The organism is Shewanella sp. UCD-KL21 (genome assembly GCF_001957135.1).
Taxonomy (GTDB): Bacteria; Pseudomonadota; Gammaproteobacteria; order Enterobacterales; family Shewanellaceae; genus Shewanella.
Genome location: NZ_MPHK01000008.1, coordinates 1 through 57,671 on the forward strand (window position 1 = coordinate 1; position 57,671 = coordinate 57,671).

General features: G+C 41.7%; 50 protein-coding genes (1 of these 50 running past the window's edge). 33 read left to right on the top strand and 17 right to left on the bottom strand.

Features of this window, described 5'->3' with window-relative positions:
- The first annotated feature begins 372 nt into the window (after nt 1-372).
- On the top strand, nt 373-738 hold the full coding sequence (locus BM739_RS08885) for a hypothetical protein (protein WP_076539779.1): 366 nt from the start codon (nt 373-375) through the stop codon (nt 736-738).
- A 318-nt stretch (nt 739-1,056) separates the two neighbouring features.
- Complete coding sequence (locus BM739_RS08890; protein WP_217697835.1) at nt 1,057-1,644, top strand: tRNA-uridine aminocarboxypropyltransferase; 588 nt, start codon at nt 1,057-1,059, stop codon at nt 1,642-1,644.
- 89 nt (nt 1,645-1,733) lie between these two features.
- On the opposite strand, the gene BM739_RS08895 is transcribed toward BM739_RS08890, so the two are convergent.
- The 9 genes from BM739_RS08895 to BM739_RS08935 form a co-directional block, all read right to left on the bottom strand.
- The gene (locus tag BM739_RS08895; RefSeq protein WP_254843519.1) at nt 1,734-2,519 is read right to left on the bottom strand and encodes a DUF6445 family protein; all 786 of its coding nucleotides are present in this window, start codon (nt 2,517-2,519) and stop codon (nt 1,734-1,736) included.
- 45 nt (nt 2,520-2,564) lie between these two features.
- Entirely contained in the window at nt 2,565-4,085 is a 1,521-nt protein-coding gene (locus BM739_RS08900) for a tryptophan halogenase family protein (protein WP_076539782.1), read from the bottom strand.
- Nucleotides 4,086-4,175: 90 nt separating this feature from the next.
- Nucleotides 4,176-5,189, bottom strand: a complete 1,014-nt coding sequence (locus BM739_RS08905) for a cupin-like domain-containing protein (RefSeq protein WP_076539784.1) — start codon at nt 5,187-5,189, stop codon at nt 4,176-4,178.
- A 68-nt stretch (nt 5,190-5,257) separates the two neighbouring features.
- Nucleotides 5,258-5,977, bottom strand: coding sequence for a SapC family protein (locus BM739_RS08910; protein ID WP_076539786.1), 720 nt, complete (start codon nt 5,975-5,977; stop codon nt 5,258-5,260).
- A gap of 75 nt (nt 5,978-6,052) precedes the next feature.
- The gene (locus BM739_RS08915; RefSeq protein ID WP_076539787.1) at nt 6,053-7,639 is read right to left on the bottom strand and encodes a tryptophan halogenase family protein; all 1,587 of its coding nucleotides are present in this window, start codon (nt 7,637-7,639) and stop codon (nt 6,053-6,055) included.
- A gap of 263 nt (nt 7,640-7,902) precedes the next feature.
- Nucleotides 7,903-10,926 carry a TonB-dependent receptor gene (locus tag BM739_RS08920; protein ID WP_076539789.1) on the bottom strand — a complete coding sequence of 1,008 codons (3,024 nt, stop codon included), beginning with the start codon at nt 10,924-10,926 and terminating at the stop codon, nt 7,903-7,905.
- 768 nt (nt 10,927-11,694) lie between these two features.
- Nucleotides 11,695-12,702 (bottom strand): LacI family DNA-binding transcriptional regulator, encoded by a 1,008-nt coding sequence (locus BM739_RS08925; protein ID WP_076539790.1) that lies wholly within the window; start codon nt 12,700-12,702, stop codon nt 11,695-11,697.
- Between the two features lie 260 nt (nt 12,703-12,962).
- Nucleotides 12,963-14,282, bottom strand: a complete 1,320-nt coding sequence (locus tag BM739_RS08930) for a glycoside-pentoside-hexuronide (GPH):cation symporter (protein ID WP_076539792.1) — start codon at nt 14,280-14,282, stop codon at nt 12,963-12,965.
- A gap of 104 nt (nt 14,283-14,386) precedes the next feature.
- Nucleotides 14,387-15,718, bottom strand: coding sequence for a GH1 family beta-glucosidase (locus BM739_RS08935; protein WP_076539793.1), 1,332 nt, complete (start codon nt 15,716-15,718; stop codon nt 14,387-14,389).
- 397 nt (nt 15,719-16,115) lie between these two features.
- Between BM739_RS08935 and BM739_RS08940 the strand changes: the two genes are divergently transcribed.
- From BM739_RS08940 to mak, 5 genes are all read left to right on the top strand, one after another.
- Entirely contained in the window at nt 16,116-17,288 is a 1,173-nt protein-coding gene (locus BM739_RS08940; protein WP_254843525.1) for a sugar MFS transporter, read from the top strand.
- A gap of 74 nt (nt 17,289-17,362) precedes the next feature.
- The gene (locus tag BM739_RS08945; protein ID WP_076539796.1) at nt 17,363-20,020 is read left to right on the top strand and encodes an exo 1,3/1,4-beta-D-glucan glucohydrolase; all 2,658 of its coding nucleotides are present in this window, start codon (nt 17,363-17,365) and stop codon (nt 20,018-20,020) included.
- A gap of 174 nt (nt 20,021-20,194) precedes the next feature.
- Complete coding sequence (locus tag BM739_RS08950) at nt 20,195-22,357, top strand: glycoside hydrolase family 16 protein (protein ID WP_076539797.1); 2,163 nt, start codon at nt 20,195-20,197, stop codon at nt 22,355-22,357.
- Nucleotides 22,358-22,638: 281 nt separating this feature from the next.
- Complete coding sequence (cysQ, locus tag BM739_RS08955; RefSeq protein ID WP_254843520.1) at nt 22,639-23,469, top strand: 3'(2'),5'-bisphosphate nucleotidase CysQ; 831 nt, start codon at nt 22,639-22,641, stop codon at nt 23,467-23,469.
- Between the two features lie 127 nt (nt 23,470-23,596).
- Entirely contained in the window at nt 23,597-24,502 is a 906-nt protein-coding gene (mak, locus tag BM739_RS08960; RefSeq protein WP_076539799.1) for a fructokinase, read from the top strand.
- A gap of 75 nt (nt 24,503-24,577) precedes the next feature.
- Here the strand turns inward: mak and BM739_RS08965 are convergent, their stop codons facing one another.
- A complete protein-coding gene (locus tag BM739_RS08965; RefSeq protein WP_076539801.1) occupies nt 24,578-25,432 on the bottom strand; it encodes a PA4780 family RIO1-like protein kinase in 855 nt (284 codons plus the stop codon).
- A gap of 203 nt (nt 25,433-25,635) precedes the next feature.
- Between BM739_RS08965 and BM739_RS08970 the strand changes: the two genes are divergently transcribed.
- Nucleotides 25,636-26,169 carry a GNAT family N-acetyltransferase gene (locus tag BM739_RS08970; RefSeq protein ID WP_076539802.1) on the top strand — a complete coding sequence of 178 codons (534 nt, stop codon included), beginning with the start codon at nt 25,636-25,638 and terminating at the stop codon, nt 26,167-26,169.
- A 16-nt stretch (nt 26,170-26,185) separates the two neighbouring features.
- Here BM739_RS08970 and BM739_RS08975 read toward each other — a convergent pair whose 3' ends face one another.
- Nucleotides 26,186-26,845 carry a methyltransferase gene (locus BM739_RS08975; protein WP_076539804.1) on the bottom strand — a complete coding sequence of 220 codons (660 nt, stop codon included), beginning with the start codon at nt 26,843-26,845 and terminating at the stop codon, nt 26,186-26,188.
- A gap of 193 nt (nt 26,846-27,038) precedes the next feature.
- Here BM739_RS08975 and BM739_RS08980 point away from each other — a divergent pair, with 193 nt between their 5' ends.
- The 5 genes from BM739_RS08980 (at nt 27,039) to BM739_RS20115 (ending at nt 31,481) form a co-directional block, all read left to right on the top strand.
- Nucleotides 27,039-27,347, top strand: a complete 309-nt coding sequence (locus tag BM739_RS08980; protein WP_076539805.1) for a hypothetical protein — start codon at nt 27,039-27,041, stop codon at nt 27,345-27,347.
- Between the two features lie 2,015 nt (nt 27,348-29,362).
- Complete coding sequence (locus BM739_RS08985) at nt 29,363-29,548, top strand: hypothetical protein (protein WP_076539807.1); 186 nt, start codon at nt 29,363-29,365, stop codon at nt 29,546-29,548.
- A 355-nt stretch (nt 29,549-29,903) separates the two neighbouring features.
- Nucleotides 29,904-30,704, top strand: a complete 801-nt coding sequence (locus BM739_RS08990) for a YdcF family protein (protein WP_175609507.1) — start codon at nt 29,904-29,906, stop codon at nt 30,702-30,704.
- Nucleotides 30,697-31,389, top strand: a complete 693-nt coding sequence (locus BM739_RS08995) for a DUF2982 domain-containing protein (protein WP_076539810.1) — start codon at nt 30,697-30,699, stop codon at nt 31,387-31,389. The genes BM739_RS08990 and BM739_RS08995 overlap by 8 nt, the downstream gene beginning before the upstream one ends.
- A gap of 32 nt (nt 31,390-31,421) precedes the next feature.
- On the top strand, nt 31,422-31,481 hold the full coding sequence (locus tag BM739_RS20115) for a DUF2982 domain-containing protein (protein ID WP_254843526.1): 60 nt from the start codon (nt 31,422-31,424) through the stop codon (nt 31,479-31,481).
- A 214-nt stretch (nt 31,482-31,695) separates the two neighbouring features.
- Here the strand turns inward: BM739_RS20115 and BM739_RS09000 are convergent, their stop codons facing one another.
- The 3 genes from BM739_RS09000 to galE all read right to left on the bottom strand — a co-directional run bounded on the left by BM739_RS09000 (nt 31,696) and on the right by galE (nt 33,933).
- Nucleotides 31,696-32,124 carry a polymer-forming cytoskeletal protein gene (locus BM739_RS09000; RefSeq protein ID WP_076539812.1) on the bottom strand — a complete coding sequence of 143 codons (429 nt, stop codon included), beginning with the start codon at nt 32,122-32,124 and terminating at the stop codon, nt 31,696-31,698.
- A 194-nt stretch (nt 32,125-32,318) separates the two neighbouring features.
- Nucleotides 32,319-32,813, bottom strand: coding sequence for a ferredoxin-type protein NapF (gene napF, locus BM739_RS09005; RefSeq protein WP_076539814.1), 495 nt, complete (start codon nt 32,811-32,813; stop codon nt 32,319-32,321).
- Between the two features lie 106 nt (nt 32,814-32,919).
- The gene (galE, locus tag BM739_RS09010; RefSeq protein WP_076539816.1) at nt 32,920-33,933 is read right to left on the bottom strand and encodes a UDP-glucose 4-epimerase GalE; all 1,014 of its coding nucleotides are present in this window, start codon (nt 33,931-33,933) and stop codon (nt 32,920-32,922) included.
- 407 nt (nt 33,934-34,340) lie between these two features.
- Here galE and phhA point away from each other — a divergent pair, with 407 nt between their 5' ends.
- The 7 genes from phhA to BM739_RS09045 all read left to right on the top strand — a co-directional run bounded on the left by phhA (nt 34,341) and on the right by BM739_RS09045 (nt 42,202).
- Nucleotides 34,341-35,144, top strand: a complete 804-nt coding sequence (gene phhA, locus BM739_RS09015; protein ID WP_076539818.1) for a phenylalanine 4-monooxygenase — start codon at nt 34,341-34,343, stop codon at nt 35,142-35,144.
- A gap of 82 nt (nt 35,145-35,226) precedes the next feature.
- Nucleotides 35,227-35,565, top strand: coding sequence for a 4a-hydroxytetrahydrobiopterin dehydratase (locus BM739_RS09020; protein ID WP_076539821.1), 339 nt, complete (start codon nt 35,227-35,229; stop codon nt 35,563-35,565).
- A gap of 203 nt (nt 35,566-35,768) precedes the next feature.
- Nucleotides 35,769-37,307, top strand: coding sequence for a transcriptional regulator TyrR (tyrR, locus tag BM739_RS09025; RefSeq protein ID WP_076539823.1), 1,539 nt, complete (start codon nt 35,769-35,771; stop codon nt 37,305-37,307).
- Between the two features lie 362 nt (nt 37,308-37,669).
- On the top strand, nt 37,670-38,656 hold the full coding sequence (locus BM739_RS09030; RefSeq protein ID WP_076539825.1) for a fumarylacetoacetate hydrolase family protein: 987 nt from the start codon (nt 37,670-37,672) through the stop codon (nt 38,654-38,656).
- 95 nt (nt 38,657-38,751) lie between these two features.
- Nucleotides 38,752-39,402, top strand: coding sequence for a maleylacetoacetate isomerase (gene maiA / locus BM739_RS09035; RefSeq protein ID WP_076539827.1), 651 nt, complete (start codon nt 38,752-38,754; stop codon nt 39,400-39,402).
- A 32-nt stretch (nt 39,403-39,434) separates the two neighbouring features.
- The gene (locus tag BM739_RS09040; RefSeq protein ID WP_076539830.1) at nt 39,435-39,986 is read left to right on the top strand and encodes a nucleotidyltransferase family protein; all 552 of its coding nucleotides are present in this window, start codon (nt 39,435-39,437) and stop codon (nt 39,984-39,986) included.
- Nucleotides 39,987-40,636: 650 nt separating this feature from the next.
- On the top strand, nt 40,637-42,202 hold the full coding sequence (locus tag BM739_RS09045) for a methyl-accepting chemotaxis protein (RefSeq protein WP_254843521.1): 1,566 nt from the start codon (nt 40,637-40,639) through the stop codon (nt 42,200-42,202).
- A gap of 259 nt (nt 42,203-42,461) precedes the next feature.
- Here BM739_RS09045 and BM739_RS09050 read toward each other — a convergent pair whose 3' ends face one another.
- Both BM739_RS09050 and BM739_RS09055 read right to left on the bottom strand, forming a co-directional pair.
- Entirely contained in the window at nt 42,462-42,707 is a 246-nt protein-coding gene (locus BM739_RS09050) for a hypothetical protein (RefSeq protein WP_254843522.1), read from the bottom strand.
- A 39-nt stretch (nt 42,708-42,746) separates the two neighbouring features.
- Nucleotides 42,747-43,829 (bottom strand): hypothetical protein, encoded by a 1,083-nt coding sequence (locus BM739_RS09055; RefSeq protein WP_254843523.1) that lies wholly within the window; start codon nt 43,827-43,829, stop codon nt 42,747-42,749.
- A 471-nt stretch (nt 43,830-44,300) separates the two neighbouring features.
- Between BM739_RS09055 and ompW the strand changes: the two genes are divergently transcribed.
- On the top strand, nt 44,301-44,945 hold the full coding sequence (gene ompW / locus BM739_RS09060; protein WP_076539834.1) for an outer membrane protein OmpW: 645 nt from the start codon (nt 44,301-44,303) through the stop codon (nt 44,943-44,945).
- Between the two features lie 85 nt (nt 44,946-45,030).
- Here ompW and BM739_RS09065 read toward each other — a convergent pair whose 3' ends face one another.
- Nucleotides 45,031-45,771: an SDR family oxidoreductase gene (locus BM739_RS09065; RefSeq protein WP_076539836.1), complete on the bottom strand. Its 741-nt coding sequence runs from the start codon at nt 45,769-45,771 to the stop codon at nt 45,031-45,033.
- Between the two features lie 126 nt (nt 45,772-45,897).
- On the opposite strand from BM739_RS09065, the gene BM739_RS09070 reads away from it, so the two are divergent.
- The 12 genes from BM739_RS09070 to BM739_RS09125 form a co-directional block, all read left to right on the top strand.
- Nucleotides 45,898-46,311 (top strand): YbaY family lipoprotein, encoded by a 414-nt coding sequence (locus BM739_RS09070; protein WP_076539838.1) that lies wholly within the window; start codon nt 45,898-45,900, stop codon nt 46,309-46,311.
- Between the two features lie 49 nt (nt 46,312-46,360).
- On the top strand, nt 46,361-47,305 hold the full coding sequence (metA, locus tag BM739_RS09075; RefSeq protein ID WP_076539840.1) for a homoserine O-succinyltransferase: 945 nt from the start codon (nt 46,361-46,363) through the stop codon (nt 47,303-47,305).
- Between the two features lie 385 nt (nt 47,306-47,690).
- Nucleotides 47,691-48,893 carry an acetyl-CoA C-acyltransferase gene (locus BM739_RS09080; RefSeq protein ID WP_076539842.1) on the top strand — a complete coding sequence of 401 codons (1,203 nt, stop codon included), beginning with the start codon at nt 47,691-47,693 and terminating at the stop codon, nt 48,891-48,893.
- Between the two features lie 206 nt (nt 48,894-49,099).
- The gene (locus BM739_RS09085; protein ID WP_076539844.1) at nt 49,100-50,593 is read left to right on the top strand and encodes a CoA-acylating methylmalonate-semialdehyde dehydrogenase; all 1,494 of its coding nucleotides are present in this window, start codon (nt 49,100-49,102) and stop codon (nt 50,591-50,593) included.
- Nucleotides 50,594-50,847: 254 nt separating this feature from the next.
- Complete coding sequence (locus BM739_RS09090) at nt 50,848-52,005, top strand: acyl-CoA dehydrogenase family protein (RefSeq protein WP_076539846.1); 1,158 nt, start codon at nt 50,848-50,850, stop codon at nt 52,003-52,005.
- A 140-nt stretch (nt 52,006-52,145) separates the two neighbouring features.
- Nucleotides 52,146-53,261 (top strand): enoyl-CoA hydratase/isomerase family protein, encoded by a 1,116-nt coding sequence (locus BM739_RS09095; RefSeq protein WP_076539848.1) that lies wholly within the window; start codon nt 52,146-52,148, stop codon nt 53,259-53,261.
- A gap of 57 nt (nt 53,262-53,318) precedes the next feature.
- The gene (gene mmsB, locus BM739_RS09100; protein ID WP_076539850.1) at nt 53,319-54,227 is read left to right on the top strand and encodes a 3-hydroxyisobutyrate dehydrogenase; all 909 of its coding nucleotides are present in this window, start codon (nt 53,319-53,321) and stop codon (nt 54,225-54,227) included.
- Between the two features lie 90 nt (nt 54,228-54,317).
- Nucleotides 54,318-55,076: an SDR family oxidoreductase gene (locus tag BM739_RS09105; protein ID WP_076539852.1), complete on the top strand. Its 759-nt coding sequence runs from the start codon at nt 54,318-54,320 to the stop codon at nt 55,074-55,076.
- A 351-nt stretch (nt 55,077-55,427) separates the two neighbouring features.
- A complete protein-coding gene (locus BM739_RS09110; RefSeq protein WP_139326864.1) occupies nt 55,428-55,628 on the top strand; it encodes a hypothetical protein in 201 nt (66 codons plus the stop codon).
- Nucleotides 55,629-55,853: 225 nt separating this feature from the next.
- A complete protein-coding gene (locus BM739_RS09115; protein WP_076539854.1) occupies nt 55,854-56,768 on the top strand; it encodes a M14 family metallocarboxypeptidase in 915 nt (304 codons plus the stop codon).
- 97 nt (nt 56,769-56,865) lie between these two features.
- Nucleotides 56,866-57,231 (top strand): hypothetical protein, encoded by a 366-nt coding sequence (locus tag BM739_RS09120; RefSeq protein WP_076539855.1) that lies wholly within the window; start codon nt 56,866-56,868, stop codon nt 57,229-57,231.
- A 166-nt stretch (nt 57,232-57,397) separates the two neighbouring features.
- Nucleotides 57,398-57,671 carry the start of an ABC-F family ATPase gene (locus tag BM739_RS09125; protein WP_076539857.1) on the top strand. It continues 1,319 nt past the right edge of the window, so the window shows 274 of its 1,593 coding nt (coding positions 1-274); the start codon lies at nt 57,398-57,400; its stop codon lies off the right edge, out of view.

Here is a 57,671-nt window from a genome sequence, read left to right on the forward strand (position 1 = left end):
GATAAGAACATGAACTTTCTTTGCACTGCTGCATCATTTACGGTGGCCATTAGATCACGTGGTTTCGTCGTCTTGTGCCAACTCACCTCTAGCCTACGCCTCATATGATGTTCTTGTTCATCAGCTCGCAAATTTGCTAGCGGCTTCCTCTGGACAAAACCTCGCGGATAAGCCCTTGCCATTCGCTAGTAGTTAACGTTTAATAACAGTATGTTATTCTCTTTAAGAAAGAGTAACGGTGACCTTCCTACAGAGGACTTTCACCTCATTAGTTCATGCCCATGCTGGGCGTACACAAACGCAATCAAAACGGGCTATCGCCCTCGACTCGCTCCGCTCGCGTTTGTTGCGGGCGTTATACAGCAAGGAACTATGAGCGAAATATTCAGGCAAAATAGCATCAATCTAGCCGTTTCATCGATAGCGATTTTATGCGCTTACCATTTTGGGTTTGGTGGTTTTTTGTTTTGGTTTGGTGGACTTTTAGTAATCCCTGCAGTTGCTATTTGGTTTCAATTCAAGTTTGCACTTGGCCATTTCGTCTTGCGCTTATTCGTTTCTACAGTACCTTGGTTAGTTCTTTGTTTTATCGGTCTGTACAGGGCATCAAAAACTGAACATGACGGCCAGCGTACGATGAATATGTTGTTTTTTGAAATGCCTTTGTATTCGGTTCTTGCTGGTATTATTTTTGTAACTGTCTGGTTTTTAATTAAACGATTGAAAAATCGGCGTTAATTGCTGTATAACAAGGCAAATTAAAAACGGCGGACAAAAAACAGTTGGCTTTGTTCGTGCCTCACAAATTGTAGCCAACTATTTTTTGCCGTTTATTTGCGGCGTTACGATATATACACTTGCCATACATTTCCTAATAGAACTCATCACTTTAAGAACTTCAAATCCAACAAGCTTCTGTCCAAAAGTGAGTTTAAAAATGATCAAACTTTATTATCAGAAAATGGCATACTTCCTCAGATAAATTACAAACTATTGCGCTGTTATCCTTCATTTCAACCATAATTTCTTATCAAACCTTAATATAATCGTCCATGCGTGGCAGAGATTCGATATTTTGAAAACTGTGAAACCTTATATATGAAAATAGTGTTATTAACCCATGAGCGAGAGTTAACCAGAGCAACCAATACTGGCCAATGGGTTACCCAAGTCTTAGCTGATGCTGCGCCGGTGATCACTTGGCAACGTAAATCCCCAAGTGATGAATTATTGCAAATGATCGCTTCAGAAAAAGTGGCTTTAGTGTTCCCATCTGAAGATGAACCAAACCCGTTAAAGGTTGATGAGGCTGTTTCAGAAAAATTGCCTACGGCTGCAGCTACTCCTTCACCTGCTAAACCTACACCGACAGCGTTATCTCAGTTTGATGCATTAATTATTATCGATGCCACTTGGCAAGAAGCCCGCAAAATGTATAACCGCAGCCCTTATTTACAGGCGCTTGAAAAAGTCAGCTTAACGCCTAAACATGCATCTTTATATCAATTAAGGCGTAATCAAGTCGAAGGTGGTTTATGCACTGCAGAATGTGCGATTGAAATACTCAATAAGATTGGAGAGCAGGATTTAGCTGATAAGATTATGGCGCTACTGATGCAGCAACTTAAATTAAAATCCTCATAAAACCGCTAATTTGTTAGCCTTAGGGTCGTTATCATAAGGTCATTCAACAATGATTTGATAAAGGTAGCTAAATTATCGCGCTAAGCTGGCTAGTCAATATTGATAAAAATATTGGCGGTTAGTCGACCTGTATCAGGATTACTGTCAATGTCAGTATCAAGGTTTACCAAGGTCGAGTGTAATAGGTTACCAGGGTAAATCACTAGTCTATGCTGTTTGTATTCAATTTGATGATGCTGCTGATAATAGTCATTACTTTCAACAAAATACTTGGCAGGCTCAGGTGCTATTTGTTGTAAATAGGGCTCGGCTGCATTGAAATATTGCTGCATATTTTGTTGAGTAATACGTTCAAAACCACTGGGTTTATGGTTAAAAAAAGCCGTGGCGCCGTGGGGCTGGTCGTTCAAATATTGCAAAATGGCAAAATAGTAGGGCGCAGGAGTATCAAAATGGGGGATACGCTGCAAGGTGGTTAAGCTTTCTGGTTGACGGTTTATTAGCGAAAAATAGGTGGCTTGAGGCTTAATGCGTAAATTGGTTGGCACCTTGTACACATCATAAATTAGCTGAAATACATGATTAAGCACTTCAATAACATAGTCTTTAGGTAATTTGGCCCGCACACCAGGGTAGTAAGACCCCATATCGAGATTGAAATCGATTTGGCGAGCACAGGCCTGAAGCTCAGATACATCAGCAGTAAAGTCATCAATCACAATCACCGGCGTTTTTAACTCACCGATATACACCACTTGTGGTTTGAGGGGCTTTTTGACCAGCACCATCGCATTTAAGGTATTACTGCCAGCTGACTTATGTTTATCTGGCATATGCTTATCTGGTTTAGGTGCTGCTGATGTTACATCGACCATAATGTGCGGATCCGTTATCTATAGCTATCAAGCGATTAGTATGAGTTAAAGCATTTTTGATTTGCAGTAATGCTGCACAAACTCATAATGATCAGGCAAATTAGCCACTTTGTGTTTCACTTTTGCTTTGATATTACCTAAAAAGCTTTCAAGCTCTGCATCTTCCATCATATCCACAATCGGGTGATATTGTTTCGGCACTAAGCCTTGACCCATCATCACTTGGATCCACGAGCTTTCGCCAAAGAGTTCATTACCATGTTTGTAGACTTTACCTGAAGCATCAAACATATCGATGCGGTGTTGCAATGACTCAGGCACACTCATACTTTTACAATGACGCCAAAAACGGGTATCGACTCTGTCAGTGACTTTATAATGCAAGATAATGAAGTCACGAATGTTTTCGGTTTCTGTGCGAGTCTGTTGGTTAAACTCATTGATATCTTCTTCAACAATGCCTTGTGAGGGGAACATTTGCAGTAAACGTACAATGCCGCGCTGAATTAAATGAATGCTGGTGGATTCTAATGGCTCTAAAAAGCCAGATGAAAGACCGATGGCAACGCAGTTTTTATCCCAAGTTTTACGGCGACTACCGGTGCGGAACTTTATCACTCGTGGTTCAGTTAATGGCTCACCTTCAATGTTTTCCATTAACGTAGCTTTTGCTTCATCATCACTGATGTATTTACTGCAAAAAACAATACCATTGCCGGTACGGCTTTGTAGCGGGATGCGCCACTGCCAGCCCGATTCTCGGGCAATTGAACGAGTATAGGGAATGGGCTTGCTGGTGGTTTTTGTTTGCACAGCAATGGCGCTATCACAAGGTAACCAATGGCTCCAGTCATCAAAGCCGGCATTAAGGGTTTGCTCGATTAATAAGGCCTTAAAACCAGTGCAATCAATAAATAAGTCACCTTCAATCACTTCACCTGACATCAGTGTTAAAGCGCTGATGTGGCCATTTTCATGGTTCTGCTGCACATCTGATATTTTGCCTTCAATACGCTTAATACCGTGCTGCTCTGCAATAACCCGCAAGAACTTAGCGTATAAGCTGGCATCCATATGATAGGCATGGTTGTAGTCTTGATTAGGTAACACGGCAAAGCGACCTTCACGAGCCGCTAAATGCTCAGTGCAATAATCACCAATTTCACTGACAATACCGCGCTGCTGACCTTTAAGCCAAAAATGCTGGAAACCACAAGCCCAGCAATCTTTGCCTAAAAAACCAAATGAGTGAATATAATCCTTGCCGACGTCATGCCAGTTTTCAAAAGAAATGCCCAGTTTAAACGTGGCGTTGGTGGCTGCCATGACATCTTGTTCTTTGATGCCTAATAAACGATGAAAAATATGTAAGGTAGGGATAGTGGCTTCACCTACACCAACCGTACCTATTTCATCTGATTCAACTAAAACGACTTCTAAGTTTTTACCTAGTAGTTTTGTTAATGCAGCAGCAGCCATCCAACCTGCGGTGCCACCGCCAGCGATGACGACTTTTTTGATTGGCTTGTTTGTAGCATTGGCTGTACTCGATGCTTGCTTTTGCATAACTGAAATTCCTTACATCATTTCACAGTATCGTGATTAACGTTGTTATTCGTATCTTGAATCATCAATGAACAAGGTGTTCACGTGACACTATCGTTTTAGTTTATTAATTAAATCAGCTCTTAATTTTCTAGCATTCAATTCATCTAGCGGCTTAGTTTGCATCCCTTGAGCTTCTATTGGGATATGACTCACGTCATCTTCATCATGATCAAAAACATAATGATCGAACATGGCTTTCCAAGCTTGTCTTTGCGCTTTGGGCAATGAACGAAGGCTTAACATGGCCATTGATAGCGCATTATTAGGTCTGCCTAGGTAGGCTGGCGTATCTCGCCACCAGTGGGTTATCAATACATTAAAAGCCTCAATACCACTGACTTGATGCCACCACATACTCGGAACATAAAGCACATCACCAGGTTCTAGCTCTGCTTTTTTCGCTGCTGCCAAAGCATCTTTATATTTCGGATACTTTTCAAAATCAGGATTATCAAAATCGACCATACTGATTTCCTGGCCGCCAGGGGCAAATTCCATCGGGCCGATATACAAATTACTCACTTGTGCTGGCGGGAATAGTGTAAAGGTTCGTTTTCCGACAACATTACAAGCGAGGTTTTGTGGAAAATCAAAATGCGCAGCAATGCGCGATTGATTACCTAACCAAACACTGGTTAACGGTCTAATAGGTTCAATTTTTAAACTGTTTTCATCAGCTAAACCCGGAAGAAATTGATTAATTTCAGTTGAGCCCATATAGATACTAGGTGGCAACTTATCGTCTTTATGAATAAATAACTTATCAATCACTTGATTCAGATTGAGCTGAGCTGCTTGATAATTAAAGCCGTTAACTTGTTCGTTATAAAACACTCTGCCTTTGTGTTTAGGCTCAACGTAGTAAGCCGTAACTGGTGTGTTTTTATAGAACGTCAGCAGGTAATCAGCTGCAGTTTTTGCCGAATCTAACCCTGCTTGTACTATAGGCCAATTCAGACAAGCCCCTTTAAAAATAATAGGCTCGTCAGTTTGCTCTATCATTGAGGGTATCTCTGATAAAGGGCAATTATCTATTACCTTAACTGACTGAATATGTTCCATTACAACGACCTTGTTTACTGCGTTTCCACTTATACCATTAATTATTTACTTCATTTTTAAGGCAATGTTTATTGCGCATTTTTGAAGTTTAATAATTGCCTGATATTAGAATGGGATGCCAGTGTCATATAAATTGCGTTGAGATAACCATGTTGATGTAATTCAGCAAGTGTTTCAGCAGGAAGGGCGGCAAGTGTTTCTTCATTGATGGTATAGAAACCAATCATTTGATGCTTTTCGCCATTATCTAATTCAATATCTAAAGTGAAGGATTCAAGCAACTCAAGCTTGATTAAGGTATCGATAAAGTTCTTACTATCGATCAATCCATGGTGAATCACTTCTAGCATTTCACCGACTTCATCAAGGTAGGGAGTATTACCACCATATGGAAAAAATAACGGCTCACCTTTAGCTTCATTGATCCTTGGATGTTTTGGATCTAAATGGATAACACGTTGAATTTGTTCAACACCATCTTCTTGAACCGTTTGCTGACCGATTAAAAAAGGCTGACGACGGACAGTTAGAGGGATATAGGCAGCCTGCCATTTACCCTCTTGAAGAAATAGGTTTTCTTTATGCTGAAAGCCAAACATTGCAATAGAATAAAATTGGCCTGTATTGCTGTCTTTTTGAAAAAAGATTGGATAATGAGCTTGTACACTTCTAAATTCGGCCGGAAAAGTCACCGTGTACCAAAGGTTGTCACCGTATTTTTCAGAACGTTCGGTGATAATTTTTAAGTCTTTATGATCGACACTATTAAGTAATACTGGTTTGTTCATGCTGACATCCTAATCAAGTACAGCTTTAGCTGTGTTATTTTTCTAGTGTTATTGGTGCTTATTATTGTGTTGGAGCTATATTTTAGGTAATCCGTACTGGGCTATTTTTGCTAACAACTCACGGTTGGTCGGTAAAAGCTGTTTTAAACCTTGTGTGCGTTTTATGTTTTCACTAAACAATTGTTGTGCTTTATTTTGTTGTGATGGCTTAACATGACTTGGATTCATGGTTTGAAATTCCATGCCATAAAGCACAAATTGAAAGCTTGCCGCTGGAAATAGCACATCGGTATATTGAATATCATGCTTACTGGGCGTTTGAGTTCGCCATAATTCAATTTGCTGTTGCAGTGAATCAGGAATCGTTGATGATTCACGATGGTCGTGCCAATAGTCACTATCAGTTCTTTTACTGAGCACATAATGCAGTTTTAAAAAGCTTATGATTTGTTGCCAATGCTGGCTAAATCTTTGGTTCACTCGAGCAGAAACAATATCCATGACGTCTCTGTTTGCTGGCAGTTGCTGCGCTAAGGTATTGGCGCTCCACTCAACTAAGGCTAACGCAGATGCTTCAAGCGGCTCTATAAAGCCTGATGCCATCCCAATGGCCATACAATTATTCTTCCAACATACTTGGCGATGCCCTGGAGCGATAGCAAGCTTTCTGATTTCGAGGTTATCCACATCAATATTGACAGTGGGTTTTAGGTACTCAATCAATTGTTGCTCAGCTTGACTTTGGTCAGTATGGCTAGATGAGTAAACATGACCAACTCCACGCCTTGTAGGCAAGCCAATATCCCAAATCCAACCATTTGTTTGTGCGGTTGAATGAGTGCAAGAAGCAATTTCTGTATCAGCTTGTGGGTAAGGGACTTGAACAGCTAAAGCTGAGTCATTAAACAACACTGATTTTTGACAAATAAATGGCACGTCTAACTGCTCACCCAGCAATAACGATTTAACTCCGGTGCAATCAACAAAAAAGTCAGCTTTTAATTCACCCGAAAACTTAGTCGATAAATGGCTAATATCGCCATCTTCAGTTTTGTGTATTCCTGTGACGTGGTCTTGGATATGGGTAACACCGAGCTTATTTGTGCAATGCTGTTGTAATAACTGGCTGAACTTACCTGCGTTAAGGTGATATCCATAATTATTTTGAAATTGATACTCACCAGTAGTGATTTGCTTTGGCGCTAAACTGAATTCACTTAATTGATTTTGTTGGCCTACGGCATCAGCAAAGCTCACTTGCTCTCTGTGAGGCAACCAGAATGGACAAAGATCTAAGTCATTAGTCCCAATTGGTAAGCTAAACGGGTGGAGATAGTTATCAGAAGAGCAATCTTGTTTGGCTTTTGGATTATGAGTCCAATTAAAAAAACGCGAGCCTTGTTTGAAACTTGCATCGCAGCTCAGTAAAAATTCAGTTTCACTAATGCCGATATTTTGTAACGTGGTGCGCATTGAAGGCCATGTACCTTCGCCGACACCAATGGTGGGCACATCAGGTGATTCTATTAAGGTTATATTGAGCTTAGGAGAGGGCGATAGTTTACCATTATCAGCGTTGTGCTGTGCAGCCAAAATACCTGCAGTTAACCAACCTGCAGTGCCGCCGCCAACAATAATAATATTTCGTATCGCTTGTGCCATATGACGCCTATTTTTTATTTTTAGTAAAGGCTAGTTTTCGTAAAGTAGATAAGACTACGCTAGCGAATGTTTAACTAGCATTGAATATTTTTCAATCGCTTACAAGTGTTTGTAAGTAATAATTTGTATTAATGAAATCAAAATGTGAATTCATAAAAAAAGGTGCAACGTCCTTGTTGCAAACGGATGTAGCTTAATAAAAAAGAGGTGACCAAAACGATCACCTCAAACGACCTTAGTTTAAGCAAGGTACTCAACACACATTAGAATGTGTAACGAGCACCTAAGCTGTAACGGGCTCCTGTTTGGGTATAGTTAAGGACTTCAGAATACGAACGACCATGAGTACGAGTATTTTCTTCAGTAATATTTAACCCTTCGAAGAATACCGTTAGGCCTTCAACTGCAGCGATGTCATAACCAATATTAAAGTCAACTTGTGAGTACTCTTCGGTATAAGTTGGGTTAGCACCAGTATCGTTACCTGTAGAGTTTAAGAACTCATCACGCCAGTTCCATGCGAGACGCGCCGAGAAACCGTAGTTTTCATAGATAGCGACAATGTTTGCAGTATCACTGATATTGGTTAGTACATCTTGCTCTGCATCTGCAGGGCGATTATCAGTTGCTGCACGACCCAAATTGGTATTATCGAAACTGTCACCTGCATTTACTAAGGTGTAGTTCGCTTGTAGACCAAAACCTGTTTCACCAAAGAAGTGCTGAACTGCAAATTCCCAACCATCAATTACTGAGCTTTCACTGCTGTTTGATGGTGTACTAATATTAAAGATTAAATCTGGGTCGGTTGCCGGATTACCTTGAATTTGAACGAAACCATTATCATCTTTATATACATTGGGGTCAGTTGCTCCATATTGAGCGTAAATCCAATCACGTTGCTCTTGGTCACCTACAATGCCAGCATCAATAGCAGCTTGGGCATAGGCACCTTGGGTTGGGTCTGCAATGTTATATATATTTGAATTTACAGGGTTACTATTAATAAAGTTTTCAACATCTTTACGGAAATAGCCGACAGAAACATAACTTGCGTCATCGTAATACCACTCGGTAGATAAGTCGTAGTTTGATGATTCTAAGGGTAATAAGCTTGGGTTACCTGTATTGCCACTTCCTCCACCTCGGTTTGCGAGAGTTCCGACAGTGGTACCACCTTGAATTGAGGTGTAGTCAGGACGACCAATGGTTTGGCTGTAAGCTGCACGCACATATACGCTGTCTACTACTTCAATATTAAAATTAAAGCTTGGTAAGAAATAATCGTATTCACCAGTTTGCGTTTGATAAACACGATTATCATTACCGAGCGAACTAGTTAAAGCCACTTCTGTTTCTGCAATCCAAGTCGCAGTATCATAACCAGATACAACTGACGTTGATTCTACATCAGTTTTTTCATAACGTACGCCGAAGTGAACGTCAAATGGCATATTGCCTATATCACCTTCGTAGTTGTATTGAATGTAGGCAGATTGAGACTCTTCTTGCGTAAATCTATCGGTATCACGTGAATAATCAGTTGACGGGCAGAAAGCATTTCCACAGTCTCCAGCTAATGCACTTGAAGAATATAGGCCAGCGGCTGCAGAACGAACAGCTTCAAAGTCCCAAAGGAAAATTACATCTTGTGGGTCAATAGAGGCAGAACCTTCGTAATCTGAGAAGTCACCTTGTGAACCGTCAAATTTATCTTGAACGCTACCAGCAGGGAACCAAGAAGGGTCAAAGTCGCCTTCAGCACCCACACCACCCCAGTCATTGCGTTGAACATTAACTGATTGAGAGTGATTGTTTACGTCAGTTGCTGCGATACCAAAGTCAATGCTGCCTGCTTCTTCAAAGACGTAAGTACCATTGATTTGTAGTTGCTCGATTTCAGATTTATTGCGTGAATTACCAAATACAGAACCGGTTACTCGCATGTCTTCTGGACGAACAGCATTACCACCACCTACAGCTAATACTGGTACATCGCCAGTGAAGTCGGTTGCTGCACTCGTACGAATAAATGCTGCTGTACTTAAATTACTGCTACTACCATTTGGGCTATTTGGTGAACGCTCAGCTTCTGAAGTATGGTAATCCAATGATAAGAATAAGTTATCTGTCGCATCCCATTCTAAGTTAAAACCTAATGACCCACTTTCATCACGGGTACCGTAATCGCCCGCAGCCATTGATAAATCAGCGCCACCGCCAGGGTAGGTTTCTGAATAAACAAGCGGAGAAGATACAGGGCCATCAGACCAAGTGCTTTCTTGAGTTGGCACAAAGTTAAACCATGCTGATACATCATGCGACTGGGTATCAACATCATTTTGCATGTAGGTGTAATCTAAAGTTGCACGTAACGAGTCAATTGGCTCGTATTGCAATACTAACTGACCGTTAGTACGGGTACGTTGCTGCTCTTCAAAACGGTAAACTGTGGTTTGTGGTACAGAGTAAATATCACCTTCACCTGCGCGGTTAATTTGGTTGTCATCTTTTGGAACACCACCCCATTCTGCATTATCGCCGCCCCAGTCTTGGTCAACGATACCTGGGAAACTACGCCAGCCGGTGCCGACTTGTGCTTGCTGGTTACCACTTTCACGTTCTTGGTAACTTGCTGAAATAGAAATACCAAACTTGCCATCAGCAAAGGTATTTGAGTATAAGCCTGATAATTCTGGTGTGACAGAGCCTTCATCAGTTGATTGATCATCAACAGCTTTGACTCCAAAACTGGCCTTAAGGCCAGGAGAGCTTAATGGGCGATGAGTAAGAACATTAATGGTTGCACCGATACCACCAGTTGAATTTTTCGCTTGACTGGTTTTTTCAACTTCAACAGCACTAATCGCCTCAGAAGCGATATTGGCAAAGTCAAAAGAACGAGAACCGGTTGTTACTGGCATTTGACGGTTGTTGAGCATAACCAAGTTCTGGTCAGGACCGAAACCACGAACAGATACACGGCTACCTTCACCATTTTGTCTGTCGATTGATACACCTGTAATACGTTGCAGTGATTCTGCTAGGTTACTGTCCGGGAACTTACCAATGTCTTCAGCGTTAATGGCATCAACGATACCGTCAGAGCTACGTTTTAAATCCATAGATTTAATTAAGCTTCCGCGGATACCAGTAACTTGTAGTACCTCGATGTTTTCATCTGCTGCAACTTCGTCTGCTGCAATTGCTGGCATCATGGTACTTGCACTCAGTACTACCGACAAACTAGTGGCAATTCTGGTTTTTTTGAATGTTCTAAATTTCATCTAAGTCTCCCCTCGACTAGATCTCAGGCTACTACTCTCTGATTTTTTTATTCGGATTACGTTTTCACGTAATGTGTTTTATTCATCATTTGTAAACGCTTTTAAAAGCCTTTATGTAAAAGTTAATGTAAGCGCTTACATAAAACTAGATTAATTTGTTAACAGCGTCAACAATAATTACTGCAAATAATTACAATTCATTAACCTTGTTTTGAGTTGAAAACAATGGGAGTGATTTTAAGTTGCTGATTTAAAAAGTTAATAAACTTTATTTCTGTTTATTAAATAAAAATAAAAAATGAAATATTTTTGTGATAGCGCTTACATTTTTTTTAAAATTTTTGCGCTAGGAAGGTGTGTTGTTGCTGATTGAGAAAGCTGATTTTATTTGATGGACAGTTTCATCATGTTACATGTCAGTTTTTATTGGTTTTGTATGACAAATGAACGAGGATTCAGATAGTTAATTAACATCTTTATTAAAGAAAACTAGGCTGAGTTTTTCACCTGAATGTTTCATGGAAGAAATATGAAATTGGTCTTCAGAAGGAAGACGACTATTGGGTTATTTGTTGATTGAATAAACGGTAGAGCTCGATTATTGCTGCAATGAATAGAATATCAGACCCAAGTCAGCTATCTGAACGGTTACCTCAGTGAGGAGTTTCTTAGCTAACGCTTGTCGAAATAGGTAATATAAAACCGCTATTAAATTAATAATAGCGGTTAGATTAATTATATAGCTGCTTATTGTTAACTAGGTAATTATTACTGCTTAAAAGGCTCTGTGGCTGAGTCTCTAACAATCAATTGAGGTGTAAAGGTATTTTCGACTAATGGTTTGGGGTCGTTATAAACATGTTTAAGCACCCAAAATGCTGCCATTTTACCCATCTCATGGATTGGGTTATTAACCGTGGTGAGCTTTGGCGAGATATACTGTGGGAAAGGAATATTATCGTAACCAACAAATGAAAGTTGTTCAGGAATTTTCATACCTTTTTCAAGACAAACTGCAATTGCCCCTGATGCCATTTGATCATTGGCACACACCACTGCTGTAAACGGCTTATTTGCACTAAAAAAAGCATTCATGGCTTCGCTGCCACCCAGTTCTTTATAGTTTCCTTCATAAAAAAGCTGTTGATCAAATTCAATGTCAAATTCTGCTAAAGCGCGCTTATGACCGAGTAAACGATCTTGGGAGTCAAGCTTAAACAGTGGGCCAGAAATGTAGGCTAGATCTTTATGGCCATGAGTTAGAATATGTTTAGTTGCGAGGTAACCACCAAGTTCATTATCAAGATAAACACAGCGTTCACTTATTTCATCAATATAACGGTTGATAAGAACAATAGGCGTATTACCTTGGTGGAGTTTTATTAAATATTCATCGTCCACAGCTTCAACATCAAGAATTAACGCATCACAACCACGGCTAATTAAAAAATCAACACCGTCTCTTTCTTGGTTTTCATCACTGTGGCCTGCAGCAATAATGACATGTTTATTACCAGCTCGTAGAGCGGTTTCAATTTCGGTCATCATAGGGCCGTAATAGGGGCCATCTAGTTGGGAAACTAATACCCCAATACTGTTTGAGCGGTTAGATGCTAATGACTGCGCGATAGAATTAGGTCGATAACCCAATTGCTCCATTGCGCTTAATACTTTCTGTTTGGTCTTGTCGCTGACTTTGGTGTTGTTATTCATCACTCGCGACACAGTCGCAAGTGAAACACCCGCCAAGACAGATACATCATATATTGTTGCCATACATCCCTATTTAAGCTTTCCGTATTAGATAATCATTTAAGCGGCGATTAGCCTAACATGAACTATTTAGTATAATCACTAAAAAAACCTTTATTTGGCACTGAATTGTTTATTTTATGTGGCATTAAGGCGTTAAACCTTCAGCAATACGGATTTTATATTGATAATTGTATTTATCATTATCAAGAACCGATTAACGATTTTCAATATCTCGAAGTAGTTAATTAGTTAACTACTTCTTCTGGCATTATATTAGCTAGCTATTTAGTTATGGCTAAATGTACTCTTTCAACTTGTTGATTATCAAGAGTGTACCAGCGCATAACCACAGCCACGATAATTGAGCCAATAGCAGGGTATAAGGTAAATGAGATTAAAATACCCTGTTTAGTGGTTTCGGTTAATTCAACATCAGCTTGATAGCCATACATTGCCAGTAACCAACCCGCAGCAGCGCCGCCAATGGCCACCCCTAATTTGATGAAGAATATCACCGATGAATAAATCATCCCGGTAATTCTTACCCCAGTTTTGAATTGACCATAATCAACCGCATCAGCCATTTTGGCCCACAGTAGTGGGGTCCCCATATTAAAGGTAAAGCCCCATAGGATATAAAGCGCAAAGGCGAGTTCCACTTGCTCACTTGAGACAAAATACGCGGCGACACACAAAATGGCGGCAATGATTTGAATGGTGATATAGGCTTTTACTTTACACACTCTTTTCGCCAGTGGTTGCGCCAAAATACAGCCGAAAATATTACCAATCATGCCTAAGGTAATAAACCAGGTGATCATGTCAGGTAAGTTGAGGTAATACTTAACGTAATAAATAGCTAAACTGGTTTTTAAAACCATGCCAGATAATAAGCAAATTGCCGCCACAGAAAGCACGCGCCATTGGTCATTTTTTAACAGGTTTTTGAAATCTGCTTTAAACGTAGAATTTTGATCTTGCGGAGGATGTAAGCGCTCTTTAGTGCCGACAAAGCACAGTAAGAACATGATCACCCCTAAAAAGCTCATGGCGGCAATGGTCAGCTGATAACCCTTGGCTTGATCGCCTTGGCCGAAAAACTCCACTAATGGTAGCGTCAATCCTGACACCATTAAGCCGCCTAGCATGGCAAAAACAAAACGATAAGATTGTACTGACACACGCTCTTTAGGATCGGCAGTTAACACTCCGCCTAAAGCGCAGTAGGGGATATTAATGGCGGTGTAGACCATCATTAACGCAGTGTAAGTGATGAAGGCATAGATCATTTTACCTTCTTCAGCTAAATCAGGGGTGGTAAACGCTAGCACACTGATTAAGCCAAAGGGCAGTGCAAACCATAATAGATAAGGTCTAAATTTGCCCCAGCGGGTATGGGTTCTGTCGGTTAAGGCGCCCATCAAAGGGTCAGTAATCGCATCGATAACCCTAACCGCAAGGAACATGGTGCCGACAAAGGCCGGTGAAATGCCAAAAATATCAGTATAGAAAAAAGTTAAAAATAGCATTACTGTTTGAAACACAATATTGCTGGCGGTATCACCTAATCCATAGGCTATTTTTTCTTTAACGCTAATCATGCGAACCTCTTCCGGGTCATTATTATGGTTATGCTGTCTTTAGTCATCGGCTTTAAATATTGTTCTAGTTAACTTAGATGAGGTTTAAAGTTAACCCACAGTTATTATTGACGTTGACTGATAAAGTCTCGATAAGCTAAGCCACTTCTTTTAATGGTGCGCTGCTGAGTTTGATAATCAACATACACGATTCCAAAGCGTTTTAAATAGCCTTCTGCCCACTCAAAATTATCCATTAAACTCCAAGCGAAATAACCGACGACATTAACGCCTTGGTTGATAGCATCATTCACCGCATTTAAATGAGCTTGGTAATACTCAAGGCGATCTAAATCATCAACTTGGTTATTAACTAGTTTATCGTCCATGGCAGCGCCGTTTTCGGTGATGTACACAGGCGGTAATGTATAGGTGTTATTTAAACTCGTAAGCAGATCAGTAAATGCACTTGGGTAAATCTCCCAACCGATATCGGTTTTAGGGGCATCTTTCATATCAACTTGAAAAAACTCATTGTTATCGCAGGCGCTATAGACTGCGCGGGTATAAAAGTTAATCCCTAAAAAGTCCAGTGGCTGGTTAATGATCTCCATGTCACCGGCTTGAATGTCAGGTTTATCGGCCTCAGCAAAATCATGAATAATTGCAGGGTATTCGCCATCCATTATTGGCTTCATATACCACTGGTTAAAATAATCATCGGCGATTTGAGCGGCTTTTATATCGGCATCTGTTGCCGTTAATGGATAGCAAGGGGTGAAATTAAGCACGATACCGTTTAACGCATTAGGGCAATTTTTTTGAATGACCTTTAAAGCCAAGCCATGGGCCAGTAATAAATGGTGGGCTGATTGACGGCCAAATGCTTTGCTGGCAAGCCCCGGCGCATGTATGCCTACTTCATAACCAAGATACGAGCTACAAAAAGGCTCGTTTAAGGTGGCATAAGAATAGACTTTATCACCTAACGCTTGGGTGATTTTATCAGCGTAATCAGCAAATAAATACGCGGTTTGTCGGTTGAGCCAGCCACCTTGATCTTCAATATGCTGTGGTAAGTCCCAATGATACAAGGTGGCGTAGACCTTTATACCGCGGCTATTTAGCTCATCAATCAAATTGACATAAAAGTCGACACCTTGTTGATTGAGGCTACCATCTTGCTTAATGACTCGCGGCCAAGAAATTGATAATCGATAGGCATCAACGCCTAAAGATTCGATTAATTGCACATCATCTTTCCATAATGCCACATGCTCACAAGCTTGCTTTCCGTCTGAACCATCACGAATTTTACCGGCCGTTGCACAGAAGGTATCCCATATACATGGGAGGCGGCTATCAGCTGCCCCTTCAATTTGAAAAGAGGCGGTTGCCACCCCAAAAGTGAACTCTTTGGTGTGCATTTTAGAACTTGATGGTAAAGATATTTTCATATTTTTCATTCGCTTAATAAGTTGTTCGCGTGTTTAGAATTAACTGACTAAAGCGTGCGAGTCTCAGTGTGCTTAGCAGATTAAAATCCGATTTTTACTGCGAAAAATCGTTGACATTCGTTATCGGTATGTTAAAAATGAAAGCGCTTACATCGAGGTTAGTGATTAATTAACAAAAGGTCAATAATTGATTTACATAATCTTCAATGTGTCAATCAGTGAAAGCGTTAAGCTAATTGATAGCGATTTACCTAAAATAAATAACAATAAATGAGGAAAGGTTATGGCGAGTGCACCTTCAAATGGGGTTGCTGAACCAATCAATAGTGATATTGGCAGTGTTCATCAAACTGGAAATTTTCGTTTTGCGCTGGTGGCATTAACGTCATTATTTTTTATGTGGGGCTTTTTAACTTGCCTCAATGATATTCTCATTCCTTATCTGAAAGATATGTTCGAGCTTAACTACACCCAAGCCATGTTGGTGCAGTTTTGTTTCTTCGGCGCCTATTTTATTGTCTCAATTCCCGCAGGGCATCTGGTGGGTAAAATTGGTTATCAAAAAGGCATTGTTACCGGCTTAACGATTGCTTGTATCGGCTGTTTAATGTTTTACCCTTCAGCAAGTTATGCATCTTACTGGATGTTTTTAACTGCCTTTTTCGTGTTAGCGTCAGGCATTACCATTTTACAGGTTGCAGCCAACCCTTATGTGAGCGCTTTAGGCCCTGCTGAAACCGCCTCATCACGTTTAACCATGACTCAAGCCTTTAACTCGCTTGGTACTACAGTGGCGCCATTTTTTGGTAGTTGGTTAATTTTAAGTAGCTTAACTCACAATAGCGATCCAGCCGTTGAAGCAGTGCATCATGCCAGCACCGTTCAGGTGCCTTACTTGATGTTAGCGGGCGCCTTATGTGTGTTAGCAGTTATTTTTATGATTTTAAAATTGCCGGTTTTAGGTATTAAACCCGTCAACACCTCAGGGACAAGTAGCGGCAGTGCGTGGAAGTATCCTCATTTAGTTTTGGGAGCTGTGGGTATTTTTGTTTATGTCGGCGCAGAAGTGGGTATTGGCAGCTTTTTAATTAACTTTTTAACTCAGCCAGATATTGGCGGTTTTACTGAAGCTGAAGCGGCTAACTATATTGCTTACTATTTTGGCGGCGCTATGGTGGGACGCTTTATTGGCGCACTGGTAATGCAAAAAGTCTCTGCCGGTAAAGTGCTGGCCTTTAATGCCACTTGCGCCGTGTTATTGGTGGCCGTGGCCATGTTTGCAGAAGGCACCACGGCAATGTGGGCCTTGTTATTGGTAGGTTTATGTAACTCGATTATGTTCCCAACCATCTTTAGCTTAGCGCTACAAGATTTAAAGCAATATACCAGCCAAGGCTCAGGGGTGTTGTGTCTTGCTATTGTCGGCGGCGCGATAGTGCCATTACTGCAGGGCATTATGGCTGACAGCTTAGGTATTCAATTAGCATTTGCATTGCCGTTAATTTGTTATGCATTTATTGCTTATTACGGCTTAGTGGGCAGCAAGGCTAAACGACCACAAAGCGTTTGATTTTAGAACTGCCTAATTTGTATTAAAAAACTTATATAAAACTTACATAAAAAACGATTTTAAAAGGCGTGATTATGAGAACAGTAAACCCAATGAATACATTTAAGCGATTAACGCTACCAGCCCAAGTATTGGCGGTGTTGGTTGGTTTAAGTGCGTGTGGTCAAGATGAAGCCAAACCCGTAACGACAGAGTCTAACAGCGAAGTTACTAGCGCAGCGGAAACTGTGGCACAAGTTTCTATCACAAAAGAAACTTCGGCAACCAATATTGATATTTGGCCAACACTTGCTATTCCATTTGCTAAAGATGTTGCCCTTGAATCGCGTATCGATAAGCTGATGGCGACCATGACCTTAGAGCAAAAAGTCGCGCAAATGATCCAGCCTGAAATTCGCGATATTACTGTTGAAGATATGCGTAAATACGGTTTCGGCTCTTATTTAAACGGCGGCGGTGGTTACCCAAATAATGATAAACATGCCACGCCAGCAGATTGGATTGAGCTGGCAGAATCTATGTACCAAGCGTCGATGGATGACAGTCTCGATGGCATTGCCATTCCGACAATGTGGGGCACAGATGCGGTCCATGGCCACAACAATGTCATTGGCGCGACTTTATTCCCGCACAATATTGGTTTAGGCGCAGCCAATAACCCTGAGTTAATTAAGCAAATTGCCGCTATTACCGCTAAAGAAGTGATGGTAACGGGTATTGATTGGGTATTTGCCCCGACTGTGGCGGTTGTCAGGGATGACCGCTGGGGCCGAACTTATGAAGGTTATTCTGAAGACCCACAAATCGTAAAATCATACTCCCATTCAATTGTTGAAGGCCTGCAGGGCGCCGTTGGCGATGACTTCTTATCAGATCAACATGTTATTTCAACGGTGAAGCATTTCCTTGGCGATGGCGGCACAGAAAAAGGCATTGACCAAGGCGATAACCTAGCTACTGAGCAAGCGTTATTTGACATTCATGCCCAAGGCTATGTCGGCGGCTTAACTGCTGGTGCACAAACGGTTATGGCATCATTTAATAGTTGGCATGGCACCAAAATCCATGGCGATAAATATCTATTAAACGATGTATTAAAAGACAAAATGGGCTTTGATGGTTTTGTGGTTGGTGACTGGAATGGTCACGGACAAGTGGCAGGTTGTACCAATGAGTCTTGCGCGCAAGCGGTGAATGCAGGCTTAGATGTGTACATGGTACCAACCAGTGCTTGGAAGTCTTTGTATGAAAATACCATTGCCCAAGTCAAAGACGGCGTGATTGCCCAGTCACGTATCGATGATGCGGTGCGCCGTATTTTACGGGTAAAAATCCGCGCCGGTTTATTTGAAAAACCAAGCCCTGCGAATCGTGCCATTTCAGGTAAAACTGAGTTGATTGGCGCAAAAGCGCATCGCGACGTGGCCAGACAGGCAGTGCGTGAATCCTTAGTGTTGTTGAAAAACAATAATAACATTTTACCTATCGCGCCTAGTGCCAAAATCTTAGTGGCAGGTGATGCGGCAGATAACATCGGTAAGCAATCTGGTGGCTGGAGTATTACTTGGCAGGGCACAGATAACTTAAATGAAGACTTTCCCGGTGCCACTTCCATTTATGCTGGTATTGAGCAAACGGTTAAAGCTGCAGGCGGTCAAACTTGGTTAAGTGTTGATGGCACATTTGAGGCGGCGAATAAGCCCGATGTAGCGATTGTGGTATTTGGTGAAGAGCCTTATGCCGAAGGCAATGGTGATATTGATAACCTTGAATATCAGCGCGGCGATAAACGTGATTTAGCCTTACTAAAGTCGCTTAAAGCCCAAGGTATTCCTGTGGTAGCTGTGTTTATCAGTGGCCGCCCAATGTGGGTCAATGCTGAGTTAAATGCATCCGATGCGTTTGTAGCTGCTTGGCTTCCTGGTACTGAAGGTGACGGCGTGGCTCAAGTGTTATTGAGCCAAGCCAACGGCGAGGTTAATGAAAACTTTGCTGGTAAATTATCTTTCTCTTGGCCGACTCGCCCGCAGCAAACCAAAGTGAATGTGTTTGATAAAGACTACGCGCCTTTATTTAGCTATGGCTATGGTTTGCGCTATGGCGCTGACATGAAAGCTGAGGTGCCGAGTAATGTGGTTGCTAACACCTTATCTGAAGATAACTTTGCTACCGAGGATAAGCTTGAAGCATTACCATTATTTGAACGTGCGGTTAAAGCGCCTTGGCGCTTGATGATGGGCACAGAAACATCAATGGACACAGTGAGTAGCAGTATTCAGTCTAACGATGTGGTGACCCTGCGCACCTTTGATAAGCAAGTTCAAGAAGATGCTCGCTTAATTAGCTTTAATGGCTCTGGTTTAGGCTTTGTGGGCTTAATTAGTAACTTCCCGCGGGATTTACGCGCTTACTCGAATAGCAATGCCGCGCTGAGCGTAATGATTAAAACCGCAAGCAAACTTGAGCAGCCATTATTACTGGGTATGGCATGTGATAGAGATTGCCGTGCAGATGTAGATATTACCGAGCAGCTTAATAGCGTCGCCATTGATACTTGGCAAACCATCAGTGTTGATTTGCAATGTTTTAAAGAGCAGCAACTGGACTTTGGTAAAATAAATACACCGTTTTACCTGTCAACTATAGGTGCAGCAGAAGTGAGTTTTAGTGATTTAGTTATAGTGCCAAATGGCGCTGAACAAGCCACTATTTCATGTGCCACTAACGAATAGTCATCGTTAGCGGCAGTAGTATTCAAGTTTAAGTATTTATTAAACCTGAATGAGTTGACCCGCTAAGGTTCTCTTAGCGGGCATGTTAATCCACCAATGACGTTGAGCTTACAATTAAGTTTGTAGGGCATTTTGCTGGCATTTTTTAGATATTTTGCGATTTGGGGATCAAGAATGTTCAATAGAAAAATACCGTTAAATCTGACATCAAACCAGGCTTTTTCAGCTGCGAAAGTGATTAGTGCTGCGAGTTTAACTGCGCTGCTGCTAATAGGCTGCGGCTCAGAGAGTGAGACTGAAACTGAGCCTGAAGTTGAACAAGCGCCAGTAGACTCTGACTCTGATGCAGGCTCTAATTCAGATACTGATTCAGACACGGGTTCAGGGCAAGAAAACGCAAGCTGGTCATTGGTATGGAGTGATGAATTTGATGGCGCTGAGATTGATGCCACTAAATGGAATTTAGCCCATAACTGTTATGGCGGCGGCAACCAAGAATTACAATGTTATACCCAGCGCCCTGATAACAGCCAAGTGGTTGATGGTAAGTTAGTGATTACCGCTTTACGGGAGGACTTTAATGGCCCAGCGCTAGCATTGGGCGATCCTAATTACGATGCCAACGATACTTCAAAACAGCAGCCTTACACTTCGGCGCGGTTAGATTCGACCCATAAAGGCGATTGGAAATATGGCCGCTTTGAAATCAAAGCCAAAATGCCACAAGGTCAGGGCACTTGGCCGGCCATTTGGATGTTGCCCACTGACTGGGTTTATGGTCCTTGGGCAGGCTCTGGCGAAATCGATATTATGGAAGCGGTTAATCTGAAAGTGATCACCAATGGCGATGAGTCGCAGACACCTGAAAGCCGGATTCATGGCACTTTGCATTATGGTAAAGCCTGGCCAGGCAATGTCTATTCCGGCGCTGAGTACAGTTTGCCACAAGGCGCAAACCCTGCTGATGATTTTCATGTCTATGCCCTTGAATGGGAGCAAGATGAAATTCGCTGGTATGTGGATGGTGTGCATTATGCTACTCAGCGCTCAACGGCTTGGTACAGTCAATACACAGATGCTGATGGGTCATTACAACAAGCCCCTGAAGATGCACCTTACAATCAAGCATTTCATATGATCCTCAACTTTGCCGTAGGCGGTACTTGGGCGGGTAATGTCAACAACAGTGGGGTGGATGAGTCGGTCTTTCCACAAACCATGGAAGTAGATTATGTTCGCGTGTATGAATGCAGCGTCGCGCCAACAACAGGTAGTGGTTGTGCCACTATTGATGAAGCTGCAGAAGTGGTCGAAGGCCATCAGCCGCCAGCGATCACGACCCCCAGCACTGATATTGGCGCAGGGCCAGAATTTATCATGTTTGACGATGCACTAGCCCAAGGGTTAGCGCTTGATAGCTATAACCCCGATGGCAGTATTACCTTGCAGACGCTGACAGTCGCAGGTCGCGGTGAGGTGCTGCAAATGGATAAAGCCGGCGCGACGGGTAATGCTTATTTCTCTTACCCTCCCACAGCAGATTTGTCTCACTGGGCCAATAATGGCTATTTAGTTTTTGATATTAACCTGTTATCTATCGACGACAATGTCGAGCTGCTGGTTAAAATTGACAGTGGTTGGCCAAATGTCAGTGATATTAACGTCACACTGCCAGAGCTTAATACTTGGACTGAAGTCAAAATATCTATCGCAGCATTAGTCGCCAGTGGCAATCGATTCTCGCCCGGCAGCGTGGCTAACTTAGCTGCAGTAGTGAACCCATTTGTGATTGAAGCGCTAGGTGACATCAGCCTGCAAATTGATAATGTGCGCTATGAATATCAACTTACAGAAGTTGATGAACTGGTTATTTATGATGATGAAGTAAAAGCGCCATATAGCTTGGGGCATTATGCTGCATCGGGCGCGGTTGATATCACTGAGGTTGAGGCTGGTGGTGATTATGGCACTGTGACTCAATTTAGTTTTAATACCGATGAAGCCGTGGTGTATTACCAAAGCACAGGGTTAGCGCAAGATGTTAGCCAATTTAGCTTTGTTGAATTTGATCTCAATGTGCTGACAGATCCACGAAGTCAGCGTGAGTTTAATATCAAGGTCGATTGTGGTCATCCCTGTAGCTCAGGTGACTTTGCCATTACTACGCCCGATATCGCCACTTGGACCCATTATAAGTTAGCGCTTGCAGACCTTGTTAGCCATGCAGGCTCAAGTTTAGATTTAACCCAAGTTGATACCCCATTAGTGATTTTTCCGGCTTGGGGCAATCAAAATGGGGTGGTTATGCAAGTGGATAATGTGCAGCTAACTAAATAACATTGTTTTAAATCAGTTTGAATACGAATGCAGCTAAGCCATTGTGCCTTTTATGCAAAGGGCTCTTGGCTTACTATCTGTAAATGATGTTGCATATTAGTAGCAAAAATCAACTTACAGACCTGCCAGAGCTATGTTGATATTTATGGTGCTGAAAAGTTAACTAACATTGTTATTTCTAAGACAAACTAAATAGTTATAAATCATCTTGCGAGCAACTGGCATAATAGCGCTAAGTGATTTGAGTTAACCGCAGGTTAACGTATTCATAAGGATGAACCTTGAAGGTATTTAGTTTTTCAACGGCAGATGATTTAACCCAGCAGCTGTTTACCCAGCAACATCTGACCCAAGTGGTTGAGATTGCCAAGTTAGCTGGTGATGCAATTATGCAAGTGTATGCAGACACCGACTTGCAAGTAACGCAAAAACAAGATGATAGCCCAGTGACCGCTGCGGATATTGCCAGTCATAATGTGATTGTTAACGCATTAGCTCAGCAATTTGCTGGCATTAAGATCATGAGCGAAGAAGCCGCTGATATCCCATGGTTAGAACGTAAACAATGGCAAAGCTATTGGTTAATTGACCCACTAGATGGCACCAAAGAGTTTATTAAGCGCAACGGTGAATTTACCGTCAATATCGCCTTAGTTCATCAAGGCCGCGCCATTGTTGGAGTGGTATATGCGCCAGTATTAAACAAATGTTATTCCGCCATTGTGGGTCAAGGCGCATGGCTTGAGCACCAAGGGCAACAGCAGTTGTTAAATATAACAACGCAAGCGGTTCGAGAAGTGCCTGTTGTTGTAGGCAGTCGCTCCCATATAAGCCCTGGGCTTGAGCAGTACCTTCAAGATGTGGGCGAGCACCAAATGCAAAGCGTTGGTAGCTCCTTAAAGTTTTGTATGGTGGCAGAAGGCATCGCCGATGTGTACCCAAGACTGGGATTAACCAGTGAGTGGGATACTGCAGCAGCGCAAGCGGTAGTTGAAGGCGCAGGAGGTAAGGTGGTGCGATACCCTGAGCTTACGCCCCTTGATTACAACCAAAAAGAAAATATTTTAAATCCGTATTTTATTGCGGCGTCACCAGCATGGTTTGCAAGGTAGCTATATAAACGAGTATTCGCAAAAGCGTCTAACTTTAAACTGGTAGCCTTTTATTAGCTCAATAATAGCTATTGCTACAAGCTCATGTTGGTGAATAACAGATTCTAACGATATGGAGAGAGTTACTATGATGCGCATGGGTATTGACCTTGGCGGGACAAAGATTGAAGTGGTGGCGCTAGCCCAAGATAGTTCAGAGCTATTTCGTAAACGTATTCCAACACCCAAAAACTACCCTGAAACCCTTGATGCCATAGTAGGTTTAGTTAATGATGCTGAAGCCGAAACTAAGCAAACAGGCAGTGTGGGTGTGGGTATTCCTGGGGTGGTATCACCATTAACGGGCTTGGTTAAAAATTCCAACTCAACTTGGATTAATGGCCATCCACTTGATAAAGATTTAAGTGCTCGTCTTGATAGAGAAGTGCGGGTGGCAAACGATGCCAACTGTTTTGCAGTATCAGAAGCCGTTGATGGCGCAGCCGCAGGCAAAGGCGTGGTTTTTGGGGTGATTATTGGTACTGGTTGCGGTGGCGGTTTAGCGATAAATGGTAAAGTTCATGGCGGCGGAAATGGCATTGGTGGTGAATGGGGTCATAATCCATTGCCGTGGATGACTTCGGATGAATTTAATTCTACATCGTGTTTTTGTGGCAATAAAGATTGCATCGAGACCTTTATTTCAGGCACAGGCTTTGTACGTGATTTCCGCCGTGCTGGTGGTGAAGCTGACAGTGGTATTCAAATTTCGCAAATGATGGCAGAAGGCCATCCGTTAGCGACCCAAGCGTTTGTGCGCTTTATCGATCGTTTAGCGCGCTCATTGGCACACTTGATTAATATGCTCGACCCTGATGTGATTGTTTTAGGTGGCGGCGTGTCTAATATTGATGCGATATACACTGAATTGCCAAAAGTATTACCTAAGTATGTGGTTGGCCGCGAATGTGACACCTTGGTGGTTAAAAACGAATATGGCGCATCATCTGGGGTGCGCGGCGCAGCATGGCTGTGGGGTAAAAACGACCACTAGGTCGATGAGTTAAGCCTTGAGTATAACAACGGCGCTATCAGCGCCGTTTTTTTTTTCAAATCGAGCGTGAGGACGTTAAACCTCATCTGGCTCACTAATACGTTCGCGGCGCTCTTGTTCTTCTTCAAAGGCCGCTTGGATTTCTTCTAGCACTGAATTGACATCTGCAGCGCTGGTATCCTCTTCAAACTCACCGCTAAGCTCGGTATCAGGCAGTAAGTCGCCTTTCTCGTATAAGCTCCACATTTCCTTAGCGTACTTGGTTAAAGCAAGCTCAGGTGCAAACTGCGAGTAATAGCGAGTCATATTGTTAACGTCACGTTCTAGCATGACTTTGGCATTATTATTGGCTGAGGCATCGACCGCTTGAGGCAGATCGATAATCACAGGACCATGGTCATCTTGCAGTACGTTAAATTCTGATAAGTCACCATGGACGATGCCGGCACATAACATACGAGTGACATAGCCCATCATGGTGGCGTGATCTTGTAGCGCTTGCTGTGCGCTTAACACAATATCATTTAAACGCGGAGCCACATCACCTTGACCATCAGTGATCAGTTCCATCAGCAACACGCCCTCAAAGCAGCCATAAGGAATGGGCACACGAATAGCGGCATCTGCACACTTATACAGGGCATCGACTTCGGCATTTTGCCAGGCATTTTCTTGCTGCTCACGGCCGTAGCTGGAGCCTTTTTCCATTGCTCGGCTGCGACGGCTATTGCGACTTTTTCTGCCTTCTTGATATTGCGCTGCTTTTTTAAAGCTACGCTTATTTGCCTCTTTGTACACTTTCGCACAGCGGATTTCATTACCGCTACGGACCATGTAAACGGTGGCTTCTTTGCCACTCATTAATTGGCTAATGACTTCGTCAATCAGGCCATCATTGAGCAGGGGTTGTATTCGTTTAGGAGTTTTCATGGCGCCGTTATACCTTACTTAGGCAAAGGATGGTAGCGATTGGCTGAGTTAATGTCATATTATTGCAGCTTGATGACGGCTAGCGGTTACTTTGGTACTCACTAAAGCAAATTTTAATCGCGTTAAATGATAAGATAGCCTGCAATTATCCAGTGTTTTAAATGGTTTGGATTTTGTTAATGGCCATAAATAGGAGTCAACAGGTGAAGATAAATTTTCAAACATCGAGGCTGCTAATAAAGGAAATATCTTCTGATATGACCTTGTCAGATCCAGCATCAGAATTAACATCAGAGTCATCAGCATTCTTGATACAGCTTATGGCGTTGTTGACACCTGCAGTGGTTAACCATCTTCCTGCTAATTTCCAGCAGCTAAACTCACTAGCGGCCGCCGAGCACTGGCTTGATGAAATGCTAACTCAAAGCCGTGTATGTCGGGTTGATGCGACTGATACAGGCTTAATGATGGGACTCGTCTTTATGTATATTGCAGATGATCAAACTGCCCATATCGGCTATTTACTGGGTGAACAGTATTGGAAAAAAGGTTATGGAAGCGAGTTACTCACAGGAGTGATTGAATTTGCCCGCGATCAACTTCAATGGCGCAAATTAATCGCTGGGGTAGACATAAACAACCAAGCATCAACTAAGTTACTTTTAAAGCTGGGCTTTACCCAGCAAGCCATTACAGAGCAGAGCGTGATTTTTTATGAGTATTTGCTAGATAGCTAAGCGAAATTTAACTGTACTAACTCTCTCTTGAAAAGCGCAAAATATGGCCTTTAAATTTTTGTTCTAAATAATCAGTGTGAATGGGTTTTATATGATTATGACTAAAGCCATATTCATCCATTTTGTTGGTCAGTTTGTTTTTTCGGCCTCGACCGGGATCGACGATAATGATTTCGCATTGGCGGTTGGCATGGCTTTGAATAAAGTATGCCAGCAGGGCAATATGTTCATCTTCATACAATAAATCACTGCCGATGATTAAATCAAACTGGCCTAAATCACTGTTGTCATCGGCCCAGTCTACACGTTCAAAGTTTATCGATTTGTCGTTATTTAACTGGGTATTTCTTAACAGAAATCCTTCAACCTCAGGGTGGTAATCGGTGGCGGTAATATCATCGGCTCTTTGGTTTAACAGTAAGCTTGAAAGGGCTATCCCACAACCAATTTCTAATATTCGTTTACCTTGTGTTTGATAATCGAGCATGTGGTTTGCCAGTACCATACTGGAAGGCCAGACCACCCCAAAAATGGGCCATAGCGCCGAAGAAATACCTAAGTCTTTAGCTGTGTCGTTATCGTCACTAAATTGCTGTTTATCTCGAAGGGTACATAAGTGAATATCGTTGTCACCAATTTCAATGGTGTGATAGCGAACGCGTACAGGGGTCGTCATTATTTGTCCTAGTTGGGGTAGCTAAAGCTAAGCCAAATATCTACAAAAATATAAATGACGAAACAATTTAATAACCACACTATAGTAATTTTCGATTAGCGCAAAGGATATAATCAGTTAATTAGAATAAAATATTGCAGCGCTGTGGTTACAATGATTATCTTATAATTGATTTAAATAAACTGGAGCTATTATGAAAGGACTCATCACAGCTGCGTTACTCTCTTTTGCATCGTCAGATTGCGTAGTTGCGCCGCAAGATTCGCTCGCTTTAGCCCCTGCGCAGCGCCAACAACTTAAGCATATTGTTGTAAATAACGCATTTGTATCTGGCTGTGTTACCGAGCAATTAACTGATATCACCGAAAAGATGTGTCCAAAGGACGACGCTTACTGTTGTGACAGTGAAATTGACAGTGAAATTGCAATTAAAAGTCACGAGAGTATTGAGCTCACTTACCAGCAATGGGTGAACATTTACCTGCATTGTATGGTGAAGTAGGGAGACTGCGGATAATCCCAAACCAAGGCTCTTATTTGCAAAAGCGTGCAGGGTGTTATTCATTTCCATGTGGATGTACATTAAAGTCTGAAACTAGACAATAAAGATTGAAACTAAGGCAACAAAGTTCGAAACGTCATGAGTCGTTTAGGTTAGTAAAACTCACAAGGCAAACTTCTCTAACGATTTTGTGACCCAAAGCTAGTTTGCCAGTTTGAACAAATCAAAGTCGTGGTGCTTATCTAATATTAGTTTTAGACATATGGATTTCACACTGCATTTCCAAACTCCGTTTGGATTAACATCGTGGGTTTTCCACCCACACCCGGCCAAAAGGGTATCAACAGCAATACCCTCTATATTCCTTGTTAAAGAATTAGGCCCTGCCACCCCTAACGAAAAATGCAGAAAAGCGCATGATTTTCGATGGTGATTGATCCAGCTTTTAACTTCGTTTGTATCCGTCTTCGGTCATTGTCGAAAAGCCCTAACGCTTCTGATAGGCCATCCGTGGCCTAACGAAAGCTAGCTTGGCATCCATGCCAAGCTCACGGTCTTTTCTCGATGACCTCAATTCAAATTGAGCCTTTTAGACTTTTACTTTCTTAGATTTATAGATTGTCTAGCTTTTGATATTTGGCTTTTACTTGTTGCAATATATAAGGCTAAATCGAAGGGATGAAAATTCCGGTGTAGATGCGTTCAAGACCTTCGAAAACAGGGACGTTTTCGCAGAGCCCACAGGGATGTGTTCACGGCGTGTCTTGGATGCATCTGCACATAAGGTCGCTCTTTCACATCCATGTGATCACGACATTCGTATATCCTATACAGCACCTGCGGCAGGCAATTGGTTGGATTGAAGTCATGGCCTACTGTAACTCAGCCAATTTAAATGAAGTGTAAAGTTAGTGGTCGTAACACATTTATGCCCCAAATCTAGATTGCCATTTTGAACAAATCAAAGTCGTGGCGCTTCGCCCACACCAAACCAAAAGGGTATCAACAGCAATACCCTCTATATTCCTTGTTAAAGAATTAGGCCCTGCCGCCCCTAACGAAAAATGCTGAAAAGCGCATAATTTTCGATGGGGATCGATCCAGCTTTTAACTTCGTATGTCGCTAACTTCGGCCCCTGTTTATTATAAAGAGTGAAAATGCTAACGCTTCCGATGGTGCATCCATGCACCGCGAAAGCTAGCCTGACGTCCTGTCAGGCTCACGCTATTTTCTTCAACGTCCTCAATTCAAATTGAGCCTTTTAGCAGATTAGATTCTTGGTCTTTTTAGCTTTATTTTAATTGTCACAAATACAGTCAAATCGAAGATATGAAAATTCCGGTGTAAGCGCGGCTGTGACCGTCCATGACATGGACGTCATGGCCGAGCTTTCAGGGATGAACTTGCAGCGTGTCACAGTCGTGCTTGCACATAAGCCTGCGGCAGGCAATGGGTTAGATTGAAGTCATGGCCTGCTGTAACTGAGCCAATTTAAATGAAGTATAAAGTTAGTGCTCGTAACACATTTATGCCCCATAACGAGCTAGCAAGAGTAACTCTTGTGGCGGAGAACAGAAATATCCCCTTATATTTTCTAATGTATTGCGCACTATATCTGACTTTGAAGTACTAGATAGATATACAGTTATAATTGTACGCAGATGAATTGTGAGTATAGTGAGCAAAAAATCGGGTGATTTATGCTCGATAAACTTCTAGTTTTTTGATAAGTTGTTGAATATAAAGTTATTGATAAAAGGTTGTAGAGACCTCTACATCAAAGCGCTCACTTTTGCGGGCTTGATATTAATAAAACAGGTCTTACATTTTCATTGTATCTTTACTAAACAGTCGCTTGGCTTGGTATCGTTGCTACTAAGTTGAATTTTAACAGGAACATTATCGAGCAACTATATAATAAGCTGTTATATTTCGATGTTAAATTTTCGAAACCGACTAGGTTTTTCTTACTTTTCGATACCTAAATACATATTAAAAATTAAGGAATATTACTATGTGGGAACTTGTTTCATTTATGTTGGCTATGGGTGTGTTCATGCTTATCTTAAATTACTGGATGGAGCCCAAGAAGCTAATTGAAGATATTAGGTCTTTAAAAGGTTCAAGCTCAAAAGTTGAGGAGCTTGAAATTAGAGTTGAAGAATTGGAGAGGCTTGTTAAATCCCTTAGTCAAAAGTAGCTTCTCAATATAACAAGCGCTTAAGGTTTCAAGATACTTTTTCTAATCTCTCATCGTCAAGCTAGGACTTAACTCCTAGCTCATTTCTGTCCAAAAATGAATTTCGGTCTTTATTGTCTCGTTTGTTCGCTGTGGCGTCATGCGGTAAAGCAAAAATTTAAATCTTTATTGTGTTTTGCGGCCTTACTGAGTTACAAGTTAATGCAGTTTTAAGTCGATAAAAGTTTCAAACTTTAATGTAAGGCGACATCCCTTAAGCCAACACGCTGGCTTAATTGCAGCTTACTTGCACTTCAAATAGTAATCTTGGCTGCGACAAGTTAAAATATCGTTTCATTTAAAACTGGGTATCTCGATGTTTTGGCTTAAAAAAATCTTATCTCAATTGGTTATGCCTATTCCGCTGACGTTATTATTGCTGCTAATAGCGATATTGATGTGCCGCAGCCAATCACAGCGACTTAAAACCTTAGGGCAAAGCGGCTTAATTGCGGCTTTTGCTATTTTACTGTTACTGAGTAATTCGCAATTTAGTGCAGGGTTAGCAGCCAGTTTAGAGTCCCAACACCCAGTGAATAACTCCCCGTTAACCCAAGTTTATCAATCGGGTGCAGTCCCTAATGCGCAGCAAGCCTGTTATGTGATGGTGCTGGGTTCGGGGCATACTGAAAATGCTCATCGAACTGCAGTGCAGCAGTTATCATCGACAGCATTAGCAAGATTATCTGAGGGCGTTAGGCAGCTAAAACTTGCAGATAATCGTTGCCAGTTGGTGGTCAGTGGTTGGAGTGGCGGCTTAACGCCAACCCCCCATGCTGAAATTATGCAGCAAGCGGCCATTGAGTTGGGCGTACCAACAAGGCAAATAGTGACCTTTCCTGATGCGCTAGATACCATTGAAGAAGCTAAATCTATGGCTGAGTTAATTGCCAATAAGCCTTTTATATTGGTCACCTCAGCGACCCATATGCCGCGATCAATAAAGATTTTTACCACACTTGATTTAACCCCCATCGCCGCGCCGACTAATTTTATCAGCTCGCCGGGTTATTGGTGGCGCTTTAGTGCTGAAAATCTGTATATATCCCAACGTGCAATTCACGAATATGTGGGCATGTTATGGCTAACCGTAAAAGGATTATTAACCGATGTCTGAACCCAGCCAACATGAGCGCTCAGAGCCATTATTTATCGCGCCGCACAATAAGCGGAACGGCATCAGTTTGACCATTGCTGGTGGCATAGCGGTATTTATCAGCTTGATACTATTTATCAACAGCAAAAGCTTATTTGGTGTCGGAATGGTGTTTTTTGCCGTTGGCAGTGTTGGGCTGGTACTCGGGGTTGCCAAAATGAATCAGCCCAAGGCCAGTTTTAAATTATCTGCAGTGGGGTTTGATTATTATCATGGCCGCGGCACAGTGCACGTAGCTTGGGATAATGTGCAGCGTATTGATGTATCACGGGTGACCCAAAACCTTGAGTTAATTGAACTGCCGTATATTGGCATTAAACTCAAACACATTAGTCCGATTTTAGATTGTATCTCCCCAAGGTTAGCCACTGGGTTATTGACTGAGCAGCGGCCGTTACTTATGACAGCCGCGACTCAAGATGAAGACTTACAAAGCCTTGAAACCTATGTCGGCGCTGAATTTACCCCACTAGTGGTTAATGGTGAGCGATATCGCGGTGTATTAGCCATGTTTGGCCATCGCTGCCAAACCCTAGATTCTCAACTAGGGTTTCACCTGTATTTATCTATTGATAGCCTAGATAGAGCGCCAACAGAGTTTGTCAGCTTACTGCGCCAATGGCAGCAGCAATCTATTAAACCCTAGATTCTCAACTAGGGTTTCACCTGTATTTATCTATTGATAGCTTAGATAGAGCGCCAACAGAATTTGTCAGCTTACTGCGACAATGGCGGTAGCAATCTATAAACCCTAAAGCGACTATTTGCAGATATTGCGAAATATATAGCCAAAGCGCTAATTAAAAGTGCCAATCAACAGTGTGAGTCAACAGTGCTTACAAAAAGAGATGTGTTTAATTATTGAATAATAATTGATTAAACGAATGCCAAACGTCGATGTTTGGCATTCGTTTTAGGTATTCGGGAAGGATTAGCTAAGAGTTGAAATTAACTATGCCGATACAGCGGCGGTGAGTTGAGGATTTTCTTTGTCAGTTTCAACAGTGGAAACCAATTTTTCATTATTTTCTAATGCTTTGCTTTGTTTATCGTAAGCTTTTCGATAGCCAAGGAACTGGCCGTTATCTAAAATTTCCATACGCTTACTGTACACTTCACCATCAAAAGTTCCAGTATTGGTAATGGTGAGTTTTTCGCAATTAATATGACCAGTCATTAAGCCAGAAACGGTCGCTTCAACACAAACAACACCACCGGTGACAACCCCAGTAGCTTCAACAGTAATGTTACCAGAAGCGCGAATTTCGCCATCAACTTTCCCTGCAATAAGTACGTCGCCGTTAACTTTGATATTTCCACTTAATTCACAATCATTGGCAATAAAACTCAGGTTACTTGTGGGACTTTTTTTACTAAACATATTCGCTCTCTTTTACATTTTTACCGTAATTACCAAGATAATTATGCGGTTAAATTTATTTTGTTGTTAGTATTTAACATTTAATATAGCGACAATTAATCGCAAAAAAAACAATTAAATTTTGACTATTAAGACTTTTTTGACTACCCCGACTTTTTAACACAGCTTTTTGATACAGCTTAGCTAAAACAGCATTAATCGGTAACATTAAGCTCAATGACACTGATAGAAGCCGATGGGCAGGGGGCTACACAAGCGCCGCAGCCGGTACAAGCCTCAATATCAATCATAGGTTTAGGTACTTGGCCAATGGCCATTTTAAAGCTAATCGCAGCGGGATCGCAGGCATCTTTACAACTTTGACACCATACACCTTGATAGGTTAAACAGCTGTCATTGACACTGGCTTTTATGTCCCAAGGCGTGAGTTGAGAAAGATCAAAAATGGGCTCTTTGCATACGGTGGCGCATTGCTGACAGAATGTGCACTCGTTGTTTGTGAATGATATTTCAGGAAACCCCCCATCACCTTTAATAAGTACGTTAGTCTCGCAGGCATCGATGCAGGCATTACAGCGACTACATTCGTCAGTGAACTCAATATCAGACTTAACCCAAGGAGGTCTTTGGGCATCAAGTTTACGTCTGCGAAACAGGTTTCTGCGGCTGTGATTGACTGACTGACTCATACTTCTTCCACTATTTGGGACTAACAATAACAAGGCTAACATTAATGAGGTTAACTGTCATAAGGACTGACATTGATGAAGCTGCGACTAGCCCGTATATATCGACTTAGTTTCGATAGCCGTTAGGGTTTTTAGACTGCCAATGCCAACTCGATTCAATCATGGTTTCAAGGGACAGCTCCGCGTGCCAATCTAATGCCGTTTTCGCGTGAGAAACGTCGGCAAAGTATGCCGCAAGATCGCCATCTCTACGAGCACTGAAGCGATAAGGAATGGCTTTACCGGTTATTTGCTCAAAGGTATTAATAATTTCGATAACGCTGTAACCACGGCCAGTGCCCAAATTGTAGGTGGCAATAGCAGAATTACTGCTGAGCTTAGCTAATGCTTTAAGGTGGCCTTGGGCTAAATCAACCACATGGATGTAATCTCGCACGCCTGTGCCGTCAGGAGTAAGATAATCATTACCAAAAACCTGTAACTCTTTCAGCTTGCCCACAGCGACTTGGCAAATATAAGCCATAAGGTTATTCGGAATGTCACAAGGGTCTTCACCGATCAGTCCGCTTGGGTGGGCACCCACAGGGTTGAAGTAGCGTAAAATAGTGATATCCCATTGATTATCAGCAGTATGTAAGTCAGCCAATAGTTGTTCTACCATCAGTTTTGACTGCCCATAAGGGGTCGTGGCTCCAGTTGAATCGGTTTCTTTAATAGGCAGTCCATCGGGGACGCCGTACACAGTGGCTGAAGAGCTAAAAACTAACTTTTTCACCTGATGTTCCGCCATGACTTGGCACAAAATTATTGTGCCGGTGACATTGGTTTCATAATACTGCAATGGCTTACACACTGAATCTGCTTCTGCTTTTAAACCAGCCAAATGAATCACTGCTTCAATGGCATGATCAGTAAATATTTTATGTAATAGCGCTTTATTTAGCACACTACCTTGATAAAAAATGCAGCTTTTAGCGGTGATTTTTTCAATGCGCGATAAGGCGATGACATTGGCGTTGGATAAATTGTCGACGATGATAACCTGCTGATTAGCATTTAACAGCTCAACAACCGTGTGGCTTCCTATATATCCGGCTCCGCCAGTGACTAAAATTGCCATGAAATGTCCTTATCAGTGGTAGAACTAAAATTGAATGCAAAGATGACCGCCTGCTTAAAAGTTTAAGTATAACGTCAAACTAAAGCGAGTTAATTGCTTGGATTTTATTGCACTTAAGTTATCAAGCGCATTAAAACGGTTATTTAGCTTTAATCTGTTGAAAGCTTAAAAGTGCTATCTATTAACTTAAAACGCCATAGGGAGATGAAATGTTGACTACTTTGTCATTTAAAGTATGCAGTTTATATGATTGATTTTATTAAGTTAAGTTTAACATAAATTGCTAATGTAGCGTTTTGTTTACGAATTGTACTGTCACATCACTGAAGAATAAAACCCCAAGCAGTTAACAAAATGTGATCCTTAGCACACTATGAAGGGAGTGAAGTTTACGTAAAGTGGCACTTATGAGCAAAGCAACAAATTACACCGCAAAGATCCCTGATAGTCAGGGCTATATTCAATATACTGATGAAGAGCATGACATTTGGCATCAGTTATATCAGCGCCAAGTGAACAATATGCCAGGCAGAGCTTGCGAGGCATATATGCATGGCCTTGATGCTTTAGCTATGCCCACGAATCGGGTCCCGCAATTAAAAGAAATCGATAAGGTATTACTCGCATCTACAGGCTGGAAAACTTCAGGTGTACCGGCACTCATTTCATTCGGTAAATTTTTTGAATTGTTGGCCAATAAGCAGTTTCCAGTGGCGACCTTTATTCGCTCAAAAGAAGAATTCGATTACCTGCAAGAGCCTGATATTTTTCATGAAATATTTGGCCATTGCCCGTTATTGACCAATCCGTCATTTGCACATTTTTCGCATATTTATGGCCAATTAGGTTTGGCGGCATCTAAAGAAGAACGGGTGTTTTTAGCGAGATTATATTGGTTTACGGTCGAGTTTGGTTTAATGAAAGCCAAGGATGATCAACTTAATATCTATGGTGGCGGTATATTAAGCTCGCCGGGTGAAACCTTATACGCATTAAGTGATAAACCAGAGCGTAAGCCTTTTGAGCTACTGGATGTGCTGAGAACCCCATATCGAATAGATATTATGCAGCCGATTTATTACGTTATCGACAATATCGACTTTTTAGATGAAATCACTCGAATGGATATTATGGCTGAAGTCACGAAAGCACGGCAGCTAGGTTTGTTTGCGGCTAAATTTGCCCCAAAACCCAGACCAATAGCCGTTTAGGGACTCGTTAAAATTAGTCATTCATTTATACATTAATAATATAAACGCTAGAGTAAACTAGTGTGATGATACAGGAGCTGTTATGTCAGATTTATCCGAACTAAAATGTGAGGCTTGCCAAATAGATGCCCCAAAAGTAACCGAGCAAGAGCTAGTTGAATTTAGTCAAATGGTACCCCAGTGGACCGTTGAAAACCGTGATGGTATTAATCAATTAGAGCGAGTTTTTAAGTTTAAAAACTTCAAACTGGCGATGGAATTTACTAATAAACTCGCTGACGTTGCTGAAGCTGATTTTCACCATCCAGGCATTTTAACTGAATGGGGCAAAGTGACAGTGACTTGGTGGTCACATTCCATTAAAGGTCTTCACAAGAATGATTTCATTATGGCGGCGAAAACCAACCAGTTAATTAACTAAAATCTTAGTTAATCATATCAGCAGGTTACGTTAACGTAACCTGCTTTAGTACGTCCTCTGTTACAATTATGCTGTAAACAACACTTGCCACGCGCTCGATAACCTTTTAACGTATCGCTCACAAATTAAGAAGGGCACCCTGACATGGTCAGAATCGAGTCCTCGGATATTCCAGAAAACAATATAATAGGGAATAGTTGTTTATGCGTTTGGAAGTCAGTTGTTTAGATCGTATCGGCCTTGCGAAAGATATTCTAGAAGTGTTAGAAAACTATGGCATTAATTTAATTGCAATTGATGCCAGCAATAGAGGCTTTTTGTACCTACAGTTTGCCGAAATTGGCTTTGAAACCTTAAGTGAATTAATGCCTTTAATTCGCAAAGTAGAAAGCGTCCATGATGTTCGTACCGTATCGTTTATGCCCTCTGAGCAAGAACATTACGCGCTCAAAACCTTATTACAAACCCTGCCAGACTCCGTTTTTTCAATTAATGCTAAAGGGCGCATTCGTATTGTTAATGAATCCGCGTTATTAACCCTTAATATGCAAGAGCATGAAGTCATTGATGAATCGCTTAATCATTGGGTGCAAGGATTTAACTTTTCTCGCTGGCTAACTGAAGCCCCAGTATTAGCGCAAGCCACTCGGGTGCAAATTGGCAGTAATGAATATTTAGCCGAAATGCTGCCTATCTATTTACCTGATGAAAACAATGCCAGTATTTTAGCGGGCGCAGTGGTATCACTTAAATCACCAGCCCGTGTCGGTAAGCAATTTAATGCGCTGCAAAATCAAACCACAGGCTTTGATAATGTGTTGGCCGTTAGCGATAAAATGAAAGATGTGCTTAAACAAGCTAAGCGCATGGCGCAACTTGACGCACCGTTATTAATTACCGGCGAGACAGGCACTGGTAAAGAATTAATGGCCAAAGCCAGCCATGATGCCAGTATGCGCCGAGAGCACGCCTTTATTGCCATTAACTGCGCTGCATTACCCGATAGCGTGGCAGAAGAAGAATTGTTTGGCTTTGTGTCAAATGGCCAAGTGGTAAAACGTGGCTTATTTGAAGAGGCCAAAGGCGGCACGGTTTTCTTAGATGAAATTGCCGAAATGTCAAAAGCGGCCCAAGTAAAACTATTGCGTTTACTGCAAGATGGCACTTTTAGACGCATTGGCGGCGATGAAGAAGTGCGCGCCGATGTACGTATCATTTGTTCTACCCAAAAGAACTTAGCTGAGCTGTGCCAATCAGGTGAATTTAGAGAAGACCTTTATTACCGCATTCATGTACTCAGTTATCACATGCCGTCGCTACGAGAGCGTAAAGTGGATGTTATTCCGCTTACTGAAATGTTTTTAGAGCATTATAGTCAGCAGTTATCGAGTCCATTACGACGTATTTCAGCATCATGTCGGGACTACTTGTTCACCTATGCGTGGCCAGGTAATGTGCGTCAGCTTAAAAACGCTATTTTTAGAGCGGTATCGATGTGGGATGGCTCAGCAGAACTGACCGTTGAGCAACTTAAGTTACCTTCTTATGCTGAAGGCTTTGGTTACTTTGATGAAGAGTTTGAAGGCAGCTTAGATCAAGCAATGAAAGAATATGAGGCGAGCTTATTAAGGCGTTTATATCCAGCTTATCCAAGTACCCGTCAATTAGCTAAAAAGCTGGGGGTTTCTCACACAGCTATTGCTAACAAGCTTCGCGACTACAAGATATCTAAAAAACGCTAATTAATCGTAACTGTTATTTTTAGTGTAACGATTTCATGCCATCAAAATGTCAGTAAACCACTGGCATTTTGAGGTTTACCAGCCTGAGATCCGCATTATGACACTGGGATCTCATTCTGTATTGAAAGCTTTACAATTTAACCCTCAGGCTAACAAAATGTGATTTATCTCACGCTATATTAATTCGGTTAAGCTTAGGGTATTTGTATCGTTAACAACGCTATTTTAGTTGTTATTGCTCAACATAGACGCCTTACCGTTGGCATATTTGATTTTATCGAATGGCCAAAGCTGTTAGCACGTCTTGTAATCAAATTTTCTTGAGTAGTAGCAACATTATTTGTACCCATCTAGGAGTCAAAATGAAACTTGCAAGTTATAACAACGGTCGCCGTGATGGCCAACTGATGTTGGTTAGTAAAGATTTAACTAAAGCCGTTGCCGTACCTGCAATTGCGCATACTATGCAGCAATTATTAGATGCTTGGGATTTATTAAACCCGCAATTACAAGAATTATATGAAGCATTAAATGCCGGTATGATGGACAACGCCGTTGATTTTGATGAAGCTAAATGTTTATCGCCATTGCCTCGTGCATATCAATGGGCTGATGGCAGTGCATACGTCAACCACGTTGAATTGGTTCGTAAAGCGCGCGGCGCAGAAATGCCGGCAACGTTTTGGACTGATCCATTAGTATATCAAGGTGGCTCAGATTGCTTTATTGCGCCCAAAGCCGATATCGAAATGGCCAGTGAAGAATACGGTATTGATTTTGAGTCAGAAATCGCTGTGGTTACTGACGACGTTAAAATGGGCGTAGATGCAGATAACGCTGCCCAGCACATCAAATTATTGATGCTAGTCAATGACGTATCGTTACGTAATCTTATTCCTGGTGAGTTAGCGAAAGGGTTTGGTTTTTTCCAATCAAAGCCTTCAAGTGCGTTTTCGCCAGTGGCGATTACCCCTGATGAATTGGGCGACAGATGGCAAGATAGCAAAGTGCACTTACCCTTAGTGACTCATTTAAATGGTGATTTATTTGGACGTCCTAATGCAGGCGTAGATATGACCTTTAACTTTAGTCAATTGGTCGCTCATGTGGCTAAGACCCGCCCATTGGCGGCTGGCGCTGTGATTGGCTCTGGCACTATTTCAAATTATGATCGCAGTGCAGGTTCTAGCTGTTTAGCTGAAAAACGCATGCTAGAAATCATTGCAGATGGTAAAGCTTCAACGCCATTTATGCGTTTTGGCGATACAGTAAGAATTGAAATGTTTGATGATCAAGATAACTCAATCTTTGGTTCTATCGATCAAAAAGTGGTTGAATACAAAGCTTAAATAAGTGTTTGCTGTGATAAAAAGCAATAGCGTCTAACGTTATTGCTTTTTTTATATCATCAATGCTAACTCAGTTAATTTGATAAGGATATACAATGAAATTATATGGTTATTGGCGCTCCAGTGCGGCGTATCGGGTGCGTATCGCGCTTAATCTTAAGCAACTGGATGCAGAGCAAATTTCAGTGCATTTAGTCAAAAATGGCGGCGAGCAGCATAGTGATATGTTTGCCCAATTGAACCCACAGCATTTGGTTCCGGCATTGGTTGATGAAGATGACCATGGAGCGTTTAATTTAACCCAGTCATTGGCAATTATTGAGTATTTAGAAGAGCAATATCCGCAATATAGTTTATTGCCACAAGGGGCTAAAAATAGAGCCATAGTCAGAGCCATGGCGCAATTGATCGCTTGTGAAGTCCACCCTTTAGACAACTTACGGGTATTACAATATCTGGTTAAAGACATGGCAGTATCTGAAGAAGATAAAATGAAATGGTATCATCATTGGATCCATTTAGGTTTTGCGGCGCTAGAAAAGCAATTAGCTGTTCACTCAGGTAAATTTAGTTTTGGCGACAGCCCAAGCTTGGCAGATATTTGTCTTATCCCTCAGATTTACAATGCCTATCGTTTCAACGTAGATTTATCTGCATACCCTAATATTGTGCGAATTTGGCACACATGTCAGGCTCACCCAGCCTTTGCTGCAGCTGCGCCTGAGCAGCAAGATGATGCCAGTTAAACCAGCATTTTTTAGATAAGCTCGAGTAAAATATGGACTATGAAGCTCAGTTAAAAAGTTGGATTGTAGCAGACAAGATGCGCATGACTGCCTTGCAGCAAGTTGCAGCGCTTTTTACTGAGCTCAATATTACAGATTGGTACATTGCTGCAGGGTTTGTGCGTAATTTAGTGTGGGATAAACAGCATCAAATAGCGCCAAGCCCGTTAACTGACATTGATGTGATTTATTATTGCAGCAAACAAACCAGTGCCTATCGTGATAAGTTAATCGAAAAGGCATTATTAGAGCAAATAAAGCTACCTTGGTCAGTGAAAAACCAAGCCAGAATGCATAAAAGGAATCATCACCCAGCCTATACATCAACCCTTGATGCGATGTCTTATTGGCCTGAGCAACAAACGGCGGTAGCAGTGAAGCTAGATAATAATGGTGAACTAGTCCTACAAGTATTATTTGGCTATGAAAACTTATTTAGCCTAACAGTGAGCTATAACCCTAATGCCGATAAACAGGTGTTTATGGCGCGAGTTGCCAGTAAACCCTGGTTTACGTTATATCCCAAGCTATCCCTTGAGTGCTAATCGTTAATCTATACCTTGTACGCGTCAATAAAAATGCTGAAACACCGAGTCTAGTAATACGGGGAAGACACTTCCCGTTTGTTGACTGTTCATGAGTTGCTGAAATATCAAAGTAAATTAAGTACATCTTGTTAGTAATGCTGTCGTTAATGTTGGCGCTAATGTTGCGAAAAAGGAGGGGCGCAGAGCTTTGATTACAACAAAGCAAAATAATTGCAATTAAGATTGCTCCGTCCTTGTTAATCATCTGCGATGACTCAAGCCGTATTTACTGGTGGTTACTTTCAATTAAACTGATGATTACCAAGACTCAAATCAAGCTGCAAAGTGAGTCTAACTTCTATTTTTACTTAATTTCTGCCTGTACATAGCTTAAGTGAACGTTAACTTTATAGATAAATGTCATCTAAATTTTATTAGTTTGTTATAGATCCCATTTCTTAAGAAGATTTATCAATTAACTTTATAGCGGCATTGAGTTTCTAGCTTCAATGCCGCTATAAAAACGAATCTTTATAAAAACAACAAATGGTGAAAACAATGAATAATAATTCTACAGGTACTTTTGACCGTCTAAAATCAATTCGATTGCAGCTAAAACTTGCCATGTTTATTATTGTAGTTTCGTTCAGTTTTATCGCTATAAAGGGGTGAGTGGTGCGTTAGAATCTGAGACCTCAATTGCTGAGCTCTATCAAGGTAGTTTACAGCAGAGTATTGCCACTGGTGACCTACTTCATGAATTAGAAAAGGCTCGCAGTGGTTTGTTGTTGGGTTTTCAACACGATCCCACAAGTCCGTTTTCTGACTTACATGATCACCACCTGAGTTTCCACGTAAAAGCGACGCAAAACAGTTTAAATCGAATCAATACTATTTTATCTGATGAATTAAATGACACGCATCTTGATAGTCATGAACAGATAACTATCAACCACCTTAGAGCCCTAATCGATAATGTAAATAAGCATGGTTTCACCCCATCGATTGATGCTCTAAATCGTGGTGACTATCTTAAATCAAATGAAATTTTACTAACCCATATTAATCCGGCGTTTACCGATATTAATGAAACCGCAGTCGAGTTTTTAACTTATGAATTAAATCACGCTCGATCGTCTTATGATGTGGCGCAAGATAATTCTAACTCCTTGATTTGGATTGTATCGGTATTTTCTACACTCAGTGTAATCCTGATAAGTATCTGGTCGAGCGTGTTGATCAGAAGGGTTAGCCATTCATTGCTTCAACTAGAAACGACTTCTGTTGATATTGCCAAAGGCGATCTTACGAAGCGTATTCAACTCGAAGGTAATGACGAATTTACACATATTTCCGAATATGTTAATGACATCGTTAGTAATTTTCAAAAAGCAGTATCTAGCACTCACGACTCTACAGCTCGACTGTCATCGTCTGCGGAAGAAAATGCGGTTATTACTCATCAAACTCAGCAAAACGTACTACAACAACAAGAACAAACACAATTAATTGCTACAGCTATTCATCAATTTACTGTAACTGTCCGTGAAGTTGCACAAAATGCTTCACTTGCGGCTAATGTGTCTGACACAGCAAATACTTCAGCTCACGCAGCCCAGCGGATCGTAAATGAAAGCATTGATGTAATCGAGTCATTAGCGACTGATTTAACCAATGCTAGCGAAGCGATGACCGATCTTGCAAAATCTTCAGATGAAATAGGGTCCGTGATAGACGTAATACAATCAATCTCAGAGCAAACAAACCTACTGGCCTTGAATGCAGCTATTGAAGCAGCAAGAGCAGGTGAGCAAGGCCGAGGCTTTGCGGTTGTTGCTGACGAAGTTAGAACGCTAGCTAAACGTACTCAAGATTCGACTAAAGAGATTCTGGAAATGATTCAGCGCGTTCAGGGCGGTGCGCAAGAATCAATGAAAATGATGCAAAGTGGGGTTAATCAAGCCGGGTTAAGTGTTGATAAATCAACACAGGTTCGTGCTGCATTAAATGAAATAATGACCAGCATAGAAGATATAAATAACCTTAATGCTCAAATCGCTACAGCTTCAGAAGAACAAAGTGCGGTAACGGAGGAAATTAATATTAATATTACAAATATTAGTGACATTTCAGATCAAACTGCAGAGGGCGCTAATCAAAGTAGTGTTGCAACATCTGATTTAGCAAAACTCGCGGTAACAATGGAAGCAGATATTTCATCTTTTAAGGTTTAGACATTACCGAAAGCATGATGCTATAAAGCTCAGCCAATGGTTGAGCTTTATTGGAAATTTATCAAGTTCTATTTAATTTATCCCGTTACTCTACAAATGGTTAGCCGAGCGTATTTAATACTAGTTAGTGGTGATTAAGCTATGCAGCTTGTAGTAACAATTGCTGATTTGAAGCATTCAGAATTAATTGATTGTGGCTTGCGTGGTTTTATATGCAATAGATGCTAGATTAAATAAATTCAATAGGTTAACAGTGCCTTTATGTCAGCTTTAACACTTGTGAATGTTTTGCAGTGGCATTTTCATGGAAAATATCATCAAGATAACCTGCAAGTTCTGTTTCTTTAAGCTCAGCTGGAATGATGACTTCATGGATGCGCGATCTAAGCCCGGAGCCTGAATCACGAAACAGTAACCATTGGGGCTGATCACTTTGTCCATCTTGGCGCTTAATTGACAAAGACTTACCAAAAACATCAAATTTTATAAATTTTTCCTTCATCATTTTGTCCTCTTAGCAGTGGTTTAGCTAATAGGCATAGAGTTAAATATTTTGAAATAAAAACTCTATGGTAAAGGTTAGCACCACTTGATTGATGCGCGCTTCATCATTCTCTTTAGTCCAAGTGTATTCTGGCGTGATGGCAAAAAACAACCAATCTCGAATAAAGTTTTGTCGGTAAGTTAAGCCAATTTTTGCACTATCAATATATTTATAGGGCTGGTCGACGCCGTGTATGTGGGCTTGATAACTAATGGCTTGTTTATCGCTGATATATTGATATAACTGCAGACCTGAGCCTAGTTCCCAACCGTTATCGTTAGTCTCATATTGGAATGCAGCACTCCAGCGCAATAAAAAATCATCGTTAAAAGAGTGTTCAATATCGAATTCAGTGGACTCACCAGTGAGATTTTTCTCTTGATACAGTTTTTGGGTGATACGGCTGATGGTATTTTCTGAAATAGGATAGGTATAGCGATAACGAGCTTCGATTTTAGGCTTAAAACTGAGCTTTATATTAAAACTACTTCTATTTCGAGCTAGCCAGTCATAGCGTAAGCTAAATTCCCTGTCGTTGTTATCGTCAGGGCTGCGTATAAATGAAAATGGATCATCTTCTCCAGTTGAATCAAAAATGAGTTTTAGTTTTTTAGTGATCCCAGGTAAGTTTACTCGTGCATTGACGTTGGCATGGTATTTAAAACCTTCTTTTTCATAATAAGAAAAATCATTATACCAACGGACAACTGTGCCTGCTCTGGCATCATCTTCAATCCGATCATCGACAAAAAAGCTGTCAAACCAAATGGCAGGTTGGCAAAATTTGCTGTTGAGATAGTCAAAAGCCTTATCAATTTTTTCATCAGTTTGCGAACGGCTATAACAAGCTGATGGCTCGACTTCATCATCTGGCAGGGGTTCATTTAAAGGCGCTTTATTGTCGCTTATGGGCTGAATCTCAGATTTGGGTGTAACAGATTTGGGGTTAACAATACCATTGTGCTCTGATGCCGTTAAATCAGCTGCGATAAATAGCATGAAGCTAAAGAATGATGTTATCCATATTGGTGTCATTGAAAAATAATTACAGCCTATAAACAAAGGTAAAGGTATTTCACTCAAGGGTAACACCTTTGTAAGGACAAATAAGGGGGGTTATCTTTTAATCATTGGCAGCGGCGTTTATTTTATGAGGCTTTTTATAGACAGGCTTTTTATAGACAGGCTTTCATAGGCAGGCTGTTATAGACAGGCTTTTTATAGGATTGCTTATCAAGTAACACCGCCATTGAATGTTATAAAAAGGTAAAAAAATCATTACTTAGTGAATATCAGGCTGATGCTTTACTCATGAAAGTGTCTGGTTAAAAAATCAACGTTTTCATTAGTTAAACTGGCATTTTAAAAGCTCCTTAGTCGACAAAGTCCAAGCTAAACGTGATCTAAGTCAATAAAGCGTTATACCTAGTTTGATATAAATAGCTTTGTTGATCTGGATCAAGATTGTTAAGGGTTTTATCTGGCAGTGTGGCGGCAATTGTTAAAAGTGTTTATCGAAAGCGCTAATTATGTTGTACACATGGAGTTGTCATAATGAATAAAAAAATAGCCCTTAGCCTAGTTGCTGCCAGTTTATTATCTGCAGGTGTTTCTTCAACTGCGGTTGCTCATCAAGCTGGTGATTTTATCTTTCGTGTTGGTGCGGTAGCGGTTGTGCCAAATGAGTCTAGTCCAGTTGTTGCAGATGTTGCAGAGTTTACAGTCGATGATAATACACAAGTCGGCTTAAATTTCGGTTACATGCTAACTGATAATTGGGGTTTAGAATTATTGGCTGCGACACCTTTTAGTCATGATGTTTCTCTAGGTGAGTTAGGTAAAATTGCTGAAACTAAGCATTTACCACCAACCTTAGTGGCGCAGTATTACTTTGGTAATAGCCAATCTAAATTACGTCCTTACATTGGTGTTGGTGTTAACTTTACTAACTTTTTTGATAATGAATTTACCAATGACTTAGACGGTGCATTAACTGATTTAAGCATGAGTAACTCATGGGGCTTAGCGGCTCAAGTGGGGCTTGATTATCAGTTTAATGATAACTGGTTAGTGAATGCATCGGTTTGGTACGCAGATATCTCAACGGATGTTAAATTCAATTTAGGTGAAAATGCTGTTTCAGTTGAAACAGATATTGACCCATGGGTATACATGGTCAGCATTGGTTACACCTTCTAATATTTGAATAAAATTTAGAGCAAAAAAACAGGAGCTCTGCTCCTGTTTTTTTATGGGTAACGTTAAATAACTTGAAAATGACAGACTATTTTTTCTTTTTAGTCTTCCAATGGCGAGTGTTATAAATAAACTCAGGTAAAAGTAAGGTTAACCAAGCCACTAAGCGCCAGCGTTTAGTGACATAGACTTTACGTTTACCTTTTTGCATCGCGCAGACAATTTGTTTAGCTACTTTTGGCAATGGCGGTAACCACAGCTTACTTTTCTGCATTGCCGCTTTATCCAATAGGCCTAATTGGATATCGGTAATGGTGATTGGTAACTTTAAACGTTGTGCATGCATGCTTAAGCCTTCAAGATAATTTTCGGCAAAGGCTTTTGATGCATGATAGGCCACACTCGGGCCGCCACGTAAACCGGCAATAGAGTTGATTGCGGCAATTTGACCATAGCCTTGCTCGCGCATTAATCGGAAGGTGGTATTACAAATTGCGGCAAAACCACGCACATTGACGTCAATGATATCTTGTTCGATTTCCCAAGGCAGTGCTTCACTGTAGCCATTCAGTCCAGTGTTCACTAACACTAAATGCGCGCCTTCAAGGCTTAACCATACTTTTTCAAGCTGGCTGATAATGGCTGTTGGATTTTCAATATCTAACGGTAGCACATCAACTTTTGTTGGTAAGCTTGCGGCAAACTCGGCCATGGCATCGGGATCTTGTACAAATAGCACTAGAGAAACTTTCTGTTCGGCTAATTGGCGTGCGATTTCTTTACTAAGGTGTGAGCTAGCGCCCACTATTATTGCGTTTGCTGTAGTCATGTGCTTTTAGACGACGAAGTGATGGCCTATGATAAAAACAACTGCGGGGGATAACAAGCAAGAATATTATTCAACATGAGACGTATAGACTTCTAGAAGTCTTAATGTATTATAAGGACAGAATATATGAACATCACTATCAAAGCATTTATCAGCAAAGCATGTATTTCATTAATGCTGTTAGGCGGGTTAATGGGCTGCGCTTCAGTAGATCAATTAGTGACCATCAGCGGTGACGTGAGTTATCGCGAGCGCATAGCATTACCAGATAACGCCAGGCTCACAGTGCAAGTGAAGGATGTGTCATTACAAGATACCAAAGCGATTGTTGTCGCTGAAAAAGTGTACCAACAAGTGAACACGCCGCAGTCTTTTGAGTTTCAAATAGCAGGGGATCAGTTTATTGCTGGTCATCGCTACTCAATTGGGGCGCGAATAGAAGTAAATGGCAAGCTGTGGTTTATCAATACGCAAGCGTATAGCATTGATGTCAATGAGACACAGCCCATAAATGTGATTGTTAATAAAGTCGGTGGCTAGTCGTTTCATGGCTATGCACTGGGTTATTTTGTATTAAAAAGGTGCTCCTATGCCGGTTAGAATTCCAGATGATTTACCTGCAGCTGAAATCTTAGAGTCTGAAAATATCTTTGTAATGTCAGAAACTCGCGCTGCAAATCAAGATATTCGACCTATGCGGGTATTAATATTAAATTTAATGCCCAATAAAATTGAAACTGAAACCCAGCTATTGCGCTTATTAGGTAATACTCCGCTGCAAGTGGATGTTGACCTATTGCGTATTCATGACAAAGCATCTAAGCATACTTCTGTGGATCATATGAATGCTTTTTATCGGGATTTTGAAGCGGTTAAAACGAACAATTATGATGGATTAATTATTACCGGTGCGCCACTTGGACAGCTTGATTTTGAAGATGTGGTGTATTGGGAGCACATTAAAGAAATTATTGATTGGTCTCAGCGCCATGTCACCTCAGTGTTATTTTTGTGCTGGGCAGGTCACGCGGGGTTATTTCATCTTTATGATTTACACCGAAAACTATTAGCCAAAAAACGCTCTGGGGTGTTCAAACATAGCCGCTCATTAACGCCGCATCCGCTACTTAGGGGCTTTGATGACGAATTTTATGCGCCCCATTCACGCTTTGCTGAAATGGATGTTGAGTTAATTAAGCAGCACCCTGACTTAGAAGTGTTAGCAGAATCTGCCGAGGCAGGGGCCTATATTGTCCTTAGCCGTAATAACAGAAACTTATTTGTGATGGGTCATCCTGAATATCAAAAATCGACCCTTAATGACGAGTATCAGCGGGATTTAGCGCAAAACTTAAACCCTGATGTGCCGCAAAACTATTATCGAAATGATGATCCAAGCCAAGAGGCCATTGCTCGCTGGCACAGTCATGGCAGCTTATTAGTCAGTAATTGGCTTAACTACTATGTTTACCAGCTTACGCCTTATGATTTATCCGATATGAGCGCACGAACGCCGTGGGAACTGAAAAGTTAATCACAGATTGATTAAGGTGTTTTAAGCAAATATGGCGTAAATTCAGCCAAACATCATGCTACCAGTAATAATAAACAGGGCGATATCGTTTTCGATATCGCCCTTTTTTATGGCAAATTTCTTCATAAATAGCTTGATAATTTAACGCTAGCTATAACTTTTTTAGTGGAATTTATTACATTTTAGCTATTTAAAATCATGACTTTACGCTTGATGTAAATCTTCACTGACACTCATAAACTATTCACAATTGATAATCACATTCAAACTACTTGCTTTACGTTAGCGTAAACGTCAGAGTGTAACTATTATTTTATAGTTGAGCTTGATCACATTTTTGTGGATTTTGTCGGCTTATTTACCAGCAGTTTAGACCGGAGAAGTTATGAGTACAGACCAATCACCCCAAGATATTGTTATTGTTGCTGCTAAACGTACCCCAATGGGTGGCTTTCAAGGCGCATTATCAGCCGTGGCATCGCCAACTTTAGCAGCCAGTGCAATTAAAGGCTTAGTGAATCAAACTCAAATCAATACAGATTTAATTGATGAAGTGCTAATGGGCTGTGTATTACCGGCAGGCTTAGGACAAGCACCAGCAAGGCAAGCGACATTGGGTGCTGACTTGCCTTTAAGTGTTGGCGCAACAACTGTCAACAAGGTGTGTGGCTCAGGCATGAAAACTGTGATGCTGGCTCATGATGCAATTAAGTCTGGCAGCAGCGAAGTGGTTATTGCTGGTGGTATGGAAAGCATGAGCCAAGCGCCATACTTATTAGACAAAGCTCGCGGCGGCATGCGTATGGGCCATGGCAAAGTGTTAGATCATATGTTTCTTGATGGATTAGAAGATGCCTACACTGGCGGCGCTATGGGCACATTTGCACAAAAAACTGCAGATGATTTCGGTCTCACCCGCGAGCAGATGGATAACTTTGCCTTAAGCTCACTTGAAAAAGCCAACAAAGCCATTGATTCAGGTGCGTTTAAAGCGGAAATTGTGCCAGTTACCATTGCTAATCGCCGTGGTGATGTGACTATTGATACCGATGAGCAACCGGGCAATGCCCGCCCTGAAAAAATCCCGACATTGCGCCCTGCATTTACTAAAGACGGCACCATTACCGCTGCCAACTCAAGCTCGATTTCTGATGGCGCTGCGGCATTAATGCTAATGACCCGTGAAAAAGCAGCGTCACTTGGCTTAGAGGTTATGGCGACAATTAAAGGCCATAGCACTCACTCACAAGAGCCATCAATGTTTACCACAGCGCCAGTGGGCGCGATGAACAAATTATTCGATAAGGTTAACTGGGCAAAAGCAGATGTTGATTTATTTGAAATCAATGAAGCCTTTGCCATGGTGACCATGTTAGCCATCCAAGAGCTGCAACTTGATGCCAATAAAGTGAACATTTATGGCGGTGCGTGTGCATTAGGTCATCCAATCGGTTGTTCTGGCGCCCGTGTATTAGTGACCCTTATCCATGCGCTACAAGCCAAAGGTTTGGCTAAAGGCACAGCAAAAGGTGTGGCGTCATTATGTATTGGCGGCGGCGAAGCGACTGCAATGGCGATTGAAGTTTAATCTCGCGGTAATTGATTAAGATTTAACAAGACTCGTTGTTAATTACGTCACTTTATTCGATGGATTAACAACAAATAAGCACCAGTAAAGGCTATGGCAAATAATCACCTTAGAGTGAAGCCAATAATAACAGCTTGGCTGGTGCTTATTATTACTCAAGAGCTTTGGGGCTCAACAATAATCTGTAACAGGATTTAGGAAGCAAGATGACCATACAAGTTAAACATTATATTGCTGGTGAGTTTAGCGAAGGTACAGGTACACAAAATATCGACGTCACTAACCCTGCTAATAACAGTGTTATTGCGAATATTAATGCCGCTACAGTTGCTGAAGTTAATCAAGCCATCGACAGTGCAAAACAAGCATTCACCACTTGGAAAGAAGTACCAGTGTCAGAACGTGCTCGCGTAATGCTCCGTTATCAGCACCTTTTGAAAGAACATCACGATGAAATCGCCACCATTCTTGCTCAAGAAACCGGTAAAACCTTTGAAGATGCAAAAGGTGATGTTTGGCGTGGTATTGAAGTGGCAGAGCATGCTTGTAATATCGCTTCAATGTTAATGGGCGAAACGGTTGAGAATGTGGCGCGTAATATTGATACCTACAGCTACACCCAGCCATTAGGTGTATGTGCGGGTATTACCCCGTTTAACTTCCCGGCGATGATCCCGTTATGGATGTTCCCGTTAGCGATTGCTTGCGGTAATACCTTTATTTTAAAGCCTTCAGAGCAAGATCCTATGACGCCGCAGCGTCTAGTTGAATTGTTTGTTGAAGCGGGCGCTCCCAAAGGCGTGCTGCAGCTTATTCATGGTGATAAAACCGCAGTGGATATTTTATTGGCAGATCCTGCCATTAAAGCGATTTCATTTGTGGGCTCAGTCGCTGTTGGGCAATACATTTACAAAACCGGCACTGATAACTTAAAGCGTGTACAAGCTTTTGCTGGCGCTAAAAACCACTGCGTGATCATGCCTGATGCTAACAAGCAACAAGTGATCAATAACATGGTGGGTGCATCAGTAGGCGCAGCAGGACAACGTTGTATGGCGATTTCGGTTGCAGTGTTTGTTGGCGCGGCGAAAGAGTGGATCCCTGAGCTTAAAGAAGCACTAGCAAAAGTGCGCCCAGGTTTATGGAATGATGACAATGCCGCCTATGGCCCAGTTATTAGCCCCGCTGCTAAAGAGCGAGTGCTTAAGCTTATTGCCCAAGGTAAAGCTGAAGGCGCTGACTGTTTACTCGATGGTAGTGACTTTACGGTTGAAGGCTATGAGTCAGGCAACTGGATTGGTCCAACCATGTTCGACAAAGTCACCACCGATATGAGCATTTATAAAGAAGAGATCTTCGGCCCTGTTTTGTGCTGCATGGAAGCTGACAACCTTGACGACGCCATTGAGTTAGTCAATAACAGTCCTTATGGCAACGGCACGTCAATCTTTACCGCATCAGGCGGCGCAGCGCGTAAGTATCAACACCACATCGAAGTGGGCCAAGTGGGCATTAACGTGCCGATCCCTGTGCCATTACCGTTTTTCTCGTTTACCGGTTGGAAAGGCAGTTTTTATGGTGATCAACACGCTTATGGTAAACAAGCGGTGCGTTTTTACACTGAAACGAAAACCATCACTTCACGATGGTTTGATGACGAAGTGGTAAGTGGCCCGAATATGAGCATCAACCTCAAATAAATCTACTGGTCTTCTGATGGGAGAAGGCCAGTTAATTATTTAGACAAACAACAAGACTCACTTAATGATCACTGTGCGTGTAACCAGGTAGCGTGGAACCAAATAGCGTTTAACTAAGGTGCGGTTAGCTATAAGCGTTTAGTAAAAATCAGCTTGCAAAAGTCACTCAGCTTTTGCAAACACGCTTACATAAACGCGCAGGATTATTTAGCCATAAAATGACCTTAAGAGTCATAGTAAAAAGGATTAACACCATGGACTTTAATTTAACTGAAGACCAACGCCAATTCGCAGAATTAGCCCGTCAATTTGCCGCAGATGAGCTGGCACCCTTTGCCGCAAAATGGGATGAAGAGCATCACTTTCCAAAAGATGTTATTCACAAGGCTGGCGAGCTGGGTTTTTGCTCTTTGTATTCGCCTGAGTCAGAAGGTGGCATGGGGCTAAGCCGATTAGATTCGTCGATTATTTTTGAAGAGTTATCACAAGGCTGCACTGCCACTACCGCCATGTTAACTATTCATAATATGGCCACATGGATGGTCACCACTTGGGGCAGTGAAACATTGCGCCAGCAGTGGTCTGAAGGTCTAACCACAGGTCGATTATTAGCATCATATTGCTTAACTGAACCGGGTGCTGGCAGCGACGCGGCATCACTTGCGACTAAAGCGGTACGTGATGGTGATGATTACATCATTAATGGCTCAAAAATGTTTATTTCTGGTGCGGGTGAAACTGAGCTATTAGTGGTGATGTGCCGTACCGGCGAAGCGGGCGCAAAAGGTATTTCAGCCATTGCTATTCCAGCTGATACTGCCGGTGTAAGCTACGGAAAAGCGGAAGATAAAATGGGCTGGAATGCCCAGCCAACTCGTTCAATAACCTTTGAAAATGTCCGCGTACCCGTGGCTAATTTGCTCGGTGAAGAAGGCCAAGGTTTCACTTTTGCCATGAAGGGTCTTGATGGCGGTCGTATTAATATCGCCACTTGTTCTATCGGTACCGCGCAAGCCGCGCTAACCCGCGCCACAGAATACTTGAATGAGCGTAAGCAATTTGGTAAGCCCATTGCGGCTTTTCAAGGTTTACAGTTTAAGCTAGCCGATATGGCGACTGAGTTAGTCGCTGCAAGGCAGTTAGTGCGCTTGGCTGCTTTCAAATTAGATTCAAAAGATCCTGAAGCCACTGCTTATTGCGCCATGGCAAAACGATTTGCCACCGATATTGGTTTTCAAGTATGTGATAACGCGCTGCAACTTCACGGCGGTTATGGCTATATTCGTGAATACCCATTAGAGCGTCATTTTAGAGATGTACGGGTGCATCAAATTCTTGAAGGCACGAATGAAATTATGCGCTTAATCATTGCGCGTCGTTTGCTGGATGAAAATGCGCACGCTATTTTGTAACTGTCATTAGGTGAGGTCTTCAAGCTGGCTAATTAAGTTAGCCGCTTGGGCATCCCCCTAGTCGCAATGATAGCTTGGATTACCTGTAATAAAGCCTTAATAAGCTTTAAAAACAATAAACTGAATTGGAATAATGGCGAATGACTCAAGATGTAATATTTCAAACCTTAGGGACCCTGTCTGGTAAATCAATTGGGGTGGTCACCCTTAACATTGAAAAGGCCCTAAATGCCTTGAATTTGGACATGGTCAAGGCCATGACCAAGCAGCTGCTTGCTTGGCAGCAAAATGATGATATTGCTTTTGTTGTGCTAGATGGCGCTGGGGATAAAGCCTTTTGCGCCGGTGGTGATGTCAGGGCGATTTACCATGCATCAGTTGCTAATCCTAATACCATGACAGCAGAAGCGTGCGATTTTTTCACCCAAGAGTATCAATTGGATTATTTACTACATCAGTATGGTAAACCTGTGCTGGTGTGGGGCGATGGCATTGTTATGGGCGGCGGTTTAGGGCTTATGGCGGGTGGCAGTCACCGAGTGGTGACTGAGCGAAGCCGCATTGCCATGCCTGAAATTTCCATAGGTTTGTACCCTGATGTAGGCGGCAGTTATTTCTTAAATCGTATGCCGGGTAAATTAGGGCTATTTTTAGGCTTAACCGCTTATAACATGAACGCCGCCGATGCTTTGCATGTTGGACTGGGTAATCACTTTTTAGCAAGTGATGATAAACAGCCGTTATTTGATGCCCTTGCAGATGTGAGTTGGAGTGATGATACTGAGTTAAATCATCAGCAGTTAACTTCGGTGTTAAACACCCTACAACACAATACCACCGCTGAAATAGCTCAAAGCCCACTTATGCAATTTCAAACTGAGATTGACCAATTAATGGCGGGTGAAATTGAAGAGGTGCATTATCAACTTAGCAGTTTAGATACTGAATTAGATTGGCTTAAACGGGCGCAAAAAACGGCTTTAAAAGGCAGCCCATTAAGTTGGTTTTTAATTTTTGCCCAAGCCAATTTAGGTACGAATAAAACATTAGCAGAGTGCTTTAAGTGGGAGCTAGGCATTAGCGTCAATTGCTGCTCCTATGGTGATTTCTGTGAAGGGGTAAGGGCGTTACTCATTGATAAAGATCGTAATCCACAATGGCGATTTAGTCATGCCAGTGAAGTGACCGCAGAAGCTGTGACTCAATTGCTGACATCACCTTGGCAAGCTGATGAGCATCCGTTAAAAGGCATTTAACTAAAAGGCATCTAGCTAAATGGCATCTAGCAAACAGACATCTAAAAGGAACTTATCATGGCAACAGTAGCATTTATTGGTTTAGGTAATATGGGCGGCCCAATGGCAGCCAATTTAATTAAAGCAGGCATGACAGTCACGGTATTTGATTTAGTACCCGCGGCGGTCGAGGCATTAACTAAGCAAGGCGCGTTAAGCGCAAAAACCGCTTGCGGCGCAGCGGCAGCAGCAGATTATGTGATTACCATGTTGCCTGCAGGTAAGCATGTACATAGTTTGTATATTGGCGATGATGACAACAAAGGCTTGCTGGATGTGGTCGCTAAAGATGCCATCTTAATTGATTGCTCCACCATAGATGCTGGCACGGCGCAAACGGTTGGGGCACAAGCTGCAGCCAAAGGCATTGAGTTTATGGATGCGCCAGTGTCGGGCGGCACAGCGGGCGCTGCAGCAGGCACGCTGACCTTTATTTGTGGTGGCAGTGACAACGCCTTTGAGAAAGCGCAAACCGTATTAACGGTTATGGGGGCAAATATATTCCATGCAGGCGCGACTGGTGCCGGTCAAATTGCCAAAATCTGTAATAATATGCTGTTATCCGTATTAATGGTGGGCACCAGTGAATCTTTGCAGTTAGGTATTGATAATGGTTTAGACCCTAAAGTGTTATCTGATATCATGAAAGTCAGTAGCGGCGGCAACTGGACCCTCGAAAAATACAACCCGTGTCCTGATGTGATGGATAATGTGCCAGCTTCAAATGATTATCAGGGCGGGTTTATGGTTGATTTGATGGTAAAAGATTTAGGCTTGTCACAGCAAGCATCGCTAGCATCGAACTCCAGTACGCCAATGGGCGCATTAGCACGCAGTTTATATGTTAACCACGCCCGTCAAGGCAATGGTCGCCGTGATTTTTCGAGTATTTTTGAACAGTTTGCTAAAGCAGATGAAGATAAATAGCAGCAGCTTGAAGGTTGGCTGAATGATATTCAGCTGGGGCTTAGATTGAGCATGGCTGAACACTAAATAAATAAAGAAAGGATCCAGTTAATGGAAATTAAAGATAAAGTTGTTGTCATTACTGGCGGTGCAGGTGGGTTAGGTCTGGCTATGGCGCAAGAGTTCGCCGCCCAAGGCGCAAGATTAGCACTTATCGATGTTGATCAAGAAAAACTAGAACGTGCTTGTGCTGATTTAGGTGCAAGTACTGAAGTTCAAGGCTATGCCTTAGATATCACCGATGAAGAAGATGTGGTGGCAGGGTTTAATTTCATCCGTGAAGATTTTGGTCAGGTTAATATTCTTATCAACAACGCAGGTATCTTGCGTGATGGTTTAATGGTTAAGGCAAAAGATGGCAAGGTTACTGACCGTATGTCATATGAGCAATTCCAGTCAGTTATCAATGTCAACTTAACCGGTACCTTCCTATGTGGTCGTGAAGCCGCGGCTGTGATGATTGAAACCGCGCAGCCTGGGGTGATTATTAATATCTCAAGTGTCGCTAAAGCTGGCAACATGGGTCAGTCTAACTACTCAGCTTCTAAAGCGGGTGTGGCTGCCATGAGTGTAGGTTGGGCGAAAGAGCTAGCTCGTTATAATATTCGTAGCGCAGCGGTAGCACCTGGTGTAATAGCAACCGAAATGACCGCAGCGATGAAACCTGAAGCCTTAGAGCGAATGGAGAAAATGGTGCCAGTTGGGCGTTTAGGTCAAGCTGAAGAAATCGCATCAACGGTTAAATTTATCGTTGAGAATGATTACGTTAATGGCCGTGTGTTTGAAATTGATGGCGGCATTCGCCTTTAAGTCGTATTAGCAATAACAATATTAGTCGCACTAGCGATGATAATATTGGCTCATTAATAGTATTAATCCCTACTGGTTTTCCGGTAGGGATTTTTTGTCTTTGAATCGCAAATATACGCACACAAGATTATAAGCGTTTATTTATATTGGTTAATCTAGGCGGGGCGTTACAGCTTAGGCGAGCACAAAAGCAAAGGGATAAGTTTTTCTGGGTGAGTAATAATGTTACCCTGTGGTTATATTTTTGCCTTAGTTTATTTCAATCGAAATAAAGTTGCACCTCGGCAGTGCTTAATGACAGTAAGGATAGTTGTGAATATTGTACGCTTAGAAAGTTTGATGAAAAAAGTCATGTTAGTGGTGGGCATTATTGGGGTTATCGTCATGTATGGCGGCTTTTTGTATTTCTTTTTTAGTGGCGTACCAACAGCAGCATTACCTTGGTTTTTATTAATTTGCCCATGGGTTTGTATTTACTTTGGCCTAACCCAAACACAGCAAATTGCCAGTCTTAGTTGGCTTAAAAACAAATTTACCTTTACCAGTAAATAACTCCTCGATTTATAACCGCAACAGGTAGATGTCTGATTTTAGCGGCGACGTTGGGTATTTAGCCCTAATGGCAGTTTTTTGTTACTGACGTTTACGGCTATCATTTACCTAGCTGCGAACATCCTGTTATCCACAAATGAACCATCGCTTAGATAGAAATTACACTAGCGTTGCGGTAGGATTCGAAACAATTAATAAGAGAAAGACAGCAAATAAGGTATTTTTATGTCAACTTTCCCCATTGGCACCCCAGGCCAACCTTGGAATACACAAGAAAAAGCGCAGTGGCTTGCCCAAGTGACCATTAAACGTAGTTACCAACAAGAAGTACTAACTAAATTAGCGCCTTTAGCCTCACGCTTTGAGCAAGTGCAATATGGCGCTTTAGCTTATGATGCTGACAAATATCCGCTATTTGCATTTAAAACTAAACACTGGGACAGCAGTAAAAAAACGATCTTAGTGACTGGCGGCGTTCATGGTTACGAAACCAGTGGCGTACATGGCGCGATTCAATTTTTAGCGACCAAAGCAGAGCATTACAGCCAATATTTTAATATTGCGGTAGCGCCGTGTGTGAGCCCATGGGGTTATGAAACCATTAATCGTTGGAATCCTTATGCGGTAGACCCTAATCGCTCTTTCTATGCTGACAGCCCAGCCAATGAAGCCGCAGCGGTAATGGCATTTGTTGCAAGTCTTGGTGAAGTCTATGCTCACATCGATTTGCATGAAACCACAGATACTGACGAGCTAGAATTTCGCCCCGCATTATCAGCCCGAGATGGCAAAGATTATGAAAAAGGGGTCATACCTGATGGGTTTTATTTAGTGGGTGATAGTGACAACCCAACCCCTGATTTTCAAAAGGCGATTATTGAGTCGGTGGCTAAAGTGACCCATATTGCCCCAGACGATGACGGTCAGTTAATTGGCGTTGATATTGAGCAGTTTGGGGTCATTAACTACCCAACCAAAAAGCTTGGCTTGTGCGCGGGTATGACAAACAATCACTATAACACCACCACTGAAGTGTATCCTGATAGCCCATTGGTCAATGACCAAGAATGTAACGATGCCCAAGTGGCGGCGATTACTGGTGGGTTGGATTATATATTAACCCAGTTAAACTTAATCTAAGTCAGTGATTTATATCTAAGCCTCGAACGAAACTTCGGGGCTTTTTGTTTATTTGGCATTACAGTTAACATAATGACCCTTACAACCGAGTGAAACAATGAATATAAGCCAAGATGACATGCGTACGGCGTTAAATGAATTAGAGTGTCGCACCAATTTTACCATTAGTAATGTCACCGAATACATGTTGCCTAAGCTTAAAGAAGCACTGTATTTGCACATTGAAAATAACACGCCGGTGCTGATTATTCGCCCGGCTTTTGAAGTGTTCTCAGGTGAGCTTGCCACCTTAGACGGGGTACATGCACAATATGACTACCATCATAATGCGCAAATGACCCGTTTCCCGACTCGTCGCCATAAAAGCTTAAAAGAAAGCCATTATGGTTTAGCTTTTAAGTTTGAAACGGCAGAATCAGTTAAGTTGTTTATTACAAGATTAATTGAAATTGTGAAAGGCTAACGTTAGCTCAGTTTTGATTATATCTTGAGTTAATCATGGGTATAGTTACTGCAACAATCTGACAAATAAGCAAAAATAAACCAATCAATATTCTGGCTGTAAAGCTTGAGTCGAATAATGTATAATCGCGACAATTTTTCGTCCAAAAACTAATGGAATCTCCTACGTGATATACAGCAACAACATCACCATGCAGTTCGGCAGCAAGCCGTTATTTGAAAATATCTCTGTCAAATTCGGTGGCGGTAATCGTTACGGTCTAATTGGTGCAAACGGTTGTGGTAAGTCAACCTTCATGAAGATCCTTACAGGCGATCTTGAGCCAACAAGCGGCAATGTATCAATTGATCCGGGTGAACGTTTTGGTAAATTGAATCAAGATCAATTTGCTTATGAAGAGTTCTCAGTGGTTGATACCGTTATCATGGGCCACAAAGAGT

Bases quoted from the DNA above. Each gene is read 5' to 3' on its own strand.
- BM739_RS08885 (WP_076539779.1), top strand. From the start codon at position 373: ATGAGCGAAATATTCAGGCAAAATAGCATCAATCTAGCCGTTTCATCG.
- BM739_RS08895 (WP_254843519.1), bottom strand. From the start codon at position 2,519: ATGGTCGATGTAACATCAGCAGCACCTAAACCAGATAAGCATATGCCA.
- BM739_RS08900 (WP_076539782.1), bottom strand. From the start codon at position 4,085: ATGCAAAAGCAAGCATCGAGTACAGCCAATGCTACAAACAAGCCAATC.
- BM739_RS08905 (WP_076539784.1), bottom strand. From the start codon at position 5,189: ATGGAACATATTCAGTCAGTTAAGGTAATAGATAATTGCCCTTTATCA.
- BM739_RS08910 (WP_076539786.1), bottom strand. From the start codon at position 5,977: ATGAACAAACCAGTATTACTTAATAGTGTCGATCATAAAGACTTAAAA.
- BM739_RS08915 (WP_076539787.1), bottom strand. From the start codon at position 7,639: ATGGCACAAGCGATACGAAATATTATTATTGTTGGCGGCGGCACTGCA.
- BM739_RS08920 (WP_076539789.1), bottom strand. From the start codon at position 10,926: ATGAAATTTAGAACATTCAAAAAAACCAGAATTGCCACTAGTTTGTCG.
- BM739_RS08925 (WP_076539790.1), bottom strand. From the start codon at position 12,702: ATGGCAACAATATATGATGTATCTGTCTTGGCGGGTGTTTCACTTGCG.
- BM739_RS08930 (WP_076539792.1), bottom strand. From the start codon at position 14,282: ATGATTAGCGTTAAAGAAAAAATAGCCTATGGATTAGGTGATACCGCC.
- BM739_RS08935 (WP_076539793.1), bottom strand. From the start codon at position 15,718: ATGAAAATATCTTTACCATCAAGTTCTAAAATGCACACCAAAGAGTTC.
- BM739_RS08940 (WP_254843525.1), top strand. From the start codon at position 16,116: ATGTGGGGCTTTTTAACTTGCCTCAATGATATTCTCATTCCTTATCTG.
- BM739_RS08945 (WP_076539796.1), top strand. From the start codon at position 17,363: ATGAGAACAGTAAACCCAATGAATACATTTAAGCGATTAACGCTACCA.
- BM739_RS08950 (WP_076539797.1), top strand. From the start codon at position 20,195: ATGTTCAATAGAAAAATACCGTTAAATCTGACATCAAACCAGGCTTTT.
- mak (WP_076539799.1), top strand. From the start codon at position 23,597: ATGATGCGCATGGGTATTGACCTTGGCGGGACAAAGATTGAAGTGGTG.
- BM739_RS08965 (WP_076539801.1), bottom strand. From the start codon at position 25,432: ATGAAAACTCCTAAACGAATACAACCCCTGCTCAATGATGGCCTGATT.
- BM739_RS08975 (WP_076539804.1), bottom strand. From the start codon at position 26,845: ATGACGACCCCTGTACGCGTTCGCTATCACACCATTGAAATTGGTGAC.
- BM739_RS08980 (WP_076539805.1), top strand. From the start codon at position 27,039: ATGAAAGGACTCATCACAGCTGCGTTACTCTCTTTTGCATCGTCAGAT.
- BM739_RS08985 (WP_076539807.1), top strand. From the start codon at position 29,363: ATGTGGGAACTTGTTTCATTTATGTTGGCTATGGGTGTGTTCATGCTT.
- BM739_RS08990 (WP_175609507.1), top strand. From the start codon at position 29,904: ATGTTTTGGCTTAAAAAAATCTTATCTCAATTGGTTATGCCTATTCCG.
- BM739_RS08995 (WP_076539810.1), top strand. From the start codon at position 30,697: ATGTCTGAACCCAGCCAACATGAGCGCTCAGAGCCATTATTTATCGCG.
- BM739_RS09000 (WP_076539812.1), bottom strand. From the start codon at position 32,124: ATGTTTAGTAAAAAAAGTCCCACAAGTAACCTGAGTTTTATTGCCAAT.
- napF (WP_076539814.1), bottom strand. From the start codon at position 32,813: ATGAGTCAGTCAGTCAATCACAGCCGCAGAAACCTGTTTCGCAGACGT.
- galE (WP_076539816.1), bottom strand. From the start codon at position 33,933: ATGGCAATTTTAGTCACTGGCGGAGCCGGATATATAGGAAGCCACACG.
- phhA (WP_076539818.1), top strand. From the start codon at position 34,341: ATGAGCAAAGCAACAAATTACACCGCAAAGATCCCTGATAGTCAGGGC.
- BM739_RS09020 (WP_076539821.1), top strand. From the start codon at position 35,227: ATGTCAGATTTATCCGAACTAAAATGTGAGGCTTGCCAAATAGATGCC.
- tyrR (WP_076539823.1), top strand. From the start codon at position 35,769: ATGCGTTTGGAAGTCAGTTGTTTAGATCGTATCGGCCTTGCGAAAGAT.
- BM739_RS09030 (WP_076539825.1), top strand. From the start codon at position 37,670: ATGAAACTTGCAAGTTATAACAACGGTCGCCGTGATGGCCAACTGATG.
- maiA (WP_076539827.1), top strand. From the start codon at position 38,752: ATGAAATTATATGGTTATTGGCGCTCCAGTGCGGCGTATCGGGTGCGT.
- BM739_RS09040 (WP_076539830.1), top strand. From the start codon at position 39,435: ATGGACTATGAAGCTCAGTTAAAAAGTTGGATTGTAGCAGACAAGATG.
- BM739_RS09050 (WP_254843522.1), bottom strand. From the start codon at position 42,707: ATGATGAAGGAAAAATTTATAAAATTTGATGTTTTTGGTAAGTCTTTG.
- ompW (WP_076539834.1), top strand. From the start codon at position 44,301: ATGAATAAAAAAATAGCCCTTAGCCTAGTTGCTGCCAGTTTATTATCT.
- BM739_RS09065 (WP_076539836.1), bottom strand. From the start codon at position 45,771: ATGACTACAGCAAACGCAATAATAGTGGGCGCTAGCTCACACCTTAGT.
- BM739_RS09070 (WP_076539838.1), top strand. From the start codon at position 45,898: ATGAACATCACTATCAAAGCATTTATCAGCAAAGCATGTATTTCATTA.
- metA (WP_076539840.1), top strand. From the start codon at position 46,361: ATGCCGGTTAGAATTCCAGATGATTTACCTGCAGCTGAAATCTTAGAG.
- BM739_RS09080 (WP_076539842.1), top strand. From the start codon at position 47,691: ATGAGTACAGACCAATCACCCCAAGATATTGTTATTGTTGCTGCTAAA.
- BM739_RS09085 (WP_076539844.1), top strand. From the start codon at position 49,100: ATGACCATACAAGTTAAACATTATATTGCTGGTGAGTTTAGCGAAGGT.
- BM739_RS09090 (WP_076539846.1), top strand. From the start codon at position 50,848: ATGGACTTTAATTTAACTGAAGACCAACGCCAATTCGCAGAATTAGCC.
- BM739_RS09095 (WP_076539848.1), top strand. From the start codon at position 52,146: ATGACTCAAGATGTAATATTTCAAACCTTAGGGACCCTGTCTGGTAAA.
- mmsB (WP_076539850.1), top strand. From the start codon at position 53,319: ATGGCAACAGTAGCATTTATTGGTTTAGGTAATATGGGCGGCCCAATG.
- BM739_RS09105 (WP_076539852.1), top strand. From the start codon at position 54,318: ATGGAAATTAAAGATAAAGTTGTTGTCATTACTGGCGGTGCAGGTGGG.
- BM739_RS09110 (WP_139326864.1), top strand. From the start codon at position 55,428: ATGTTAGTGGTGGGCATTATTGGGGTTATCGTCATGTATGGCGGCTTT.
- BM739_RS09115 (WP_076539854.1), top strand. From the start codon at position 55,854: ATGTCAACTTTCCCCATTGGCACCCCAGGCCAACCTTGGAATACACAA.
- BM739_RS09120 (WP_076539855.1), top strand. From the start codon at position 56,866: ATGAATATAAGCCAAGATGACATGCGTACGGCGTTAAATGAATTAGAG.